This is a genomic window from Mycobacterium sp. (assembly GCF_032159565.1).
Taxonomy (GTDB): Bacteria; Actinomycetota; Actinomycetes; order Mycobacteriales; family Mycobacteriaceae; genus Mycobacterium.
This window is the reverse complement of sequence record NZ_JAVHWR010000009.1, coordinates 1-55,665: the sequence shown is the minus strand read 5'-3', so window position 1 is coordinate 55,665 and position 55,665 is coordinate 1. Positions and strand designations below refer to the sequence as shown.

The following is a 55,665-nucleotide window of genomic DNA, read 5'->3' as shown; positions in this document are numbered from 1 at the left end:
GAACCTGATCCCGGTCACGTTGGAGCTCGGAGGTAAGAGCCCGAACATCTTCTTCTCCGATGTGATGGCCGCCGGTGACGACTTCCAGGACAAAGCGCTGGAGGGATTCACGATGTTCGCCCTCAACCAGGGCGAGGTGTGCACCTGCCCGTCGCGCAGCCTGATCCAGTCCGACATCTATGACGAGTTCCTCGAACTCGCGGCGATCCGCACCAAGGCCGTCCGCCAGGGCGACCCGCTGGACACCGAGACCATGATCGGCTCGCAGGCCTCCAACGACCAGCTGGAAAAGGTGTTGTCCTACATCGAGGTCGGCAAAGACGAGGGCGCGCGCGTCGTCACGGGAGGCGAGCGCGCGCAGCTCGGCGGCGACCTCAACGGCGGCTACTACGTTCAGCCCACCATCTTCGAGGGCAACAACAAGATGCGGATCTTCCAGGAGGAGATCTTCGGCCCGGTGGTGGCGGTGACGTCGTTCTCCGACTACGACGACGCCATCTCCCTCGCCAACGACACCCTCTACGGCCTGGGCGCGGGCGTGTGGAGCCGCGACGGCAACGTCGCCTACCGCGCGGGCCGCGATATCAAGGCGGGCCGGGTGTGGACGAACTGCTATCACGCCTACCCGGCGCATGCCGCGTTCGGCGGTTACAAGCAGTCCGGCATCGGCCGTGAGAACCACAAGATGATGCTCGACCACTACCAGCAGACGAAGAACCTGTTGGTCTCCTACAGCAATAAGGCCCAGGGATTTTTCTGATGAGCGCTAGCGCGAGGAGGCGACGGTACTGATGCCAGACGCGCCGTCTCGGGCACTGGTCACCCGCGCGGCCGCCGACCTGTTGGAGAAGCTTCAGGGCAAGTACGGAGCGCTGATGTTCCACCAGTCCGGCGGCTGCTGCGACGGGTCGTCGCCGATGTGCTATCCCGACGGGGACTTCATCGTCGGCGACCGCGACATCCTGCTGTCAGTCCTCGACGTCGGGGAGGCAGGCGTGCCGGTGTGGATCTCGGGCCCGCAGTTCGAGACGTGGAAACACACCCAGCTGGTCATCGACGTGGTGCCGGGCCGCGGCGGCGGGTTCAGCCTGGAGGCCCCGGAGGGCTTGCGCTTCCTGTCGCGAGGCCGGGCCTTCACCGACCACGAGAACCGGTCGCTGGCCGACAGCGCTCCGGTGACGGGTGCCGACTACGAGCGTGGCGTGCGGCCCGCCGCAGGCGGCACACACGTGGTCGCGGCGGCAATTGATGCGTGTCCGATACCTGGCACGCCGCGCCGTTGAGCCGTTTCGACTGCGGGCGGCGTTATCGTCGAAAACATGATCCCCGTACCGCGGGCATGGTTGTTGGCCAGCGCGATGCTGGTCGGGACGGCGGTCGGGCTGATCGGCGGAATCGCCGCGATGAAGTTGGTGAGCGCCTCAGTCCGGCCCGATGCCGTGATCGCACTCGTCGTCGGCGTGCCGAGCGCGTTCGGACTGGTGATGATCCTGGTGTCGCATCGATGGTGGATGACGGCGCTCGGCGCGTTCATCCTCGCCATCGCGCCGGGCTGGTTCGGCGCGCTGGCCGCAATCCAGGTGGTGCACGGTGCCTGAGCAGACATACCGGGGCACCCACCGCCACCGTGCACCGCTGGGGTGGCATCCCCCTCGTGTGCACCCCGAGACGAACGGTGACTCCGGTCCGCCGGCCGGCGAGCCGACGGCGCCCTTCACGCCGACGTTCACCGGCGAACACCCCGCCGTCGCTGACGAGGCGCCGTTCGAGCCCCTTCCGGCGCCGGCGGAGCAGCCCGCCACACCGGACGCGGACAGCCACCTCAAGCGCTGGACGTTCGTGCTCGTGGTGGCCGCCGTGTGGATCGTGGCAGCGGCCGTCGGACTCGGCCTGTTCTACTGGTGGTTCCACTCGATCAACAAGACGCCCTCCGTCTTCATTGTGCTGGTCTACCTGGTGATGTGCACCGTCGCGGCGCTGATCGCGGCGACGGCCGGTGGCAAGCCGTGGATATCCGGATTGGCGATCGCGCTGATGTCGGCCCCGTTCGCGTCGACGGCCGCGGCGGCCGTGCTGTACGGGGTCTACTTCTGCGAACACGCAAGCCGATGTCTGGTGGGCGTCATCCCCTACTAATGTTGGCGGGGTGAGCCACTATGACGTCGTTGTTCTCGGAGCAGGCCCCGGCGGGTACGTCGCAGCGATCCGCGCCGCCCAGTTGGGATTGACGACCGCAGTCGTCGAACCCAAGTACTGGGGTGGGGTGTGCCTCAACGTCGGCTGCATTCCGTCGAAGGCGTTGCTGCGCAACGCCGAACTCGCCCACATCTTCACCAAGGAAGCCAAACAGTTCGGCATCAGCGGGGAGGCGACGTTCGACTACGGCGTCGCCTTCGACCGCAGTCGCAAGGTCGCCGAGGGTCGCGTCGCCGGTGTGCATTTCCTGATGAAGAAGAACAAGATCACCGAGATCAACGGCTACGGCAAGTTCAAAGACGACCACACCCTTGAAGTCGACCTCAACGAGGGCGACACCGAGACCGTGACGTTCGACAACATCATCATCGCCACGGGAAGCAGCACCAAGCTGGTGCCCGGCACCTCGCTGTCGGACAACGTCGTCACCTACGAGAAGCTGATCATGACGCGCGAGCTGCCGTCCTCGATCGTCATCGCAGGCGCGGGCGCGATCGGCATGGAGTTCGGGTACGTGATGAAGAACTACGGCGTCGACGTCACCATCGTCGAGTTCCTGCCCCGGGCGCTGCCCAACGAGGACGCCGAGGTGTCCAAAGAGATCGAGAAGCAGTTCAAGAAGCTGGGCGTCAAGATGCTCACCGGCACCAAGGTCGAGTCGATCAAAGATGACGGCGGCCAGGTCACAGTCACCGTGAGCAAGGAGGGCAAGTCCGAGGAGGTCAAGACCGAGAAGGTGCTGCAGGCGATCGGGTTCGCGCCCAACCTCGAAGGCTACGGGCTGGACAAGGCCGGCGTGGCGATCACCGAACGCAAGGCCATCGGCATCGACGACTACATGCGCACCAACGTGCCGCACATCTATGCGATCGGCGACGTCACCGGGCTGCTGCAGCTAGCGCACGTCGCCGAGGCCCAAGGGGTGGTCGCGGCCGAAACCATCGGCGGCGCAGACACATTGCCGCTCGGCGACTACCGGATGCTGCCGCGCGCGACGTTCTGCCAGCCGCAGGTGGCCAGCTTCGGGCTCACCGAGGAGCAGGCCCGCGACGAGGGCTACGACGTCAAGGTCGCCAAGTTCCCGTTCACCGCGAACGCCAAGGCGCACGGCGTCGGTGACCCGAGCGGGTTCGTCAAGCTGATCGCCGACGCCAAGTACGGAGAGCTGATCGGCGGACATCTGATCGGCCACGACGTGTCGGAGCTGCTACCGGAGCTGACGCTGGCGCAGAAGTGGGACCTGACCTCCACCGAGCTGGCCCGCAATGTCCACACCCACCCGACGATGTCCGAAGCGCTGCAGGAGTGCTTCCACGGGCTCGTCGGCCACATGATCAACTTTTGAGAGCGATCTGGGTCGCCGGTATCGGCGGATTGATTGTCGGTCACATGCTGTGGCTGGCCGGTATCTCCGCGGCCATCGCGACCCGCACGGTCAGCAGCTGGGTGCTGGTCGTCGCGGCGGCGTCGTTCGTCGTGGGCGTCGTCGCCGGGCTGCTGGCCTGGCGGGCCTACCAGCAGAAGAAGGAAGTGCGGGCGGCGTTTTTGGCCGCGCTGCCGATTTCTCCCGTGCTGCTTTCGCTGGTCGTCCTCGGAGTCACGTACCTGTAGCGAACGCGCAGGGAATGTCGCAGAAATTGCACTGAGGGCTGTGAATACGGTCGCGGCACGACCGTGAGTGCAAAATCGAGGTCAGCGACCTGGCAGGCGCGGGGAAGCCGGCATCCCCTCGCGGGTTCAGTCGGGATAGTCCAGCGGAATCTGCAGCGTGGCTATCGTGGCGGCCGTTGCGTCGTATTGTCCGGCCAACGTGCAGAATTCGATGAGCTGCGCCCTGTTGAGGTGAGTCGACAACATCGCCCAGGTCTCCGGCGATACGCCACGAGTCACGATGAACTCGTCGGTGGCGGTGATCAGTGCGCGCTGCCGGTCGGTCAGACCTTCGGCGTCTGGCCCCTCGAAGATCCTGGCCTGCAATTGCGGCCCGACACCGCGGCTGCGCGCCAATCGGCGATGCTGCTGCAGCTCGTATTCGGAGTTGCGCAGGTGTCCGACACGCAAGATGACCAGTTCGGCGTCGTCGCGCGGCAGCTTCCCGAGGAACAGCAGATATCCGCCCAACAGCAGCCACGGCCACAGCAGCAGCCTGTGCCGTCCCATGATCGTGAACAGATGCATTTCAGCAATGTGCTGTCGTCGCGCGGCCAGCTTGCAGTACACCCAGCCGATCGGGCCGAGTTCGCGAAAGCCGCCCGGCTCGATGCGCGCAGGCGCGCTCACGATTGCTTCACCAGGTAGGGCGACACCGTGCTGCGGTGCTCGTCGATGTCGAGTGCGCGACCCAGTGCGGGGAAAGCCCGTTGCGGGCAGTTGTCCCGCTCGCACACCCGGCAGCCCGCCCCGATCGGGGTGGCGATGTCGCCCGCCAAGTCCAGTCCCTCCGAGTAGACGAGCCGGTGTGCGTGCCGAAGTTCGCAGCCGAGCCCGATCGCAAACGTCTTGCCCGGCTGACCATATCGCGACGCGCGGCGCTCGACCGTGCGCGCCACCCACATATAGCTGCGGCCGTCTGGCATCTGCGCAATCTGCACCAGGATCTTCCCCGGGTTGGCGAACGTCTCGTAGACGTTCCATAGAGGGCACGTGCCGCCGCTGGACGAGAAGTGAAATCCGGTGGCGGACTGCCTCTTTGACATGTTGCCTGCCTTGTCGACGCGGACGAACGAGAACGGCACGCCACGCATCGACGGCCGCTGCAGCGTCGACAACCGGTGCGCGATCGTCTCGTAGCTGGCCGAGTAGAACGCCGAGAGCCGCTCGACGTCGTAGCGGAACCTCTCCGCGACCTCGTGGAACTGGCCGTACGGCAGGACCGTCGCCGCGGCGAAGTAGTTGGCGAGACCGAGCCGGGCCAGTGTGGTCGACTCCTCGCTGGTGAACTTGCCCTCGTCGACGAGCTTGTCGATCAGGGCGCCGAATTCCAGGTAGGCCAGTTCGGCCGCCATTTTGAACACCTGCTGGCCCGACGACAGGTGGTTGCCGATCTCGAGCCTGCGCGTCGCGGGGTCGTAGCGGTGCAGCACGGTGTCGCCGAGGTCGGTGCGCCGCACGATGTGCACTCCGTGCACCGCCTTGAGCCGGTCGGAGAGATCGCGGGCCAGGTCACCGCGGTGCATCCGCAGGTCGATGGTTAGATCCTCGGCGGCGGTGTCGAGCTCGTGCAGATAGTTCTGCCGCTGGTAGAAGTAGTCGCGCACTTCCTCGTGCGGCATCGTGATGGACCCGCTGCCGCTGCCGTCGGAGAAGCGGTCCTCGGTGGCCGCGGCAAGCTGTGTGGTGGTGAGCTGGTAGCGCCGATGGAGGTTGACGATCGCGCGGGCCAGCGTGGGATGGGCGTTGACGATGTCGGCGATCTCCGCCGGGTCGACGTCGATGTCGAGGTCGTGGTCCATCGTGACCTCGCGAAGCTCGGCGACCAGCCGGGTGTCGTCCTGGGAGGCGAAGAACGTCGCGTCGACGCCGAACACCTCGGTGATCCGCAGCAGCACCGCGACCGTGAGTGGCCGGACGTCGTGTTCGATCTGGTTGAGGTAGCTCGGCGAGATCTCCAGCATCTGCGCCAGTGCCGCCTGGCTGAAACCACGCTCACTGCGGAGTTGCCGCACCCGTGAGCCGACGAACGTTTTCGCCACGTCAGTAAGCATAGCGGCATGTGAAGGCGGCCTTCGCAATATTGGCACGGCCGCTGCTGTGGCAGTATCTCAGGAGCTATTTGAAGTAGCAGGGGAGAACCGATCATGGCGGGAATTGCAGGTAGCACCGGCTTGGCGAAGGTGATGATGCCTGTGCCAGATCCGCATCCGGACGTCTTCGACATCGAATGGCCGTTACGCGTCGCCGACGTCGACCGCACGGGCAGGCTGAAGTTCGACGCCGCCACCCGCCACATCCAGGACATCGGCTCGGATCAACTCCGGGAAATGGGTTTCGAGGAGACGCACCCGCTGTGGATCGTGCGCCGCACGATGGTCGACATGATCGAGCCCATCGAGTTCAAGGACATGTTGCGGCTGCGGCGCTGGTGTTCGGGGACCTCCAACCGATGGTGTGAGATGAGGGTTCGCGTCGACGGACGCAGAGGTGGGCTCATCGAGTCCGAGGCGTTCTGGATCAACATCAACCGCGAGACGCAGGGGCCCGCGCGCATCGCCGACGACTTCCTCGAGGGCCTGCGGCGCACCACCGATGTCGACCGATTGAGATGGAAGGCGTATCTGAAGGGCGGCGGTCGTGAGGACGCGTCGGAGATCCGCGAGTATCCGGTCCGCGTCAGCGATATCGACATCTTCGATCACATGAACAACTCGGTGTACTGGAGTGTGGTCGAGGACTATCTGGCCAGCACTCCGGAGATGCTGAAGGCGCCGCTGAGGGTAACGATCGAGCATGACGCTCCGATCGCACTCGGCGACAAGCTGGAGATCATCAGGCATACGCACCCGGCGGGTTCAACCGAGCAGTTCGGCGCCGAACTGACGGACCGCACTGTTACAACGCTCACATACGCGGTCGGCGACGAGACGAAAGCCGTCGCATCCGTCTTCTCGCTCTGATCCCGATCGTTTAACAGTACGGGCGTACTGACCTGCAGAAATTGGCTACTGGTCGGTAACTACTGAACCGGTCAAGCTGACACGGTCCTTCGCAAACTTTGCAAGCTTGCGGTGCTGTTAGCGAAAATTGGCAACCGGTATGGCTGGACCTGCGCGTATGCCTCGGTGCATTATCGAATTAGCGCAACAGCCAAGTTGTTTGGGCGTTAACAAACAGGGAAGCCTGCCGACGCCGCAGCTATCAGAGGAACACAGAAGGAGTAGCCGGATGTCTACCGTTGGCACGCCGAAATCACCCGAACAGATCCAGCACGACTGGGACACCAACCCTCGGTGGAAGGGCATCGAGCGCAGCTACACCCCGCAGGACGTGGTGGCGCTGCAGGGCTCGGTCGTCGAGGAGTCCACGCTGGCCCGCCGCGGCGCCGAGGTGCTGTGGGAGCAGCTGCACGACCTGGAGTTCGTCAACGCGCTCGGCGCGCTGACCGGCAACATGGCCGTCCAGCAGGTGCGCGCGGGCCTGAAGGCCATCTACCTGTCCGGCTGGCAGGTCGCCGGTGACGCGAACCTCTCCGGACACACCTACCCCGACCAGAGCCTCTACCCGGCCAACTCGGTGCCGCAGGTCGTTCGCCGCATCAACAACGCGCTGCTGCGCGCCGACGAGATCGCCAAGGTCGAGGGCGACACGTCCGTCGAGAACTGGCTGGCTCCCATCGTCGCCGACGGCGAGGCCGGCTTCGGCGGCGCGCTCAACGTCTACGAGCTGCAGAAGGCGATGATCGCCGCAGGCGTCGCGGGCTCGCACTGGGAGGACCAGCTGGCGTCGGAGAAGAAGTGCGGTCACCTCGGTGGCAAGGTCCTCATCCCGACCCAGCAGCACATCCGGACGCTGACCTCGGCTCGCCTGGCCGCCGACGTCGCCGACGTGCCGACGGTCGTGATCGCCCGGACCGACGCCGAGGCGGCCACGCTGATCACCTCCGACGTCGACGAGCGCGATCAGCCATTCATCACCGGTGAGCGCACCAAGGAAGGCTTCTACCGGGTCAAAAACGGCCTCGAGCCGTGCATCGCACGCGCCAAGGCGTACGCGCCGTACTCGGACCTGATCTGGATGGAGACCGGCACGCCCGACCTCGAGCTGGCAGCGAAGTTCGCCGAGGGCGTCAAGTCGGAGTTCCCCGACCAGATGCTGGCCTACAACTGCTCGCCGTCGTTCAACTGGCGCAAGCACCTCGACGACGCGACGATCGCGAAGTTCCAGAAGGAGCTGGCGTCGATGGGCTTCAAGTTCCAGTTCATCACGCTGGCCGGCTTCCACGCCCTGAACTACTCGATGTTCGATCTGGCCTACGGCTACGCCCGCAACCAGATGAGCGCCTACGTCGAGCTGCAGGAGCGCGAGTTCGCCGCCGAGGAGCGCGGATACACCGCCACGAAGCACCAGCGCGAGGTCGGCGCGGGCTACTTCGACCGGATCGCCACCACGGTGGACCCGACTTCGTCGACGACGGCGCTGACGGGCTCGACCGAAGAGGGCCAGTTCCACTAACCCGTCACCGCGAGCTGGGGGCACCTCCCGCCCCGCGAGCGTGCGTGTCTGTACAGCAACACGCGAGAAAATGCGTACAAGCATGCACGCTCGCGCGGGCTTGACTCGCACGGAGTTGACAGCGCAGACCCCGCTCGGGTTTCTTGAGCGGGGTCTGCGGCTGTTAGGAGATCAAGTGAGCATTGACCGGGTAGGCGTCGTCGGCGCGGGACAGATGGGTTCGGGCATTGCCGAGGTGTCGGCGAAGGCCGGTGCGAACGTGATGGTGTTCGAGCCGACCGAGGAGCTGGTATCCGCGGGCCGCGACCGCATCACCGCCTCGCTCGAACGTGCGGCGAGCAAGGGCAAGCTCAGCGAGGGCGATCGCGATGCCGCGTTGGCGAGGCTGACGTTCACCACCAGCCTCGCCGATCTCTCCGACCGCCAGCTCGTCATCGAGGCGGTCGTCGAGGACGAGGCCGTCAAGGGCAAGATCTTCGCCCAGCTCGACGAGCTCATCACCGACCCCAATGCGGTGCTCGCGTCGAACACCTCCAGCATTCCCATCATGAAAATCGCTGCGGCGACGAAGAATCCGGGCCGCGTGCTCGGTCTGCACTTCTTCAATCCGGTGCCGGTGCTGCCGCTGGTCGAGCTGATCAGCACGCTGGTCACCTCCGACGGGGCCTTGGCGCGCACCGAGGAGTTCGCGAGTGGTGTGCTTGGCAAGAAGGTGGTGCGGTGCGGCGATCGGTCGGGCTTCATCGTCAACGCGCTGCTGGTGCCGTATCTGTTGTCGGCGATCCGGATGGCCGAGGCCGGCGTCGCCACCGTCGAAGACATCGACACGGCGGTGGTGGCCGGACTGTCGCACCCGATGGGCCCGCTGCGGCTCTCCGATCTCATCGGCCTCGACACCATGAAGCTCATCGCGGACTCGATGTATGAGGAGTTTAAAGACCCGAACTTCGCTCCGCCGCCGCTACTTCTGAGGATGGTGGAGGCCGGCCAACTCGGCAAGAAGTCCGGCAAAGGCTTCTACGCGTACTGAGCTGCGGACTTGGGGTTGCGCCTGTCGTTGTATAGATTTACTTCGTAATTATGACGTGACGGTTCAGCCCGGAGCCGCCTGCGTGCATGTGCCGTGAAGCACCTGCCCGTAACCTCGTTCCGGCGTGCCGGTCGGAACAGGGACGGGGTAGTCGATGTCTGATGCCGTAGTTGATCTGGACCCCTACTATGAGGAATCCCAGTCCATCTACGACGTCTCAGACGAGTTCTTCCAAACTTTCCTCGACCCGACGATGGCATACACGTGCGCTTACTTCGAGCGCGACGACGTGACGCTCGAGGACGCGCAGCTCGCCAAGTTCGACCTCGCGTTGGGCAAGCTGGATCTGAAGCCCGGCATGACGCTGCTCGACGTTGGGTGTGGCTGGGGCGGGGCGCTGCGCCGCGCGGTCGATGTTTACAACGTCAACGTCATCGGAATCACATTGAGCCGCAACCAGTATGAATACAGCAAGAGGCTGATGGCGACTCTGCCCCCTAGCCGCAACGCCGAGGTGAGGCTGCAGGGCTGGGAGGAGTTCGACGAGCCCGTCGACAGGATCGTGACCATCGGCGCGTTCGAGGCGTTCAAGGCCGAGCGCTATCCGCTGTTCTTCAAGCGGGCCTTCGACATCCTGCCCGCCGACGGCAAAATGCTTCTGCACACGATCCTCGCTCATCCGCAGACGTACTTCCGCGACAACGGGATCAAGCTGACGATCAACGATCTGAAGTTCATGCGCTTCATCGGAAACGAGATCTTCCCCGGCGGACAGCTGCCGGCGGTCGAGGACATCGAGGAGCTCGCGGCGAACTCGGGTTTCACGCTGGAGCGCGCCCATCTGCTCCGACCCCACTATGCGCGCACGCTCGACATGTGGGCAGAGAGCCTGGAAGCCAACCGGCCGCAGGCAATTGAGATCACGTCCGACGAGGTGTACGACCGCTATATGCGATACCTGACCGGGTGTGCGGACTTTTTCCGGCGCGGCATCACCAATGTCGGGCAATTCACCCTCGTCAAGTGACGAGGCGGTCGCTCAGGCGTCGGCGAGCCGCTTCTTCTCGGCCTCGACGTCGAAATCCGGTGGCGGCCAGGATAACCCGAGCCCTTCGAGCGCCTCTATCAACAGCTCGAGGATCGCCAGCCTGCCGTACCACTTGCGGTCACACGGCACGACGTGCCACGGCGCGTAGTCTGTCGACGTCTTCTCCAGCATGGCCTGGTAGGCCTCCACGTACTGCGGCCAGAGCATCCGTTCATCGACGTCTTTCGGGTTGTACTTCCAATACTTGTCGGGCCGATCGAGTCGCTTGCACAGCCGCTTCTTCTGCTCCTCCAGCGAGATGAACATCGCGACCTTGATCAGGGTCGTGCCTTCGTCGACGAGATTCTGTTCGAACCGGTTGATCTCCTCGTAGCGCTTCCCCCACACCTCGGGCGGCACCAGGTTGTGGACCCGCACCACCAGCACGTCCTCGTAGTGCGAGCGGTCGAAAACGCCGATGTGGCCGGCCGGTGGCAGTGCACGCCTGATCCGCCACAGGTAGTCGTGCCGGCGTTCCTCCTCCGTCGGCACCCCAAACGCGTGGTATCGCACGCCCTGCGGATTAGCCGCTCCGACAACGTGTTTGACGATACCGCCCTTGCCCGCAGTGTCCATGCCCTGCATCACCAGCAGCAGCGACTTGTTGTCGCCGGCACCCTTGCTGTTGGCGTAAAGCATTTCCTGCAGTTCGGCGAATCGCTCGTTGCGCTTGGGCTGCACCTTGGCGGCGTCGGACTTCTTACCCTTGAAACCCGGCGTCGCGCTGGTGTCGATGTCGGCGACCTTGTCGCCCTCGTGGAACACCAGGTGGTCGTGCGGTTCGCGTGTCCACGGCTCGGGTAGATCGTCTGATCTGCTCATCCTTTGAGCAATTGTGGCGGCAGGATCGGCGACGGGTGTGCCATTTCCCTGAACTTCTCCAGGGAGCCGCCCACCTCGACGATGCCGCAGAGCGCATTCCAGGACAGCATCGTCAGGTAATCGATCAGCTCGTTAGAACTCATCCGCGGATGCGACATCCACGAGTGCGTGGCCAGCTGCACGCCGCCGACGGTGTGATACGCCCATGGCTCGACGCCGCCCGTATTCATGCCGACGTCATTCATCTGCCTGCGCAGCATGACCGCGAGCATGCGGGCGATGATCTCCTCGCTGTTGGCGATCACCTTGTTCTTGCTCGCCGAGTTGTTCGCCATCACGAACCGGTACGGCTCCGGTTCGGCGGCCACGGTCTCGACGTAGACCTTGATGACCTCTCGGGTCAGGTCGTAGCCCTGAAGATTCGACGAAAGTGCCGCGGCCATGTTCGGAATCAGGGTGGTCTGCGCGAACCGCATCATCACCGCGGTGGTCAGGTCGTTCTTGTCGACGAAGTAGCGGTAGAGAACGGTCTTCGACACACCGATTTCTGCGGCGATCTCGTCCATACTGACGTTGCTGCCGCGTCGCCGAATAGCGACCAGAGTGCCGTCTACCAGCTCATTGCGACGCTCCACCTTGTGCTGGTGCCAGCGCCGCTTGCGTCCATCGGTCTTCACCGCCCCCGGCGGAGTCTGCTGTGTCACTATCGCGCTAGTCCGTTCCGTTGATCCACCTGATAATACGGCGGCTGGTCACACCTGGGCTGTCGGCACGGCTGACACTGGCCGATGTAGCGGATGATGTAGGTGTGGCACACAGACCAGACGCAGGGGCCCGCGCGTCGCAGGCGCTTCCTGCGCCGCCTGCGGAGCGGGCCAGCTTCGCTGAGACGTTGGCAGGCGCCGACACCATCGCCGACGCCGAACGTCGTCGTGGCCTGCGGCGGATGAAGCTCGTCGCGCTGAGTTTCCTCGTCGGGGCGTCCGTTCTGTTTCTCTTCTGCCAATGGGCCGAGGCCAACGGCGCAGGCGCCTGGGCCGGTTACGTTGCCGCTGCTTCGGAAGCCGGCATGGTGGGTGCACTCGCCGACTGGTTCGCGGTGACCGCGCTGTTCAAGCATCCGTTGGGGATTCCGATCCCGCACACCGCGATCATCAAGCGCAAGAAAGACCAGCTGGGTGAGGGGCTCGGCGCCTTCGTGCGGGAGAATTTCATGTCGGCCGAAGTCGTCGAGACAAAGCTGCGCGACGCCGAGGTTGCCGGCCGGCTGGGCAAGTGGCTCTCGGAGCCGGCGCATGCAGAGCGGGTGGCCGCCGAGGCGTCGACGGTATTGCGGGTCGGCGTCGAGATGTTGCGCGACGAGGACGTTCAGCAGGTGCTGGACCGGATGATCGTCAGGCGGCTCGCCGAACCGCAGTGGGGCCCGCCGGTGGGCCGGGTGCTGGGCACGCTGCTGGCCGAGAACCGCCAGGAAGCTCTCATCCAACTGCTCGCCGACCGCGCCTTCCAGTGGTCGCTGAACGCGGGCGAGGTCATCGAGCGGGTCATCGAGCGCGACTCCCCGACCTGGTCTCCGCGCTGGGTGGACCATCTCGTCGGCGACCGCATCCACCGCGAGCTGATGGATTTCACCGACAAGGTGCGCCGCAATCCCGACCATGAGCTGCGTCGGTCGGCAACCCGCTTCCTGTTCGAGTTCGCCGACGACCTGCAGCACGACGAGGCGACGATCGCGCGGGCCGAGAAGGTCAAGGAGCAGTTGATGGCGCGCGACGAGGTCACCCGCGCGGCGGAGACGGCCTGGAACACCCTCAAGCGCCTGATCCTCGAGTCGGTCGACGACCCGTCATCGGCCCTGCGCACCCGCATCGCGGACTCCGTCGTACACATCGGCGAATCTTTGCGGGACGACGGCGAGCTGCGCGACAAGGTGGACAACTGGATCATCCGGGCGGCTCAGCACCTGGTCTCCCAATATGGGGCGGAGATCACAACGATCATCACCGACACCATCGAGCGGTGGGACGCCGACGAGGCCAGCAGGCGCATCGAACTCCATGTCGGGCGTGACCTGCAATTCATCAGAATCAACGGCACCGTGGTGGGCGCGCTCGCCGGCCTGATCATCTATTCGATAGCCCAGCTACTCTTCTGACCTGCGCTAGCTAGTGCTTGCAAAAGTTAGCACCCCGTCGTACGGTGGGTTCGTCGCGCCCGCATCCACGGCACCGAAGGGGGTAACCGCCATGTCGCAGGACGAGAAGCTCGTCGAGGTGGTCTCCAACGCTGCGCAGGACATCGGGAGCTTCATCCGGTCGCAGCGCGAGGCGGCTCAGGTGTCGGTGCGGCAGCTGGCCGAGAAGGCCGGCGTCAGCAATCCCTATCTGAGCCAGATCGAGCGGGGATTGCGGAAACCCTCAGCCGATGTGCTGAGCCAGATCGCCAAGGCACTGCGAGTCTCCGCCGAGGTGCTCTACATCAGGGCCGGAATCCTGGAACCCAGCGAGACCAACGAGGTCCGCGACGCGATCATCACCGACGTCGCGATCACCGAGCGGCAGAAGCAGGTGCTCCTCGACATCTACACCTCGTTCTGTGAACAGAACGAAGCCCTTCTTGTCTCCGAAGACAGGCCGACCGATGAGGAGCCGGCTACTGACTGACCTGAGACGAACACTGTCTGACGATGACCGATTGACCGAGTGAAATCAGTGAAAGGAAATATCGACATGGCGAAGAAGACTGCCAACCCGACGAAAGCCCAGCCCACCGTTGACGACCTCAAGGCTCCGCTGCTCGCCGCGGTTGGCGCTGCCGACCTGGCTCTCGAGCGGGTCAACGAGATCGTCGCCACCCTGCGCGACCGTGCAGGCGAGGCCCGCAGCGACGCCGAGGCGCGCGTCGAGGACAGCCGTGCCCGGATCACCCGGCTGCAGGAGGATCTCCCCAGCCAGTTCGGTGACCTGCGTGACCGGCTGAGCTCCGACGAGCTGCGCAAGTTCGCCGAGAGCTACGCGGATGCGGCTCAGACCACCTACAACAAGCTGGTCGAGCGTGGCGAGATCGCCCTCGAGCGACTGCGCAATCAGCCTGCCCTCGAAGAGGCCGCGGGCCGCGTCGAAAGCTACACCGACCAGGCGGTCGAGCTGACCCAGGAGGCGCTGGGCAACGTTGCTTCGCAGACCCGCGCGGTCGGCGAGCGCGCAGCCAAGCTGGTTGGCGTCGAGCTGCCCAAGAAGGCGCAGAAGGGCGCGGCTCCTGTGAAGAGTGCCGCCAAGAAGGCGCCGGCCAAGAAGGTTCCGGCCAAGAAGGCCCCGGCCAAGAAGGTCACCCAGAAGTAAATTCGACGCCGACGGTGGCGCCCGCTTAGGCTGGTGAGGTGATCCTTGCCGACCTAGCGGGCGTCATTGTTTTGGCCCTCGTCGTTGTTGCATTCGCCGTGGCCGTCTACGCCTTCGTCCACGCAGCCATGCAACGCCCCGACGCGTACACCGCGGCAGGCAAGCTCACCAAGCCGGTTTGGCTTCTGATCATCGGCGGCAGCGTGCTTCTGCTGCTGGTGTTCCGGGATCCCTTCGGTGCGGCGATCGCCGCCGTGGCGTCAGGCATCTATCTGGTCGACGTGCGGCCCAAAATCCTCGATATACAGGGAAAGTCGCGGTAGCCGCGTGCGCCGTGTCCTCGCCGCCTGCGCGGCGGCCCTGACTGCTGCCCTCACGCTCACGGGCACCGCCACCGCCGATCCCGTTCCGGGTCCGCCGTACGTCGCCCACACCGAATGGGCCAAGTGGGGCGACCTGTCCAGCCTGCGTGTCTATCCGACCGACTCCGCCCGCATTGCGTCCACCGAGGGCGGCACCGCCGCTGCGGCCGACGAGGCGTGGACCGAAGTGCTGACGTCTTCCCCGGACGCCGATATCCCCGGCATGCGTGAACAATTCATCTGCCACTGGCAGTACGCGGAGCTCGCGTACCCGGGCAAGACCAGTTGGAATCTCGAGCCGTGGCGGCCGGAGGTGTCCAGCGACGAGATGCGCGCGGCGCACTGCAACCCCGGCGGCACAGAAGAACCGTTCTAGTGCCGCAGACGCGCAGCCCCGGCGAAGTCGCCGCGCTCGTCGACCACACACTGCTCAAGCCCGAAGCGACACAAGCGGATGTGACGGCGTTGGTGGCGCAGGCCGCCGATCTCGGGGTGTATGCGGTGTGCGTGTCGCCTTCGATGATCGCGACCGCGAAATCGACGGCACCCGCCGGTCTGCACATCGCTTCGGTGGTGGGATTCCCGTCGGGCAAACATCTTTCGGCGATCAAGGCCGCCGAGGCGGCGCAGGCCGTCAATGACGGCGCCGACGAGATCGACATGGTCGTCGACGTGGGCGCCGCCGCATCGGGTGAATTCGACAGCGTCCGAGCCGATGTCGCCGCGGTCCGTGCCGCTGTTCCCGACGCCGTGCTCAAGGTGATCGTGGAGTCGGCGGCGCTGCTGAGCCTGGCAGACGACGACACGCTGGCGTCGGTGTGTCGGGCCGCGGTCGAAGCGGGCGCCGATTTCGTGAAGACCTCCACCGGCTTTCATCCCAGTGGCGGGGCATCGGTGCACGCGGTCGAACTGATGGCCGGCACCGTCGGTCCCCGAATCGGGGTCAAGGCCAGCGGCGGTATCCGCACGGCCGACGACGCCGTCGCGATGCTGAATGCGGGCGCGACCCGGCTCGGGCTTTCCCGAACCCGCGCTGTGCTCGACGGGCTCGACGGGCTCGCCGCGAGATAGCCAGCCGCGAAATAGCCGAGATAGCCAGCCGAGATCGACGAAATGGCGGCGGTTACTCGTACTTTTCCGCCCAATCGTTGGTTTGGGCGATCAGAGACCGGCGAAGCAGGGGTCCGTGTTGCCCGCGGGGATCGACGCGTTCTTCGTCGAGAAGTGTGCTGTCACCCCGGTATCGGTGACCTGAACATCGTCGGCCTTGATACCGAGCGGGTAATTCTTGGTCAGCTGCGTGGAGAACGCGTCGAGCGCAGGCTGCACCGTCTCCCGTGGCAGTGTGAAGCCGAGCCCGCTGAGGTTGACCACCTGCAGCGCGAGCGCGCCGTCCTGCACCGCCGGCTTGGTGGTGATGCTGCCCAGTGTCGCCTCGAGTTCGATGGTGCCGTCGGACGGGTTGGTCTTGACGTCCGTGATGAAGCTTCCGACGACGGGAATGGAATTCTGCAGGGTCTGCTTGATGCCGTCGGCGGTCCAGGTGATCGTTGCGTCCAGCGCGCCGATGGTGCCCTTCGAATTCCCGTTGTCCTGCAACCGCACATCGTCGATGTTCACCTGCGCCTTCATGCCCTTGGCGTCGCGGATCTGATTGCCCGCTGTCTCGATGGAGATGTTGCCGTAGTGCCCGGTCATGTGCTGAATGAGGAACGGCGACGCCCCGAACGACACAGTGACGTCGTCCTGCACAACGCACTCGGTGGCGGCGGCGACCACGTCGTCGGCCCGGCTGCGCGCGTACAGCTCCGCGGCGAGCAGGCCTGCGGCGACCAGCGCCACCACGATGACGACCACCAGCACGATGGTCAGCGGGTCACGGAAGAGCCTCTTGATCCGCCCGCCCGGCGCGGAATCCGTCTGCCCGGGTCCGGTAGGCGGCGGGGGCGCAGGTTGCCCCGGCCCGCTCGGCGGGAACTGCGGCGGGGGAGTCCCCGACGGTTGGCCAGCCTGGGGCTGGTTGGCCGGGCGAGCCCAGGGATCAGTCACGCCCGCGATTCTGCCCTATGCGACTCGGCGAGGTCTGTGCGGTTACGCAGCACCGCGATCGTGTCCCGCACCGACTGCACGGCATTCGGGTCGATATCGCTGATGATCAGCGACGGGTCGGGTCCGGCCGCCCCGATGACCTCACCCAACGGGGATGCCACCACGCTGCCGCCCACTCCCGTCGGCCCCAGCTCGGCGATCTCGTCGCCCGGGTAGGCCTGGCCGACGGCTCCGACGAAACTGCCGGTGTCCAACGCCCTGGCCCGGGCCAGCAACGTCCACTGCTCGAGCTTGCCTGGCCCGGTGCCCCAGGATGCGTGCACGGTGATGAGTTGCGCGCCGCGCCGTGCCAACTCGACGTAGAGCTCGGGGAAGCGGATGTCGTAGCAGAGGGTCAGCCCGACGGCCACCCCGTCGACGGTGATCACCACGGGCTCGTGGCCTGGCGCGACGGTGCGCGACTCGGAGAATCCGAACGCGTCGTAGAGGTGGATCTTGTCGTAGTGCGCGTCGACGTCTGAGCCCGACGCGATCAAGGTGTTGGTGACGCGCGCCTGCCCGTCCTTGGAGTCGGCGGGCACGAACATGCCTGCGATGACCGTGATGCCCGCTGCCGCCGCGATGCGGCGCACCCCGTCGGCCCACGGCCCGTCCAGCGGTTCGGCGACCTCGGCCAGCGGCACCCCGAACCGGCACATCGTGGCCTCGGGGAACAGCACCAGGCCTGCGCCCGCATCGGCGGCGCGGCGCGTGTACTCCTCGACCAGTCTGAGGTTGGCCGCCGGTTCGGTGCCGCTCTGGATCTGCGCCAACGCGATTCGCATGCCTCAAAGACTAGTGAGTTACGGACCCCAGGCGTGCCGGCCTGCCGAAGCGGCCTTGTTGCCGAGTTTGCCGGACCGGATCTGGCTGGCCAGGCTGTCGAGGATGACCCGCGAGCTCAGCAGCGCGGTCTGCTCGGCCCAGTCGTAGGGCGGCGAGCACTCCACCACCTCGATGCCGGCCAGTCCCGGTTCGGACACCATGCGCACCAGGTTGAGCGCCTCGCGCGGCAGCAGACCGCCGGGCTCGGGCCACCCGGTGCCCGGCACGAACCCGGCGTCGATGACGTCGATGTCGAAGGACAGGTAGACGGCTTTGGCGTCCTTCCACGCGACCTCGAGCGCCATCTCGGCGATCTTCTCGACGCCGACGCGCTCGACGTCGCCGACGGTGATGACCGTCGAGTTGCGCTCGCGACCCACCTTCACGCCCGCCCGCGGCGCCTGCCAGCCGCCGATGCCGATCTGCACCAGGTTGGTCGCGGGCGCGTTCTTGATGTTGGTGGCGTGGAACCACGGCGTGGTGTGCATCCGCTCGTCGAGATCGGACTCCTGGGTGTCGACGTGGCGGTCGAAGTGAATGATCCCGATGTTGCCGTCCATGTAGGGCGCTAGACCGCGGATGGTGGGGAAGCCGATGGAGTGGTCCCCGCCGAGCACGACGGGCATCACGCCCTTGCTCGCGACGTGCGCCATCGCCTGACTGATCTGGTCGAACGACTTCTCAAGATTGCCGGGAATCGTGAACACGTCGCCGATGTCGACCATGTTGAGCTGTTCGCGCAGATCGACGCCCATCTCGTAGTTGTAGGTGCCGAACAGGTTGGTGGAGCGCCTGATTCCCTGCGGACCGAAACGGGTGCCGGGCCGGTAGGTGGCACCCGCGTCGAGCGGGACGCCGAAGAACGCCACCTCGGCGTCGTCGACCTGGTTGACGTCCTCGATGAACGGGCACTTCAGGAACGTTCCGCGTTCGCCGGCGAAATGCGGCAGTTCGCCGCGTACGAACGTGGAGATCCGGCGGTCTTTGATCGTCGGCGCCGCCTCGAGACCGAGCGTCAGGCAGCGCTCGATCTCCTCGCGCTCCCTGCGGTCGGAGAGCCGGGCCTCGGCCTGCTGGGCCCATGCGCCTTCGCGATTGAGAGGTTCAAACGGTTGATCGGACATGATGACTCCTCGAGCGCCGTCTTGTCGCAAGCCGGGTACGACGCACCTCGTCCGGGGAGCCGGTCGGCGACTCCTGGTTCCTTATTTTGGCAGCGATCCGTCGACGCGCCAGTCGAAACTGCAACGAGCCGTTAACACGGCTTGCCCACCGCCGTAACGAACCGCGGTTTGTCTGACCGACGACTCACGTTCACTCGTGAGGCGCGTCTAGGGTTCCGCCGCTTCGCGGGTCTGGTCCGAGAGACGCAGGTGGCTGACGACGAAGCCGGCCGCTCCACGGCGGGACAAAAGCCCGGGAGGCCCCTGAGCTCGCAAGGAGGCTCCCCATGATTCTTCTCGGTGTCGGGATCAGCATCGCGGTCGTCGTACTCGTCGGCTTCCTGGTCTCGAAACGAATAGCAGGTGACAGCGCAAACTTTCTGGTCGGCGGTCGCAGCCTGCCGCTGATGTTGGTCGGCGGCGCGCTGATGGGCTCGGCGGTCGATACCAACGCCACGCTCGGAAACACCGACCTGGCAGCCGAATTCGGTTTCTGGGCCGGCGCCTGCCTGCCGCTGGGGCTGGCGTTGTGCCTGTTCCTGACGGGTGTGTTCGTCGCCAAGCCGATGAACCGGATGGGGCTGACGTCGTTCCCGGATTACTACCGGCTGCGATTCGGGCGCCAGGTCGAGGCGGTGGCATCTCTGATGCTCATTGTCGGCTTCTGCCTTCTGGTGGCCGGCAACCTGGTCGCGGGCGGCTTCCTGTTCAACTACTTCCTCGGCACCCCGTATTGGCTGGGTGCGGTCATCATCGCCATCCTCGCCGTCGCCTACACCGGCACCGGGGGACTGATCGCCGACGCGTACACGGCGATCATCCAGATGTCGCTGGTTCTCATCGGTGCCGTCGGTCTGCTGATCTGGATGGCGGTCACGCACGGCATCGCGATCGCGCCGGGCACGGGCCCGCTGGACCTGGGTCAGATGACCGACTCGGCGCAGGGCGCCACCATCAACTGGGCGACGCTCATCGCCCTGGGTATCGGCGACATCGTCGCGATCGACTTCATGCAGCGGATCTTCGCGGCGAAATCTCCCGAGACCGCCCGCAGGGCCTGCTTCGGTGCCGCGACCGGTGTGGTGGCGATCTGCGTGCCGTTCGGCATCGTCGTGCTCTCGGCCAAGGCGTTCCTGCCCGAACAACTGGACGGCCCAATCCTTTTCGTGCTGCTCGACCGATACGCGCCGCTGGCGTTGACGATCATCGTGCTGTGCGGTCTGGTCGGTGCGTCGATGAGCACCGCCAACGGTGCCATCTTGGCCATCTCCAACGTGACCGTTCGCAACCTGGGCGGGGTCCGGCGCGTGCATGTGTCCGGACAACGCGATCCGCTGCTGTGGGCGACGCGCATCGCGATGGTTCCGGCGACGGTCGTGGCGATCGTGATCGCGATCTATGTGAAGCAGACGGGCATTCTGCTCACGCTGGCCTTCGACCTTCTGCTGGCCTGCCTCGTGGTGCCGTTCATGCTCGGGCTGGTGTGGCGCAAGGGCACCGCAGTCGCGGCGCTGGCGTCGATCGTCGTCGGCCTGTCCGTGCGGCTGGTGCTGTTCGCGATGACGCCGACGATGTACGGCCTCGACAACACGATCCTCTACATTCCCAACGGGGTGTTCGACGCGTCCTTCGACGGCTGGCCCACCTTCATCGCCTTCGCGGCGTCTCTGATCACCTATGTGGCAATCGCTTTGGTGACACCTGCCGGGCCGATCCGGGGGCTTGACATCGCGGTGGCGCAGGATGTCGACGACGCACTCGACGAGGTGGACGTGGTCGAACCGGAGCCGATGTTGGTCAAGGCCGAGGCGGGGCAACAGTAGCCCACGGAACCGTGATCACCCCGTCGCGCATCCGGCGGCGGGGCGGTTCGACCGGCCAGCCGTTGTCGCGCAACGTGTTCAGCATCGCGCGCCACCGCTCCCGCGGTCCGAACACCCCGTGGCCCGCGACGCTGGCCCACGCGTGATCGGCGGCGGCCAACAGCGCGTTGATCGGCTGACCCGAGACGTTCTGGTGGATAAGGACTTTCGGCAGGCGCTCGGCGAGGTCGGACGGGCGCTCGATGGCGAACGGATCGCAGGCCAGTGTCAGGCTGACCGGCCCGTCCCCGTCGATCAGCACCCAGCAGCACCGCCTGCCCAGCTCGTCGCAGGTGCCGTCGATGATCAGGCCGCCCGGCGCGAGCCGCGTCTTCATCAGTGACCAGGCCTCGTCGACGGCGTCCTCCGGGTACTGCCTCAGCACATTGAACGCGCGCACCAGCACCGGGCGGTGGCCGGCCAACTCGAAGCCGCCGAGACCGAATTCGACGCCTCCTTGCGGCGGAACAATCCGTGCAGGATCGATCTCCAGGCCGATCACCCGCACGTCGATGCGCACCGTCCGCAACCGGCTGGCCAATTCGAGGGTGGTCACCGGCAGTGCGCCGTAGCCGAGATCGACGACCACCGGGTCGGCGGCCGATTGCAGCGCGGTGCGGACCCGCGGCGAGTGCACCAGCCAGCGATCGCAGCGCCGCAGCCGGTTGTGACCGGTGGTGCCCCGCGTCAGCTGTCCGACGGGAGCGCCCATGACCCGATTTTAAGGCGTCCGACCGCAACCGCCCTGATCCACGCCGTACGCCTGAGGCGCTAGTGGTGTCTGGCGATCCAGTCGGCGGTGAACGCCTCTTCGGCATCGAATAGCTGCTTGATGTGGTGCAGGATCAGATTCTCGAGCGCTCCGCCGATGAGCGGGATGTAGACCTTGCAGACGCTGACGAGCCGAAGCTCGCTGCCGGTGTCGGTCTCGGTGAGAAAGTACTTGCCGCCGAAGTGGCCGGGCCCGTGCGGGATGCCGGCGCGGTAGGTGCCGTTGCCCCGCCTGTTGGCGTGGTCGTACGGGTCGAAATGCTGTTCGCGCGTGATGATCATGTCGGCGGGCATCACACTGCGTGCGACCGGCGGCAGGTACATGCGCGGCAGGTTCTGTTTGAAGACGATGTCGGTGCCCGACCCGTTGGTCGTGAACGTGGTGATCTCGGACTGCGGGGTGAGGAACCGGTAGGCGTCCATCAGGGTTTCCCAGTAGTCGCGGCTGGTGAAGTCTCCGAAGATCTTTTCCGCAGGCGCGTCGTAGCAGATCCTGTAGTCCATCCGGCGCGCCATAACACCAGGTTACCGGCCGGTTACGGGTTGTCTTTGATCCACGCCGTGGTGAACCGCTGCTCGGCGATGAGCAACTCGACGAGTTGGCTGCCGATGAAGTTTTCGACTTTGCCGCCGACGAGCGGGATCCGCACCTCGACGCTGGCGGTGAACTGCAGGCGCGAGCCGCCGCCGTCGGTGGGAGCGAGCACCGCGGTGCCGGTCAGCGATACAGGAGCGCCGGGAATGGCACCCGTCACGGTGGCCGTGGCGGTTCCGTCGCGCACCGGGCTCCAGGCCTCCTCGCGCACGATCGACAGATCGCCCCGGTGGAACTGCATCACCACGCCGGGCAGTCGGTCGCGACGCAGCACCTGCGTCGTCACCACGTCGATGCCGCCGTCATCGACGGTCATCGAATCCAGCGTCGCCTCGTCTGCGCCGGAATCGGCAAGGCGCTCGTTCCAGTAGTTCTGATCGCGCAATGCCCGGTAGACCTGTTCGACGCTGCCGTCGTACTCGGCGGCCATGTCGAATGAACGCGGCATAGCTGGCCAGGCTACCGTTACGGCCCGTGGTCAGTTCGCGCCTACGGGGTGTACCCGTCGTCGAGCAGGTGCCGCTCGCGCCGCTGACCACGTTGCGCGTCGGCCCGGTCGCGCGCCGCGTGATCACCTGCGACACCACCGACGCGATCATCTCCGTCGTCCGCGCCTTGAACGGCGAGAACACCTCCGGTGAACGGGTGCTGGTGTTGGCGGGCGGCTCCAACGTGGTGCTCGGCGACGAGGTGCCCGACCTGACGGTGGTCCGGCTGGCCAATGCGGGCATCAGCGTCGACGGCAACATCTTGCGCGCCGAGGCGGGTGCGGTGTGGGACGACGTCGTCGTCACCGCACTGGAGCACGGCCTCGGCGGTCTCGAGTGCCTCTCGGGTATCCCCGGTTCGGCGGGTGCGACGCCGGTGCAGAACGTCGGCGCCTACGGGGCGGAGGTCTCCGACACGATCCGACGCGTCCGGTTGCTGGACCGCGCCACCGGAGACGACCGCTGGGTTGACGGCGAAGAGCTCGGATTCGGTTACCGGACAAGCATTCTCAGACACTCCGAGGCCGCCATCGCGTTGGAGGTCGAGTTCGTGCTCGACGCCGGGGGCCGCAGCGCGCCGTTGCGGTACGGCGAGCTGACCGCTGCGCTCGGCGCCGAACCGGGTGAGCGCATCGATCCGGCCGCGGTGCGCGACGCCGTGCTGGCGTTGCGCAAACGCAAGGGCATGGTGCTCGACGAGGCCGACCATGACACCTGGAGCGTCGGGTCGTTCTTCACCAACCCGGTCGTCACAGCCGCGGACTTCGACCGGATCCAGGCGCGCTCGGATGTCCCGGTGCCGAACTATCCCGCGCCGAACGGCGTCAAGCTGGCCGCCGGCTGGCTGGTCGAACATGCCGGCTTCGGTAGGGGTTACCCCGGCGACGAGGCCCCGGCGCGACTGTCCACCAAGCACGCGCTGGCGCTGACCAACCGCGGCGGAGCCACCGCCGCGGACGTGATTGCCCTGGCCAGGCGGGTACGCGACGGCGTGAAGGCGACGTTCGCGATTGAACTCACACCCGAGCCGATTCTGGTTGGAGCCTCTTTCTAGGTATGTTTGGAACACGTGAGCCCAGCCAATCCGTTGCCGCCGATATCTCGGCGCCGGGCCCTGACCGCATTTGCGGTCGGGGCGGTTGCTCCGGGCGTCCTGGCCGCTTGCGCCGGTAAGTCCAAGGCGCCGTCCGAGGCCGCCGAGGCCCCGTCGGCGCCTTCGCTGACCTACAGCCCGGCGAACGCCGCTTCCGACGTGACTCCGACGATGCCGGTCCGCGTCGAGGTCCGTGACGGCTGGTTCCAGCGGGTCAGCCTGACCAACGCTGATGGCAAGGTCGTTGCCGGCGCGATCAACCGCGAGCGCACCGCCTTCAATGTCACCGAACCGCTCGGCTACGGCGTCGACTACAAGTGGTCGGGTGCGGTGGTCGGCCGTGACGGCAAGGCCGTCCCTGTGAAGGGGAGCTTCACCACGGTCAACCCGTCGACTCGGGTCAACGGGCAGTTCCAACTCGCCGACGGTCAGGTCGTCGGCGTCGCGGTCCCTGTCATCCTGCAGTTCGACTCGACGATCGCCGACGAGGACAGGGCCACCGTGGAGAAGGCGCTGAAGGTGACCGCGAATCCGCCGGTGGAGGGCAGTTGGGCGTGGCTGCCCGACGAGGTCGGCGGGTCGCGGGTGCACTACCGCACCAAGGACTACTACCCGGCGGGGGCGACGGTGAACGTCGACGCGAAGTTCTACGGCGTGAAGTTCGGCGACGACGCCTACGGCGCCCAGGACATCTCGCTGAACTTCGTCATCGGGCGCCGGCAGGTCGTGAAGGCCGAAGCCTCGTCGCATCGCATCCAGGTCATCACCGACGAGGGCGTCATCATGGACTTTCCCTGCAGCTACGGGGAGGCCGACCTGCCGCGCAACATCACCCGCAGCGGGGTGCACGTGGTGAGCGAGAAGCACGAAGACTTCTACATGAGCAACCCGGCCGCCGGCTACAGCAACGTGCACGAGCGCTTCGCCGTGCGCATCTCCAACAACGGCGAGTTCATCCACTGCAATCCCAACAGCATTGCCTCGCAGGGCAATACCAACGTGACCAACGGCTGCATCAACCTCAATCTGGAGAACGCCCAGCAGTACTTCGGCAGTGCGATCTACGGCGACCCGGTCGAGGTGACGGGAACCTCGATCGACCTGTCCTACGCCGACGGCGACATCTGGGACTGGGCGGTGCCGTGGGAGGAGTGGACCTCGATGTCGGCGCTGTCGTCGCAGGCACCGCCCACCAACATCCCCAGCACCGCGCCCGCCACCCCGACGGGCGCGCCACAACCGGTCAACGGGCGTCCTGGCGGTTAAGCGCTACTGCCGGTTGAAGCGCGATGCGCTGGCCTGGTCGCGCGGCCGGATCACGATGGTGTCCAGATTGACGTGCGACGGCCGCGACGCGACGAAGCCGATCACCTCGGCGACATCCTCGGCCACCAGCGGTGTCACGCCCTTGTAGACGGCGTCGGCGCGCTCCTCGTCGCCCTCGAACCGGCGCAGCGAGAAGTCGGTCTTGACCATCCCCGGCGCAATCTCGGTGAGCCGCACGGGCTTTCCCAATAGCTCACCGCGCAACGTGCGGTGCAGCGCACCCTGGGCATGCTTCGCCGACGTGTAGCCGGAACCGTTGTCGTAGGTCTCGATCGCGGCGATAGACGTCACCGTGACGATCAGGCCGTCGCCGGAGTCGATGAGCTTCGGAAGCAGCGCGCGGGTCATCCGCAGCGTGCCGAGCACGTTGGACTCCCACATCCAGCGCCAATTGTCGATGTCCGCCTCCAGCACGGGCTCAAGGCCGCGGGCGCCGCCGGCGTTGTTGACCAGCACGTCCACCCGGTTCAGGCTGTCGGTCAGCGCCGCAACGGCATCTTTCTCGGTCACGTCCGCAACGAACGCGGTGCCGCCGATCTCGTCGGCGAGCGCCGTGATTGGGCCCTCGCGGCGGGCCACGCAGACCACGTGAAAGCCCTGAGCGGCAAGGGTTCTCGCGGTCGCTTTACCTATACCTGCACTGGCGCCGGTGACCACCGCGACCCGGCGGTCGGCAACGGGTGTCGTCATGCGACCAACTGTAGTTGGCGCGAATCTCCTAGCCTGCTACGCGGGTCAACCCTCGAGTCGGCGTGCCGCTCCCCCCTACGGCGACCGACGTCACTGCGCAGAGAGCTAGTTGGCCGTGCTAAGTTCACGACGTGATCCGCAGTAGTCAGGCCATCGGCGCACGGCGCGCGTGTTGTTGTTGTCGCCGCGCATACCGCCGCGCCTGACCCGAGTCGGACATTCGCCAGTCCCGCTGAGTCGCCAGGTGTGGCACAGACCCACCAGCCGACTACTGACGAGGACATACCGTGCGCACCACCACTCTCCGCCCAGCCCCGACCCCCGCACACACCAAGCGCGCCCTGCTGTCGCGCCACCACATCGTCGCCCCGTCGCTGTGCGTCGCCGACGCCGCGGCGGCGTCGGTCTTCAACGCCGCCCGATCGCGAGGCCCGATCGCGCGTGACGTCATCGCCAAGGTCACCCAGCTGTCCATCGCGACGGTGAACCGCCAGGTGACCGCGCTTCTCGACGCTGGCGTGCTGCGGGAACGTGCCGACCTCGCGGTGTCCGGTGCCATCGGCAGGCCCCGGGTGCCGGTCGAGGTCAACCACGAACCGTTCCTCACCCTCGGCGTCCACATCGGCGCGCGTACCACCAGCATCGTGGCCACCGACCTGTTCGGCCGCACCCTCGATGTCGTCGAGACCCCGACGCCGCGCGGCGCCCAGGCGGCCGCCCTCGCGTCGCTGGCCGGCAGCGCGCGCCGCTACCTGAGCCGCTGGCACCGCCGCCGCCCGCTGTGGGCCGGCGTCACCTCGGGCGGCGTCGTCGACAGCGCGACCGGCTATCTCGACCACCCACGCCTTGGCTGGTCGGATGCTCCAGTGGGCCCCGTGATCGCCGAAACGCTCGGCTTGCCAGTGTCGGTGGCCTCGCACGTCGACGCCATGGCGGGCGCCGAGCTGCTGCTGGGTACCCGCCGTGCGTCGCATCAGGCGACGAGCCTCTACGTGTACGCCCGCGAGACCGTCGGTTACGCGCTGTCGATCGGTGGCAGGGTCCATTCGCCCGCCAGCGGTCCTGGCACCATCGCCGGCCTGCCCGCCCAGTCGGATCTGCTCGGCGGCACCGGCCAGCTGGAGTCCACGGTCAGCGACGAGGCGGTGCTCATCGCCGCCCGCAAGCAGCGGGTGATCCCCGTCGAGGGGCCCGGCTCCACCATGACCGCCGTGCTGCGCGCGGCCCGGCAGGGCAACGAACAGGCCCGCGCGCTGCTGGCCGAGCGGGCCCGGGTGCTCGGGGAGGCCGTCGCGCTGCTGCGCGACATGCTCAACCCCGACGATCTGGTGGTCGGCGGCCAGGCATTCACCGAGTACCCCGAGGCCATGGGCGTTGTCGAGTCCGCGTACGCGCAGCGGTCGGTGCTGCCGACGCGCGACATCCGGGTGACCTCGTTCGGCAACCGGGTCCAGGAGGCGGGTGCCGGTGTGGTGTCGCTCGGCGGTATCTACGCCGATCCGATCGGCGCAATGCGACGGGCGCTCGCGCGCAGGCCGGAAGCGACGGCTTGAGGCCACGCCGGCACACAGTGCCCGGACTCGAACTCGACGACGGCCGCCGCTGAACACGGTGTAGACATGTCTGTGTGCGCCTAGCGACGGATCTGTCGAATGCCGCCGCCGGCGAGGCTCCGCGGCGAGTCGCCGTGCTGTCGGTGCACACCTCCCCACTGGCGCAGCCCGGCACGGGCGATGCGGGCGGCATGAACGTCTACGTGCTGCAGACCGCGCTTGGGATGGCCCGTCGCGGCGTCGAGGTGGAGATCTTCACCAGGGCCACCTCGTCGGCCGATGAGCCGACGGTGCGGGTGGCGCCCGGCGTACTGGTCCGCAACGTCGTCGCGGGCCCGTTCGAGGGGCTGGACAAATACGACCTGCCCACGCAGCTGTGCGCGTTCACCGCGGGCGTGCTGCGGGCCGAAGCGACCCACGAGCCGGGCTACTACGACATCGTTCACTCGCACTACTGGCTGTCGGGTCAGGTGGGCTGGCTGGCGCGCGACCGGTGGGCGGTGCCGCTGGTGCACACCGCGCACACCCTCGCCGCGGTCAAGAACGCTGCGCTCGCCGACGGCGACGCACCCGAACCGCCGCTGCGCGCGGTCGGCGAACAGCAGGTGGTCGACGAGGCCGATCGGCTGATCGTCAACACCGAACACGAAGCGCAGCAATTGATTTCGCTTCACCACGCCGACCCGGCACGCATCGACGTTGTTCACCCCGGCGTCGATCTGCAAACCTTCACACCAGGCGATCAGCGAGCGGCGCGCGAGGCGCTCGGGCTGGCCCCCGACGAACTCATACTCGCCTTCGTCGGCCGCATCCAGCCGCTGAAGGCGCCCGACATATTGCTGCGCGCCGCCGCCCGGCTGACAGACACCATCACGAACCTGCGGGTGCTGATCGCGGGCGGGCCGTCGGGAACGGGCCTCGCGGAGCCCGACACACTCGTTCGGCTGGCCGAGGAACTGGGTATCTCCGATCGGGTGACGTTCCTGCCGCCGCAGTCTCGCGAGCAACTCGTCAACGTGTATCGCGCCGCCGACCTGGTCGCGGTGCCGAGCTACTCCGAATCGTTCGGCCTCGTCGCCGTCGAGGCGCAGGCCTGCGGCACCCCGGTGGTCGCCGCCGCCGTCGGCGGCCTGCCCGTCGCGGTGCGCGACGGCGTGACCGGCACGCTGGTCGCAAGCCACGACGTCGACGACTGGACGCGGGCGATCGCCGAGCTGACGCAGCGTGGGCCCGCCACGATGCGCCGCGCCGCCGTCGAGCACGCCGCCACGTTCTCCTGGGCGCACACCGTCGACGGGCTGCTGGCCGGCTACAGCGGGGCGATCGGCGACTACGGGTCGCGCCACCAGCGCCATGACGGCGCCGCGCGCCGCACGGGGCGCCGGTTCTCGATGCGTAGGGGCGTCCGGGCGTGACACCCGAAGACGCGCAGCAGGTCATCGAGGACGCCTGCAAGGAGAGCGACCTGGTCTGCACCCGCCATGAAGGCGCGCAGGGCGGCCTGCCCGGCATCATCGTCGAGCTGCCGGGCGAGCGACGGCTGAAGACCAACACCATCCTGTCCATCGGCGAGCATTCGGTGCGCGTTGAGGCGTTCGTCTGCCGCAAGCCCGACGAGAACCACGAGGGCGTGTACCGGTTCCTGCTCAAACGCAACCGCCGGTTGTACGGGGTGGCCTACACGCTCGACAACGTCGGCGACATCTACCTGATCGGCCGGATGGCGCTGCACTCCGTCACCCCCGACGAGGTCGACCGCGTGCTGGGTCAGGTGCTCGAGGCCGTCGACAACGACTTCAACACGTTGCTGGAGTTGGGTTTTCGCACCTCCATCCAAAAAGAATGGGAGTGGCGGGTGTCTCGCGGCGAGTCGCTGAAGAACCTGGAGGCGTTCGAGCACCTGATCGACGACGACGCCGACTGACTCCACCCGACGCCCAAACCAACGTTTGGGCGGATTTGTACGAGTAGGTTGCGCCATTTCGTCGATCTCGGAGCGAAACGCGTGAGGTGCGCGACACGTGAGAAGATCGTCGCCATGGGAGATTCCACGCTGATCCTGCTGCGCCACGGCGAAAGCGAATGGAACGCGCGCAACCTGTTCACCGGGTGGGTCGACGTCGACCTCACCGAGAAGGGCAGGGCTGAGGCCGTCCGCGCCGGCGAGCTGATCAAGGAACTGGAGCGCCAGCCCGACGTGCTGTACACGTCGCTGCTTCGGCGGGCGATCACCACCGCGAACCTGGCGCTGGACAAGGCCGACCGGCACTGGATACCCGTGCACCGCAGCTGGCGGCTCAACGAACGCCACTACGGGGCGCTGCAGGGCCTGAACAAGGCCGAAACCAAGGAACGCTACGGCGAAGAGCAGTTCATGGCGTGGCGGCGCAGTTACGACACGCCGCCGCCGCCGATCGAGCCGGGCAGCGAATACAGCCAGGACGGCGATCCGCGCTACGCCGATATCCCGGGCGGACCGCCGAGGACCGAATGCCTCAAGGACGTGGTCGAACGATTCTTGCCGTACTTCATCGAGGTGATCGTGCCCGACCTGAACGCGGGTAAGACCGTGCTGATCGCCGCGCACGGAAACTCGCTGCGGGCGCTGGTCAAGTACCTCGACAAGATGTCCGACGACGACGTGGTCGGGCTGAACATCCCCACCGGCATCCCGCTGCGCTACGACCTCGACGTCGAACTGCGGCCGAAGGTCGCCGGCGGCACCTACCTGGACCCCGAGGCCGCCGCCGCGGGCGCCGCCGCCGTCGCGAGCCAGGGCGCGAAGTAGTCCGCAGGGAAGCGGCCCTGGGCAAACTCTGGATGAACGAGAACCGAACACATGCGCTTCACCGTGTGACTTGTCCCGTTTTGGCCGCACGCTGCTGGGATGACGTTCACCAGTTTCGTACCATTTGCTCGTGAGTGTGGTATCCGCGCTGCTGCTGACGGCAGGCGTGGCACTGCTCGCGCTGGTGATCGGCGTGGGGGTCGGCGTAGGTCTGATGCCCAGATTCGTCGAGCGCAGGCAGCGACGGACGGTCGAGCAGTCCGGCATCACCGTCTCGGAGATGCTGGCCCACATCGTGTCGCTGTCGCCGGTGGGCATCGTCGTGGTCGACACCTACCGTGATGTCGTCTACACCAACCACCGAGCCCGAGAACTGGGCTTGGTGCGGGACCGCCTGCTCGACGACCGTGCCTGGCTGGCGGCGCAGCGCACCCTGAGTACCGGTGAAGACGTCGAAGTCGATCTCTCCCCGCGCAGGCGCGCGCTGCCCGGCCGGTCCGGCCTGTCGGTGCGCGGCCACGTCCGGTTGTTGACCGAGGAGGACCGCCGGTTCGCCGTCGTCTATGTCGACGACCAGTCGGAGCACGCACGGATGGAAGCCACCCGCCGCGACTTCGTCGCCAACGTCAGCCATGAGCTCAAGACACCTGTCGGGGCGATGGGTGTGCTCGCCGAGGCGCTGCTGGCCTCCGCCGACGACCCGGACAACGTGCGCAGGTTCTCGGACAAGATGGTCGTCGAATCCAAGCGGCTGGCCGACATGGTCGGCGAGCTCATCGAGCTGTCCCGGCTGCAGGGCGCCGAACCGCTGCCCGACCTCGAGGCCGTCGACGTCGACACCGTTGTCGCAGAGGCGCTGTCGCGATACAAGGTGGCAGCGGACAAAGCCGACATCGCAATCACCTCCGACGCGCCGACCGGTTACAAAGTGCTCGGCGACCAACCCCTTCTGGTAACTGCGCTGGCCAACCTGGTGTCCAACGCAATCGCATATTCACCCAACGGGTCTGGAGTGTCCATCAGTCGCAGGCGCCGGGGCGACAACATCGAGATCGGCGTCACCGATCGGGGAATCGGCATCGCCGCCGCCGATCAGGAACGGGTGTTCGAGCGGTTCTTCCGCGTGGACAAGGCCAGATCGCGAGCAACCGGAGGTACCGGTCTCGGGCTTGCGATCGTCAAACATGTTGCGGCAAATCACAACGGATCCATCCGGCTGTGGAGTCAGCCGGGCACGGGATCGACGTTCACCCTGTCGATTCCGGCCTATCCGGACCGCGCGAGCGAGTCGGACGAACGAGAGGATTAAGAACGTCGATGACTACCGTGTTGATCGTCGAGGACGAGGAGTCCCTGGCCGATCCCCTGGCCTTCCTTTTGCGCAAGGAGGGTTTCGAGGCCACCGTCGTTTCCGACGGGCCTTCGGCCCTGGCCGAATTCGAGCGGGCCGGCGCGGACATCGTGCTGCTCGACCTGATGCTGCCCGGTATGAGCGGCACCGACGTGTGCAAGCAGTTGCGGTCACGTTCCAGCGTGCCGGTCATCATGGTGACCGCACGCGACAGCGAGATCGACAAGGTGGTCGGGCTGGAACTCGGCGCCGATGACTATGTCACCAAGCCGTACTCGGCGCGCGAGTTGATCGCGCGGATCAGGGCGGTGCTGCGTCGTGGCACGGATTCCGAAGACCCCGGCATCGCCGACGGCGTGCTGGAGGCGGGCCCGGTGCGGATGGACGTCGAACGCCATGTCGTCTCGGTCAACGGTGAGTCGATCACGTTGCCGCTCAAAGAATTCGATCTGCTGGAGTATCTGATGCGCAACAGCGGACGGGTGCTCACCCGAGGACAGCTCATCGACCGGGTGTGGGGCGCAGACTACGTCGGTGACACCAAGACCCTCGACGTCCACGTCAAGCGGTTGCGCTCGAAAATCGAGTCCGACCCTGCCAATCCGGTGCACCTGGTGACGGTGCGCGGTCTGGGCTACAAGCTGGAGGGCTGAGGACGACGATCAAGCGGTGAGGAACGAGCCGCGTTGAGAAGTCCGATCAGATAGGCTGACGCCGCTACTCGGCGGCGCGGGTGGCCGGGTGTACGGCGATCAGCCCTAAACCATTGCGCCGCTTACACATTGCCGCCAGCTCGGCGTAGGCCTTCTCACCGAGCAGTTCGGTCAGCTCGGGTGCGTAGGACTGGTAGACCTGTTTGGATCCGACATGCGCGTTCGGGTCGCCGGTGCAGTACCAGTGCAGATCGGCTCCGCCCTCGCCCCAGCCGCGGCGGTCGTACTCGGTGATCCACGTTTTGAGGATCTCGGTGCCGTCGGCCAGCGTCACCCACTCCTGGGTACGTCGGATCGGCAGCTGCCAACACACGTCCGGCTTCATCGTCAGCGGTTCGACACCCAGTTGGATGGCCTTGGTGTGCAGCGCGCAGCCGATACCTGCCTTGAAGCCGGGGCGGTTGAGGAAGATGCAGGCGCCCTTGTACTTTCGGGTTCGCCAGTTCGGCTTGTCCTCGTATTCGTCCATCTCGAGATAGCCCTTGCGGCCCAATCCCTTTTCCCGGAACTCCCAGTCGTCGTCGGTCAGCATCTTCACCGCCGCGTCGAGGCGCTTGCGGTCGTCCTTGTCGGACAGGAACGCACCGTGGGAGCAGCAGCCGTCGTCGGGGCGTCCCTTGACGGTGCCGTGACACGCGGGTGTGCCGAACACACACGTCCACCGGGACAGCAGCCACGTCATATCGGCGGCGATCAGGTGCTCGGGATTATCGGGGTCGTAGAACTCCACCCATTCACGGGCGAAATCCAGTTCGACCTCACCGGGATGCTCTGCGGTCACAGTTTCAACGCTAGCGCCGAATTCCCCCGAACGCTAAGTTGCCACGGCCGCGAACACCAACATATGTCGGTGATCATGAACCGCCCGGCGACCTGTGGGATCTTCTATCGGCCCGCCACACCGCGGTCTGCGCACGAAGTTCACTCCCAGACCCGTTAGGTTGAACGTGTGCGACTGGGTGTGCTCGACGTGGGCAGCAACACCGTCCATCTCTTGGTGGTGGACGCTCGCCGTGGCGGCCATCCGACACCGATGAGTTCCACCAAGGCGTCGCTGCGGCTGGCCGAGGCCATCGATTCCTCGGGCAAGTTGACCCGCAAGGGCGCCGACAAGCTCATCGACACCATCGACGAGTTCTCCAAGATCGCCGCGAGTTCGGGCTGCGTGGAGTTGATGGCGTTCGCCACCTCCGCGGTGCGTGATGCCCGCAACTCCGAGGACGTGCTGGCCCGCGTGCTGGCCGAGACCGGCGTGGCCCTTCAGGTGCTCAGCGGGGTCGACGAATCCCGGCTCACCTTCCTGGCGGTGCGCCGGTGGTACGGCTGGAGCGCGGGCCGCATCATCAACATCGACATCGGCGGCGGATCGCTGGAACTGTCCAACGGCGTCGATGAGGAGCCGGAGGTGGCGCTGTCGCTGCCTCTGGGCGCTGGCAGGCTGACCAGGGAATGGCTGCCCGACGATCCGCCGGGACGCAGGCGGGTGGGGATGCTGCGGGACTGGCTGGCCACCGAGCTCGCCGACGCGGGGGCCGAAATGCTCAAGGCGGGCACGCCCGACCTCGCGGTCGCCACTTCCAAGACCTTCCGTTCGCTGGCGCGGCTGACCGGAGCCGCGCCGTCGGGCGAGGGGCCGTGGGTGAAGAGGACGCTGACAGCTACCGGCCTTAGGCAGCTCATAGCTTTCATCTCTAGGATGACCGCGGCTGACCGAGCAGAGTTGGAAGGGGTGAGTGCCGAACGGGCGCCACAGATGGTGGCCGGTGCATTGGTGGCGGAGGCAAGCATGCGAGCGTTGGCAATCGATACCGTGGACATCTGCCCATGGGCGTTGCGAGAAGGCGTGATTCTGCGCAAACTCGACAGCGAAGCCGACGGAACCGCACTGGTGGAGATGTCCGTACGCGACGGGGACAGAAAAGCCGCTAAGCCCAGAGGCAACACACGATGACAGGACCAGAAGAGAGCTTCAGCAACACAAGGCCGATATCGGTCGCGGAGTTGCTGGCAAAGAACGGCACAATCGGTGCACCGCCGGTGGGCGGGCGCCGCCGGCGCCGTCGCGGCAACAACGATTCCGTCTCGGTCGCCGAGCTGACCGGTGAGATTCCGATCGTGACCGGTGACACGCACAGAGGTGCGCCCGATCCGGCCACCGACGAGTTCGAAGAAGTCGGCGACGACTACACCGGTCCGCTGCCTGCCAACGGCGCCGAGCACGTCGACCAGGCCGAGGACGTCCGCGACATCCCGGACGAGATCGCGCTCACCGAAGAGGAAGCCGACTACGCCGCGCACCTCGAGCAGCGCGACGCCGAGCCGCTGTTCTTCGAGCCGCCACCGCGCCGGCCCTCCTACACCGGCCTCGGGCCGCGGCGCTATCCCGGCGTCGGCGCCGAGGAGATGAGCCCCGATCCGCTCGACATCGACGACGACGACGCGGTCGAGGCCGTCGGGTCCGATCTCGGTCTGACGCGGCCCGCGATGGCAGCGGCGACCGCCCCGGACACCGAGGATGACGCCGACGAGCTGCCGTCGTACCTGCGCTCGTCGGGTCAGACACTGTTCGGCGGCGATTCGGTCGCCGACGACCTGGCCCGCCGGGGCGCCGGCCGCCTCGACGACCTCGAGTTCGGCGACGATCTCGAGCACGACGACGAGGACGAGGACGATCTCGAGGTCGACGACGAGTCGACGATGTCGTCGATCGCGCGCGGTGCCCTTGTCGTCGGCCAGTGCGTCCTCGCGGTCCTCTTCGGTGCGGGCCTGTTCATCGCGTTCGACCAGCTGTGGAAGTGGAACAACATCGTCGCGCTGGTGTTGTCCGTGCTGGTCATCCTCGGGCTGGTGGTCGGCGTTCGCGTGGTGCGCAAGACCGAGGACATCGGCAGCACACTGATTGCGGTCGCGGTCGGCGCTCTAGTCACGCTCGGGCCGCTGGCGTTGTTGCAATCGGGATAGCCGCCCCAAGCCAGCACCGTGCGCCCCGCAATCAAGGTCGGTCTGTCGACGGCCTCGGTCTATCCGTTGAGGACCGAGGCCGCCTTCGAATACGCGGCGAACCTCGGCTACGACGGTGTGGAACTCATGGTGTGGGCCGAAACGGTCAGCCAAGACATTGATGCTGTCGAGCAACTGTCGAGGCGTTATTCGATGCCGGTGCTGTCGGTGCATGCCCCGTGCCTGCTGATCTCACAGCGGGTGTGGGGCGCCAACCCGATCACGAAGCTGGAGCGCAGCGTGCGTGCCGCCGAACAGCTCGGCGCGCAGACGGTGGTGGTGCATCCGCCGTTTCGTTGGCAGCGCCGCTACGCCGAGGGATTCTCCGATCAGGTCGCCGAGCTCGAGTCGGGCAGCGACGTGATGGTGGCGGTGGAGAACATGTTCCCGTTCCGCGCCGACCGGTTCTTCGGCGCGGGCCAGACGTCGATCGAGCGGATGCGAAAGCGCGGAGGCAGGCCGGGACCAGGCATCTCGGCGTTCGCCCCGTCCTACGACCCGCTGGACGGCAACCACGCCCACTACACGCTCGACCTGTCGCACACCGCGACAGCGGGCACCGATGCGGTCGACATGGCGCGCCGCATGGGCGAGGGGCTCGTGCACCTGCATCTCTGCGACGGCAGCGGAGCCTCTACCGACGAGCACCTGGTGCCCGGCCGCGGCACCCAGCCGACGGTGGAGGTCTGCGAAATGCTCGCGGGCGACGAGTTCTCGGGCCACGTGATCCTCGAGGTCACCACCTCGGGTGCGCGGACGGCGGCCGAACGCGAGGCACTGCTCAACGAATCGCTGCAGTTCGCCCGCGAACATCTGCTGCGCTGACTCGCGGCGGACGAGAGGAGCACCTGAATCTGTGAGGAGACGGCATTGTCTGGATCCACGTTGTTCACCGACGCGATGGCGCTCACGCCCGCAGGCGACGGCCGTTACGACGGTGAGCTGAACGAGCACTGGACGATCGGACCCAGGGGATCGGGGCCGAAGGTGCACGGCGGCGCGATGCTGGCGCTGTGTGCGAATGCGGCCCGTCTGGAGCATTCCGTGGACAGCGCCTGGCCGATCGCGATCTCGGGGAACTACCTGTGGGCACCCGACCCCGGCCCCATGCGCGTCACGACGACTGTCCGCAAGCGCGGCCGCCGCGTCAGCCTGATCGACGTCGAGCTGAGCCAGGGCGAGCGCACTGCGGTGCGCGCCGCCGTCACGATGGGCGAGCCGGAACATCACGTTCCGCCGCTGCTTTCGGTCAACCCCGTGGTGCCGTTGATGACGCCGGAGCCGCCGCCGGGGCTGGAACCGATCGGCCCCGGCCACCCGATGGCCGCCGTCGTCAACCTCGCCCATGGCTGCGACATTCGGCCGTCGCTGACCACGATGGAGCCGCGCGCCGACGGCGGCCCGCCCGTGATCGAGTACTGGGTCCGCCCCAAGGGCGTGGCGCCTGACCCGCTGTTCGCGCTGCTGTGCGGCGATGTGTCGGCTCCGGTGACCTTCGGCGTCAACCGATTCGGCTGGGCGCCCACCGTCCAGCTCACGGCGTTTCTGCGCACCCTGCCTGCCGACGGCTGGCTGCGCATCATCTGCACGACGGTGCAGATCGGTCAGGACTGGTTCGACGAGGACCACATCGTCGTCGACTGCGAGGGCCACATCGTCGTCCAGAGCCGCCAGCTCGCAATGGTGCCGCCCGCGCAGTAACCGTCGCGGCCGTCTGCAATGCTTTGACCGTGGCAAGGATCGCGATCATCGGCGGTGGCAGTATCGGCGAAGCGTTGCTGGCTGGGCTGCTGCGCGCCGGCAGGCAGGCCAAGGACCTGGTGGTGGCCGAGAAGTCAGCGGACCGCGCAAAGTACCTGTCGGACAGGTATTCGGTGCTGGTCACCTCGGTGGCCGATGCCGCGGAGAACGCCTCGTTCGTCGTCGTCGCAGTCAAGCCCGCCGATGTGTCGACGATCGTGGAAGAAATCGCCGACGCGGCCGCCCACGCCGAGACCGAGAGCGTGGAGCAGGTCTTCGTGACGGTGGCCGCGGGCGTGACCACCGAGTACTACGAGTCGAAGCTGCCCGCCGGTGCACCCGTGATCCGGGTGATGCCCAATGCGCCGGTGGTGGTCGGTGGCGGCGTGAGTGCGCTGGCGCCCGGCCGGTTCGCGACTGCCGAACAACTCAAAGAGGTCTCGGCGATCTTCGACGCCGTCGGCGGTGTGCTGACCGTCGCGGAAGCTCAGATGGACGCCGTCACGGCGCTGTCGGGATCGGGCCCGGCGTACTTCTTCTACGTCGTCGAGGCCCTGGTGGACGCCGGCGTCGCGGCGGGCCTCACCCGGCCCGTGGCCACCGATCTGGTTGCCCAGACCATGGCCGGATCGGCCGCAATGCTGCTCGAGCGGCTCGATGTCGCCCAACCGGCCGGGGACGGCGCTCTGGGCACCGGGATGGACACCACAGCGGCCCAACTACGCGCCACGGTCACCTCGCCGGGCGGCACAACCGCCGCTGGTCTGCGGGAACTCGAGAAGGGCGGTGTCCGGGCCGCCCTTGCGGAGGCCGTCGAGGCCGCAAAACTACGATCTTCGCAGCTCGGAATCACATCCGGGTAATTCAACGAATTTCAATCGATTACCCCACACCCGTCGCAATAACCCCAATAACCCCGCTATTCTCCTCGTGTAAGCGCGGGGTCGTACCCAGCGGTGGGGAAGCCGCTGGAACAGCCCGTGCCTGAAGGATTGGGTTGCGATGACGTCTATGAACGGGCCATCGGGGCGGGATTCGGCGAACGGGAAGCATGCGCGTAACGATGCGGTTCCCGACCAGCCCCCGCGGGCTCAATTTCTCACCGTCGCCGAAGTGGCCAGCCTCATGCGGGTCAGCAAGATGACGGTCTACCGCCTGGTGCACAACGGCGAGCTACCCGCGGTGCGGGTCGGCAGGTCGTTCCGCGTGCACGCCAAGGCGGTCCACGACTTGCTGGAGACGTCGTATTTCGACGCCGGGTGACGATCAAGACGCCGGGTGACGATCAAGCGGCGTGAGCCGCGTTGAGGAGCCGGTGCGACAGGGCAGCCGGGTGACGATCAAGCGGCCGAGTCGCGCCTCGCGCGAGCGCTCGTCAGTCGTCGGTTTTTTCTCCGCACCGGTGGCCCGGTAAAGTATGCGGGTCGAGCCAAATGGCGTGAGAAGACGTCTTGAAACAATCTAGGTAGCGGAGTTCATGGGTTCAGTCATCAAGAAGCGGCGTAAGCGCATGTCCAAGAAGAAGCACCGCAAGCTGCTTCGTCGCACCCGGGTGCAGCGCAGAAAACTCGGCAAGTAGTACTACTGCTCCGTCGATAGGCTGGGCGGATGGATTCCCAAGATCGCTCCGGGCGCCGCAGCCAGGGGCGCGACGATGACACCCTGCACCACCCCAAAGTGGTGCTGGTCACCGGCGCCTGTCGGTTCCTCGGCGGCTATCTGATCGCCCGGCTCGCGCAGAATCCGTCGATCAACCACGTCATCGCCGTCGACGCGGTCGCGCCGAGCAAGGACCTGCTGCGGCGCATGGGCCGGGCGGAGTTCGTCCGGGCCGACATCCGCAACCCGTTCATCGCCAAGGTCATCCGAAACGGTGACGTCGACACCGTCGTGCACGCCGCGGCGGCGTCCTACGCGCCACGCTCCGGCGGCAAGGCGGCGCTGAAGGAACTCAACGTGATGGGCGCGATCCAGCTGTTCGCGGCGTGCCAGAAGGCGCCGTCGGTGCGCCGCGTCGTCGTCAAGTCGACGTCCGAGGTGTACGGCTCGAGCGCATTCGACCCGGTGTTGTTCACCGAGGACTCCAGCAGCAGGCGGCCACCTGGCGACGGCTTCGCCCGCGACAGCATCGACATCGAGGGCTATGCGCGCGGGCTCGCGCGGCGCAGGCCCGACATCTCGCTGACGATCCTGCGGTTGGCCAACATGATCGGCCCGGCGATGGACACCGCGCTGTCGCGCTATCTGGCGGGTCCTGTGGTGCCGACCGTCGTCGGGCACGACGCGCGGCTGCAGCTGCTGCATGAGCAGGACGCGTTGGGCGTCCTCGAGCGTGCGACCGTGTCGGGCAGATCGGGCACCTTCAACGTGGGCGCCTCCGGAATCATCATGATGTCTCAGGCCATCCGGCGCGCGGGCCGTGTGGCCCTGCCGGTGCCGAGATTCGGGCTCTGGGCTGTGGATTCGCTGAGGCGCGCAACTCGCTACACTGAGCTGGATCGCGAGCAGTTGGACTATCTGAGCTACGGCCGAGTGATGGACACCGCGCGCATGCGCAATGAATTAGGCTATAACCCGAAGTGGACCACGACGGAAGCTTTTGACGATTACGTACGTGGTCGTGGATTGACTCCGATCGTTGACCCACGATGGGTACGCTCAATGGAGAGTCGCGCCGTATCGGCGGCGCAGCGTTGGGGACGTTGAACGAAGGCTCGAAATCGGGTGGGGAGAAGGTATCGACGTGGCGGGCGAGTCTAAAGCGAAAGTCATTCCGCTGCACTCGAATACGGGGCGGCAGGCGGCGCAGCGGCGGGCAGCGGCCCGTGGCGAAGGCGCGCGCCGGCATCCCTCTCTGCTGAGTGATCCCAACAGCCGTGCGTCGGCCGAGCAGATCGCCGCGGTCGTGCGCGAGATCGACGAACGTCGCTCTGCTGCGGCGGGCACGCCACCCGCCGACGAGCCACCGAACGAACTCGCTCAGCGAATCGCCTCGGTTGCTGAATTCATTCGTAAGCGGATGACGGGCGATTACACCGTCGACGAATTCGGCTTCGATCGGCACCTCAACGATTCGGTCTTCTTGCCTTTGCTGCGTGTGCTCTTCAACTCGTGGTTCCGGGTTGAGGTCAGCGGCATCGAGAACCTGCCGGAAACGGGCGCCGCACTGGTGGTGGCCAACCACGCCGGCGTGCTGCCGATGGACGGGCTGATGGTGTCGGTGGCCGTGCACGACAAGCACCCCGCACACCGGGATCTGCGGCTGCTGGCCGCCGACATGGTGTTCACCATGCCGGTCATGGGTCAGGCGGCACGTAAGGCGGGCCACACCATGGCATGCACCTCCGACGCGCACCGGCTGCTCGCTGCAGGCGAGCTGACCGCCGTGTTCCCCGAGGGATACAAGGGTCTGGGCAAGCACTTCAACGACCGCTACAAGCTGCAGCGATTCGGTCGCGGCGGGTTCGTCTCGGCGGCGCTGCGCGCCAAGGCGCCGATCGTGCCGTGCTCGATCGTCGGGTCCGAGGAGATCTACCCGATGATCGCCGACGTGAAGCTGCTGGCCCGGCTGTTCGGGCTGCCCTACTTCCCGATCACCCCGCTGTTCCCGTTGGCGGGCCCCGCGGGCCTGTTGCCGCTGCCGTCGAAGTGGCACATCCAGTTCGGCGAGGCGATCGAGACCGCCGATTACGACGACGCCGCGGCCGACGACCCGATGATCACATTCGAGTTGACCGACCAGGTCCGCGAAACCGTCCAGCAGACTCTTTATCAGTTGCTGGCCAACCGCAGGAATATGTTCTTCGGCTGATATCGGGCCAACCGCTTCAAGCTTTAGCCGACTAGCCTTAAGAGCTTTGCCCGGCAATCATTTTCGCTATTGCGGCGTCGCGGCGTTCTTTGATCGCCGCGCTCACTTCCTCGGCCTCGTCGTCATGGGCGGCTTCACCGATGACGGTGACGACGCTGGTGATCACCGGCTTGCCGTCGGCGTCGCTCGCCTCACCGCGGATCTCGGTGACGACGGTGCCGTGCGCCTCGATCACCGAGTCGAGGTAGGAGTCGAAGAACAGCTTGTCGCCGGCGAGGATCGGCCGGTGAAAGGTGATCTTCTGGTCGCGGTGCAGGACCCGCTCCATGTTGATCGGGATCGCGAACTTTTCGAAGATCTCCATCTGCACCTTGCGGCCTGCCACGGCGAGGAACGTCAGCGACGCCACCAGCGAGTCGCATCCGACCTCTTTCGCGGCGGCCTCGCTGTAGTGCGCCGGATGGTCGTCCTTGACCGCGCGCGCGAACGCGCGGATCTGCTCGCGGCCGACCTCGAAATAGTCGGGATACCGGTAGTGGGTTCCGATGATGTCTTCAGCAATGGCCATGGTCGGCGAGAGCCTATCAGCGCGCTTTTCAGGCGATTCATCTGTCGTGGCGTCGCGACGCGATGGCCGCCAGTGCGCCACCTGCCGCGCCGAGCGCCAGCGCCGACGGCACCCCGATCCGGGCGGCCTTGCGTGCGGTCCGGAAGTCGCGGATCTCCCACCCGCGTTCGCGGGCCAGGTCACGCAGGTCGGCGTCGGGGTTGATGGCCACGGCCGTGCCGACCAGCGACAGCATCGGCACGTCGTTGAAGCTGTCCGAGTACGCGGTGCAGCGGCGCAGGTTCAGGCCCTCGCGGATGGCCAGCGACCGCACGGCGTGGGCCTTGCCGGATCCGTGCAGGATGTCGCCGACCAGGCGGCCGGTGAACACCCCGTCCACCGATTCGGCGACGGTGCCAAGCGCGCCGGTCAGCCCCAGCCGGCTGGCGATCGTCGCGGCCAACTCGTACGGCGTCGCAGTGACCAGCCACACCTGCTGACCCGCGTCCAGATGCATCTGCGCCAGCGCGCGGGTGCCCGGCCAGATCTTGTCAGCGATGATCTCGTCGAAGATCTCTTCGCCGACCGCGACGAGTTCTGCTGTGGACCGGCCCTCGATGAACGCCAGCGCCTTGCGCCGACCCGCCGCCACGTCATCGCTGTTCTCCCGGCCGGTGAGCTGAAACTTGGCCTGCGCGTAGCCGAAGCGCGCGAGGTCGCCGTAGGTGAAGAACTTGCGGGCCGCCAGGCCGCGGGCGAAATGCACCAGCGACGAGCCCTGCACCAGCGTGTTGTCGACGTCGAAGAAGGCGGCCGCGGTCAGATCCGGCGGCGGCGCCGCCGGGGCGGCGTCCTCGTCTTCGGCGAGATGCGCGACGGCCGTCTCGGCGCTGGCGTCGCCCGCCAACGCCTGCACGGCGGCTTCGTCACCATCTCTAATGGGCACCTGTCAACACTAAGACACCGGATTGGAGCCGATACTGGTTGCATGAACCGGGCGCAGGTGGTGTTGCTGACCAGAGCGGGCTGTTCGCTGTGCGAGAAGACCGCCGCACGGCTGGCCGAGCTGGCGGGCGAACTGGACTTCGACGTGGCGATCACCGACGTCGACGCCGCGGCCGCGGGGGGTGATTCCGCGCTGCGCTCCGAGTACGGCGACCGGCTGCCGGTGGTGCTGCTCGACGGCAGGGAGCACAGCTACTGGGAGCTCGACGAGCCCAGGTTGAGGGCCGATCTCGCGAAGTGACCGCCGTTGGCCGCAATTTGGTAGCCCAGCTGGTGAACGACTACCGTGGATGACGTGGTGACGAGGCCATGAGCGTGCTGCTTTTCGGGGTTTCGCACCGCAGCGCGCCGGTGTCCGTCCTCGAGCAGTTGAGCACCGACGAATCCGATCAAGCCAAGATCGTCGAGCAGGCGCTGCGGTCCTCACTTGTGACCGAGGCGATGGTGCTGTCCACCTGCAACCGCGTGGAGGTCTACGCCGTCGTCGACGCCTTCCACGGCGGCCTCTCGGTGATCGGGCAGGTGCTCGCCGAACATTCCGGCATGGGCCTTGGCGACCTCACCAAATACGCGTATGTCCGCTATGCCGAGGCGGCCGTCGAGCACCTGTTCGCGGTTGCCAGCGGCCTGGATTCGGCGGTGATCGGTGAACAGCAGGTGCTCGGGCAGGTGCGCCGCGCCTACGCCGCGGCCGAGACCAATCACACTGTCGGGCGCACCCTGCACGAGCTGGCTCAGCGCGCGCTGTCGGTCGGCAAGCGAGTGCACACCGAGACCGCTATCGACGCGGCGGGCGCGTCGGTGGTGTCCGTCGCGCTGGACATGGCCGACGGCAAGCTGAGCGGGCTGGCCGGGCGCCGTGCGGTGATCATCGGGGCCGGCGCGATGGGTGCCCTGTCCGCGAAGCACCTGGTGCGCGCGGGCGTCGAGCGGGTGCACATCGTGAACAGGACGCTGCCACGGGCCAAGCGGCTCGCCGAGAAGATTCGCGAGATGGGCGTCACCGCCGACGCGTTCCCGTTCGACCACCTGACGCCGGTGCTTACCGATGCCGACGTCGTCGTCAGCTGCACCGGCGCCGTGCGTCCCGTGGTCTCGCTGGCCGACGTGCACCGCGGCCTGGCCCACGGTCAAGAGCCCAAGCAGATGGTGATCTGCGACCTCGGCATGCCGCGCAACGTCGATCCCGCGGTCGCAGGCCTGCCCGGCGTGTTCGTCGTCGACATGGACCGGCTCCAGCGCGATCCGGCCGCCCGCGCGGCCTCATCGGACACCGAGGCGGCGCGCGCGATCGTCGCCGCCGAAGTGGCGAACTACCTGGCCGGCCAGCGGATGGCCGAGGTGACCCCGACCGTGACCGCGCTGCGCCAGCGGGCCGCCGACGTGGTGGAGGCTGAGCTGCTGCGGCTGCACAACCGGCTGCCCGACCTGGAGGCGGTGCAGCGCGACGAGGTCGCAAGGACGGTGCGCCGCGTCGTTGACAAGCTTCTGCACGCGCCCACCGTGCGGGTCAAGCAGTTGGCCGGCTCACCCGGCGGTGACAGCTATGCCGAGGCGCTTCGCGAACTGTTCGAGTTGGACCCGCAGGCCGTCGAAGCGGTGGCGGGTCCCGAAATGCCCTTCGTAACAACCGATTTCGAAAAACCTGAGTAGCACTTGGCAGATTTCATCCGGATAGGCACCCGGGGCAGCCTGTTGGCGACGACCCAGGCGGGTGCCGTCAAAGACGCCCTGGTGGCCATGGGGCATCCCGCCGACTTGGTCATCATCACCACCGAAGGCGACCGATCCAGCGATCCGATCGCGTCGATCGGCGTCGGTGTGTTCACCGCCGCGCTGCGGGAGGCCATCCATGACGGCGAGGTCGATATGGCCGTGCACTCGTACAAGGATTTGCCGACCGCCGAGGACCCGCGGTTCACGATCGCCGCGATCCCCCCGCGCGCGGACGCTCGCGACGCGTTGGTGGCTCGCGACGGCATGGTGCTTGGCGAACTGCCGGTGGGCTCGGTGATCGGCACCTCCAGCCCGCGACGGGCGGCGCAGCTTAGAGCATTGGGTCTCGGTTTGGAAATCCGCCCCCTAAGAGGCAACCTTGACACCAGGTTGAACAGGGTAAGCAACGGTGATCTCGACGGCGTCGTCGTCGCCCGGGCGGGACTGGCTCGCATCGGGCGATTAGCGGATGTCACAGAGACTCTCGAGCCGGTGCAGATGTTGCCGGCACCGGCTCAAGGTGCGCTTGCGGTCGAGTGCCGCCGCGGCGACACCGAGCTCGTCGCGCTGCTGGCGGAGTTGGATGACGCCGACACGCGCGCCGCAGTCACCGCTGAACGCGTCCTGCTCGCCGAACTGGAGGCGGGTTGTTCCGCACCGGTGGGCGCGATCGCTGAGGTGGTCGAGTCCATCGATGAGGACGGCCGAGTCTTCGAAGAGCTGTCGCTGCGCGGCTGCGTGGCGACGCTGGACGGATCCGACGTGATCCGTGCGTCCGGGATTGGAACTCCCGAGCGGCCCCGAGAGCTTGGCCTCTCGGTCGCCGCGGAGTTGTTCGAACTGGGGGCACGCGATCTGTTGGTCGAAGCTGGGAGAGACAGATGACGACCCGAGGGCGTAAGCAGAGGCCCGGCCGCATCACGTTCGTCGGCTCCGGGCCCGGCGACCCGGGCCTGCTGACGACGCGTGCGCGAACCGTGCTCGCCAATGCCGCACTGATTTTCACCGACCCCGATGTGCCCGACGCGGTGCTGGCCCTGTGTGGGTCCGAACTACCGCCGCCGTCGGGCCCGAAGCAGGCCGAGCCCGCGACGGACGCCGACGGTGATGGCGAGACCGTGACCGCGATTCCTGCGGGTCCGGATATCCGGCCCGCACTGGGTGATCCGGCCGAGGTGGCCAAGACGCTGGCGACCGAGTCCAGGACCGGAGTGGACGTGGTTCGGCTGGTCGCGGGAGATCCGCTGTCGGTGGACTCGGTGATCACCGAAGTCAACGTGCTGTCGCGCTCGCACCTGACGTTCGAGATCGTGCCCGGCCTGCCCGCCACGACGGCCGTGCCGTCGTATGCGGGCCTTCCGCTGGGGTCGACGCACACTGAAGCCGACGTCCGCGGCGACGTGGACTGGGCTGCGCTGGCCGCCTCGCCGGGGCCGCTGATCCTCCAGGCCACCGCGTCACATCTGGCCGACGCGGCCGGCACGCTGATCGAGTACGGATTGGCCGACACCACGCCGTGTGTCGTCACTGCGCAGGGCACCACGTGCCAGCAGCGCTCGGTGGAGACCACGCTCGGCGGTCTCAACGACAGGGCGGCGATCGGTGCGAACGAGCCCGCGGGCCCGCTGACCGGGCCGCTGGTCGTGACGATCGGCAAGACGGTGGCCAACCGCGGAAAGCTCAACTGGTGGGAGAGCCGCGCGCTGTACGGCTGGACCGTGCTGGTGCCGCGCACCAAGGACCAGGCGGGCGAGATGAGCGAGAAGCTGGTCTCGCACGGCGCATTGCCGATCGAGGTGCCGACGATCGCGGTGGAGCCGCCGCGCAGCCCGGCGCAGATGGAACGCGCCGTCAAGGGTCTGGTCGACGGCCGCTACCAGTGGGTGGTGTTCACCTCGACCAACGCGGTGCGCGCGGTGTGGGAAAAGTTCAACGAGTTCGGCCTCGACGCTCGCGCGTTCTCCGGTGTGAAGATCGCGTGTGTGGGGCAGTCCACCGCCGAGCGGGTGCGCGCGTTCGGTATCGAGCCGGAACTGGTGCCGTCGGGTGAGCAGTCCTCGCTGGGGCTGCTCGACGAATTCCCGCCGTACGACGACATTTTCGACCCGGTGAACAGGGTGCTGCTGCCGCGGGCCGACATCGCCACCGAGACGCTGGCCGAAGGCTTGCGTGAGCGCGGCTGGGAGATCGAGGACGTCACCGCCTACCGCACGGTGCGTGCCGCACCGCCGCCTGCGGACACCCGCGAGATGATCAAGACGGGTGGCTTCGACGCGGTCTGCTTCACGTCGAGCTCGACGGTGCGCAACCTGGTCGGGATCGCGGGCAAGCCGCACGCCCGCACGATCGTCGCGTGCATCGGGCCCAAGACCGCGGAAACGGCAGCGGAATTCGGCCTGCGCGTCGATGTGCAGCCGGAGGTGGCCGCGGTGGGTCCGCTGGTCGAGGCGCTGGCCGAGCACGCCGCCCGGCTGCGGGCCGAGGGCGCACTGCCGCCGCCGCGCAAGAAGAGTCGCCGCCGCTAAGCCCGTCGGCGTAAAGAAGGCGGCCAGCATGCCCTATCCGAGTCACCGTCCGCGTCGACTCCGGTCGACACCGGCGCTTCGTCGACTGGTCGCGCAGACGTCTTTGGAGCCAAGGCATCTGGTGCTGCCGATGTTCGTCGCCGACGGCATCGACGAGCCGAAACCGATCGCGTCCATGCCGGGCGTGGTGCAGCACACCCGCGACTCGCTGCGCAAGGCGGCGGCCGACGCGGTGAACGCCGGCGTCGGCGGTCTGATGCTGTTCGGCGTCCCGCGGGAAGAGCACAAGGACGCCGTCGGCTCCGCCGGTGTCGCCGAGGACGGCATCCTCAACGTCGCGCTGCGCGACCTCGCCAAGGACCTCGGCGACGAGACCGTGCTGATGGCTGATACCTGCCTCGACGAGTTCACCGACCACGGCCACTGCGGGGTGCTCGACGGATCCGGTCGCGTCGACAACGACATGACGAACGCTCGCTACATCGAACTTGCTGTGGCACAGGCAGATTCAGGTGCTCACGTCGTCGCCCCCAGCGGGATGATGGACGGTCAGGTGGCCGCGATCCGGGCCGGCCTTGATACGGCCGGCCACACCGATGTGGTGATTCTGGCGTACGCCGCGAAGTTTGCGTCGGCGTTCTACGGTCCGTTCCGTGAGGCGGTGTCCTCCAGCTTGAGCGGGGATCGCCGTACCTACCAACAGGATCCGGGCAACGCTCGCGAGGCTCTGCACGAAATCGAACTGGACATCGCAGAAGGCGCCGACATCGTGATGGTCAAACCCGCGATGGGCTATCTCGACGTGGTGGCGGCGGCGGCCGACATCTCGCCGGTGCCGGTGGCCGCCTACCAGATCTCCGGCGAGTACTCGATGATCAGCGCCGCGGCCGCCAACGGCTGGATCGACGGCCGGGCCGCCGCACTGGAGTCGCTGACCTGCATCCGGCGCGCAGGCGCCGACATCGTGCTGACGTACTGGGCGGCCGACGTGGCCGACTGGCTGGCGTGAGCGAACCTTGCTTGCGAACCATCGGCACAGCGTGAGCGAGGCACGGCCCGCCGACGTCGACACCGGCTTCTGGCTGTGGCTGGTGGCGGTGCCGTTGATGGTGGCCGGCTACGTGGTGGACCTGGTGGACACCCACCGGCCGCACCCGCCCGCGGTCGTCTTCGTCTTCTCCGGGATGTTCGTGTTCGTGCTCGCAGCGGTCGTGGTCACGTTCCTGGTCCTGATGCGGCACGGCTATCGCTGGGCCCGCACGGTGCTGACCGGCGGCGGGGTCGCCTCGGTGGTGTACTCAGTTACGAGCCTGTTCTCCACCGACCGGCCGACCACGTCCGCGGTGCTCTACGCGGTCAGCGCCATCGTCGGCTCGGTGCTGATCCTCGGCGGAGTGTTCCTGCTGCACCGCAAAGACGCCCATGCCTTCTTCGTTCGTTAGGCTTGCCGACCATGTCAGCCCCCGTGCCCGCGCCGTCACGTCGGCCACGCATCGTCGAAGCGGTGTTCTGGCTCTGGCTGTTGGCGGCGATAGCGCTGGTACTTCTCGGCCTGCTGATGGCGCTGACGCGTGGCAACCTGCCGACCGTCTACCGAGGCGCCGGGATCCTGTTCGCGGTGGCGGGATTGGCCCTGGGCTATCTGGCCGGCCGCACCAGGGCGGGCCGGCTTCGGCCGCGGCGGGCGGCCGTCGGGCTCTCGCTCGCACTCGTCGTCTTGCTCGCGCTGTTCACACTCCTGACGGGCGGAATCCTGTGGCTGATACCGATGATCCTGACGATGGTGGGGGCCGTGCTGATCATGCGGCCATCCGCACAGGATTGGTTCCACACCGAGGAGACGCCTTGACGCAGACCAGCGAGCCTACCGACGTGCTGTTCTACGAACAGGGCGCCAGCTGGCTGTGGGTGCTGGCCGGGCCCGCGGCGGGCATCGCGATGCTGCTGATCCAAATGTCCGCGGGCCTGGGCTTTCAATGGCTGGTGCCGACTGTGTTCTTCGTGCTGGTGTCGGGTTTCACCGCCGTTCAGGTGAAGGCAGCGCGCATCCACACGTCGGTGGAGCTGACACCTACCACGCTGCGTGAGGGCGCCGAGCGCATCCACATCGACGACATCGTGCGGATCTATCCGGCGCCGGAGGGCAACGAGGAACTCGCGTGGATGTCCGCACGGGCGCTCGGTGAGCTCACCGGCGTGCCGAAGGGCCGCACCGGGATCGGCATCAAGTTGACGAACAATCGCAATGCGCAGGCCTGGGCGCGCAAGCACCAGCAGCTGCGGGCGCAGCTGATCCACCTGACCGAGGAACGCATCCCGCCGGAGCGCAAGTCATGAGCCGGCACCGCCGCGCGGTCGTCGAGGTGACGGTGGCCGTGCTCGCGGCGGTCGGCGCGGTGTTGAGCTGGTTCGGCGCGCAGACCACCGTCACGGTCGCCCCGATCCTGCCCGGTGAGCCGCAGACGACGTCGGTGGCCTACAGCCCCCCGATGCTGGTGCTGATGCTGCTGCTGGCGACCGTCGCGGGCGTGATGGCGGTGGTCGGCATCGCCCGCCTCCGCCGACGCGAGCCCGCGCAATAGCATTCCCGTTTGGAACAAAGGTCAGAATTTGTAACACTGTTGCACATGACGGAGTTGGCGGAGACCCCGAAGCATCGCGACGCCCTGCCGCTGGGCCCGCAGTCGCTGGTATGGCGCTATTTCGGCGACAACCGGATGTATCTCATCGGCCCACGGCCCGCGGTGCTGCAGAACATGCTCGCCGAACTCGGGCAGGGCGTGCTGGACCACTCGGTGTTCTTCTCCGACACCTCGGCCCGGGTCAAGCGGTCCCTGCCGCCGATCTTCATGACGGTGTACGGCAGCGACCAGGACAACCCCGGTCAGCGGGTCCGTGACTTCCATCACGAGATCAAGGGCACGATGCCCGGCGGGGAGCGCTACCACGCGCTGGATCCGGAGACATACTTCTGGGCGCACGCCACGTTCGTCGAGCAGGTGCTCTATTTCGCGGACACCTTCGTCAAACGGCTCAGCCGCGAGGAGAAGGAGCAGATCTACCTCGAATCCAAGACCTGGTACCGCCGCTACGGCGTCAGCGAGCGGGCAATGCCTGCCGACTACGCCGAGTTCGAGCGGTACTGGAACCGGATGATCGATGAAATCGTCGTCGCCCACCCGACCGCCAAGTACGGCGTCGGCTATGTCAGCAAGGGCTATCCCTGTCCCAAGGGCGTTTCGCCGGTGCTGTGGCGATTCGTCTCGGCGGTGGTCAACCCGCCGGCGGCGTTCCTGACCACAGGTGGCATGCCGCCCCGCACCCGTGAGCTGCTCGGCCTGCCGTGGAGCGGGCGTCAGGAGCGGCGCTACCAACGCTTCGCGGCGCTGTGGCGGTCGCGTCCGGTCAACTGGGTGTGGGACCATCTGCCGATGCGGCTGCGCTACAACAAATTCGCTCAAGCCGGTTATGCGCGCGGCTGACCCGAGCGCCGAAGCCATCCTCGACGCCGCCGTCGTCGAGTTCGAGCGGCACGGCCTGCGTCGGGTCGCACTCGAAGACGTCGCCCGCCGCGCAGGAGTCAGCCGCACGACCATCTACCGGCGGTTCTCCAACAAGGACGAGCTGGTCGCCGCCGTCATCGAACGTGAGAATGTCGCACTGTTCGCCGACATCGCCGCAGAGCTGAAACAGGCAGGCCCGCAGTCGAATTACTACGTCGAAGCATTCACGCTGTCGATACTGCGGTTCCGCAGGCACCGGGTGTTGAACCGGATGATGAGCGACGAGCCCGCCTTGGTGCTCGAGATGGCCCGCACGCACTATGGCGCCGCGATCGAGCGGATGGCCGATGCGCTGCGTGAGATCTTTCCCGAGGGGTTCGCAGACCGCATCGGCGAACCGGCGGTCAACGACCTGGCCGACACGATTCTGCGGTATGCGGCGATGGCGCTGCTGCTGCCCGGCGCGCCACCGCTTGACTCCGTGGACGACATCCGCGCCTTCGCGACCCGGCACTTCCTGCCCAGCCTGCCGACGGCATTGCGGGCGGTTCCCGCGTGACGGACGTCGGCGCGCTGCCGTTGGCCCCGAAGAATCCTTTGCCTCTGAAGGATCTGGTGATGCTGCTACGGCGGCTCGACACAGGCCAGGAGACGATCCGCGACGCGGGCGGACCCATCACCCGCATCCAGTTCGGGCCGAAGAAGTTGTTCCCGCCGATCGTGGCGGTGTTCTCGCCGAACGCGATGCGCGACGTGTTAGGACGCACCGACGCCTTCTCTGAGCGGTGCATCATCCACAACGAGGTGCGCAACATCGCGGGCGACAGCCTTTTCGTGTTGCCCAACGAGCAATGGCGGCCCCGCAGGCGAGCGCTTCAGCCGGTCTTCACCAAGCACAATGTGCGCACTTTTGGCGGCCACATGTCCGGTGCCGCACGGAAATTCGTCGATCGCTGGCTGGATGGCGCAGAAATCGACCTGGATGTGGAGTGTCGCAAGGTCGCCATGGCTTCGCTGGGCCGCTCGATCCTCGGCGTCGATCTCAACGAACGGGCAGACACGATCGCCCGGTGCATGCACGTCGCATCGTCCTATTCCGCCGACCGCTCATTGCGCCCGGTGCGGGCGCCGAGATGGCTCCCGACCCCTGCCCGGCGCCGGGCCCGCGCGGCGGTCGCAGCGATGCATGCGATTACCGACCAGATGATCGCCGCCTGCCGCGCGGAGCCGAATCGCGAGGCGCCGTTGGTACAGGCGTTGATCGCCGCCACCGATCCTCAAACCGGGCAGCCGCTTTCCGACGCCGACATCTCCAACGACCTGCTGTTGTTCATGCTCGCCGGGCACGACACCACGGCGACAGCGCTGACGTACTCCCTGTGGATCCTCGGCCACCACCCCGACGTCCAAGAGCGAGTCGCCGCCGAGGCCGCTGCCATCGGCGACCGTGAGCTGACCCCCGAAGATGTGCCGCACCTCGGTTACACCACGCAGGTGCTGCACGAGGCGTTGCGGCTGTGTCCACCCGCGGCGGGTGTGGCGCGCCTGGCCACTCGCGATATCGCCGTCGACGGCTACCGCGTGGAAGCGGGCACCCTGATTGCCGTGGGACTCTATGGGCTGCACAATGATCCGGCGCTGTGGGACCGGCCGTCGGACTTCGATCCGGACCGGTTCAGCCCTGAGAACAACAAAGCCAGGGACCGATGGCAGTTCCTGCCGTTTCTAGGCGGCGGCCGCCCGTGCATCGGCGAACACTTCGCCCGGCTGGAGACCACCCTGGCGCTGGCCACCATCGTGCGGGCGATGGAGATCAGATCGGTCGACGACGACTTTCCCGTCGACGTGCCGTTCACCACGGTCGCCAAGGGCCCGATCCGCGCACATGTCACCGCGCGGACGTGACGTGTTGAATTGCGCCACCCATTGCGGTACTTGCACACCACCGCCAAACTCGGGGCTATGGCCTACCTCAAGCCTCCGTGGTTCGTCCGCAAGATCTTCAACAAGGTCGCGATGGCGACGGGTGTCGGCAACAGCCAGACACTCACAGTGACCAAACGCGTCAGCAAGCAGCCGCAGCAGATCCCGGTCGTCGTTCCCGAGGTCGGCGGGGTCAAGTATCTGGTGTCCACCCGCGGCGAGGCCGAATGGGTGAAGAACGTCCGCGCCGACCCCAACGTGAAGCTCGGCGACACCAGGTACGTGGCGACGGAGGTGCCCGTCGACGAGCGTGCGCCGGTCATCGCCGCTTACCGGCCGCTGGCGGGCAAGGTGGTCGAGGGCTATTGGAAAGAGCTGCCCGCCGACGCCGACCACCCCACCTTCGCGCTCACGCCCGGCTGAGCCGCGCCGATTTCTGCGTGGTGGTCGCTATCCGACAGCGATCACGGACCGTCATGCAGATCTCGATAACATCGCGCGAGGCAATGCCACCGCTTAGCATCGTCGGATGGCTCAGCCGGTGGTAGTGGATCAACCGCAGGAACTGCCCGTCGGGGCGGAGGCCGCCTTCCGCGGCACCTTGTTGATGGACGTTCCGGCGGTGTTTCGCCGTTGGTACGGGCCGTTCCCGCCGATTCGCCAGGTGGTCGACGGCGGTTCGTGGGGCACGCCGGGCAACACCCGGACGCTGAAGATGGCCGGCGGCGGCAGCGCTGTCGAGGAGCTGGTCAAGGTTGATGCGCCGCGAGGCTTCGGCTACGAGCTGACGAGCATTCGGGGACCGTTGTCCTGGATTGCGAGCAGCGTCGACGGAGAATTCAGCTTCGCGGCCTCGGGCGCTGTCACGAAGGTGACGTGGCGCTGGACGATCCATCCGCGATCGGCGCTCACCAGGCCCGCTCTCCTGGCGCTCGGGGCGCTATGGCACGGCTGGGCTCGCCTCGCGCTGGCTGAACTGGCGAACCAACTCAGGCAATCGGACCGCACCGGGTAACACTCACGCACTCCTACACCCTGTAGTTGACGCGCTAGGGCCAGCTGGGACACTGGTGGCCATGTCCGGCACCGACGTCTCCGCGAAGCTCTTCGCCGACGCGTGCGCCCTCATCCCCGGCGGCGTCAACTCGCCGGTGCGGGCCTTCACGGCGGTGGGCGGCACCCCGCGCTTCATCACCTCGGCCGAGGGCTACTGGCTGACAGACGCCGACGGCAACAAATATGTCGACCTGGTCTGCTCATGGGGCCCGATGATCCTCGGCCACGCCCACCCCGCCGTCGTCGACGCCGTGCAGCGTGCCGCGGCAGGCGGCCTCTCCTTCGGCGCACCCACGCCCGCCGAGAGCGAGCTCGCCGCCGAGATCATCGGGAGGGTCGCACCGGTCGAGCGCCTGCGGCTGGTCAACTCCGGCACCGAATCCACGATGAGCGCCATCCGGCTTGCCCGTGGCTTCACCGGGCGCGCCAAGATCGTCAAGTTCTCCGGGTGCTACCACGGCCACAGCGACGCTCTTCTGGCCGACGCCGGTTCCGGCGTCGCGACGCTTGGCCTGCCGGCATCTCCGGGCGTCACCGGTGCCGCGACCGCCGACACGATCGTTCTGCCCTACAACAACATCCCGGCCGTCGAGGACGTCTTCGGCCGATTCGGCGACGAGATCGCCGCCGTCATCACCGAGGCCAGCGCAGGCAACATGGGCACCGTCCCGCCGCTGCCGGGCTTCAACGCCGAGTTGCGCCGGATCACCGCCGGGCACGGCGCGCTGCTGATTGTCGACGAGGTGATGACCGGGTTCCGGGTCAGCCGATCAGGTTGGTACGGCATCGATCCCGTCGACGCAGACCTGTTCACCTTCGGCAAAGTGATGAGCGGCGGGCTACCCGCGGCGGCGTTCGGCGGCCGGACCGAGGTGATGGAGCGGCTGGCCCCGCTCGGGCCGGTGTATCAGGCGGGCACGCTGTCGGGTAACCCTGTCGCGATGGCTGCGGGGCTCGCCACACTGCGCGCCGCCGACGACGACGTGTACGCGAAGTTGGATGCCAACGCCGACCGGCTGGCCGACATGCTGTCGCGCGCACTCGCCGACGCCGGTGTGGCGCACGGGATTTCGCGAGCAGGAAATATGTTAAGCGTCTTCTTCACCGACGCACCGGTTACCGACTTCGCCTCGGCGAAGGCCACCGAGACATGGCGCTACCCGGCATTCTTCCATGCACTGCTCGACGCGGGAATCTACCCGCCGTGCAGCGCATTCGAGACGTGGTTCGTCTCGGCCGCACTCGACGACGCGGCGTTCGACCGCATCGCGGCCGCCCTACCGGCTGCCGCGCGGGCCGCAGCGGAGGCCCGGCCGACATGACGGAGAAGACGATCGTGCATGTCATGCGGCACGGCGAGGTGTACAACCCGGACAAGATCCTCTATGGCCGCCTGCCCGATTACCACCTGTCGGAACGCGGCCGGGCCCAGGCGCAACGGGTCGCTGACTGGTTGGCGGACCGCGACATCGTCTACGTCGTCGCCTCGCCGCTGGAGCGTGCGCAGGAGACGGCGACCCCGATCGCCGAGCGGCACGGGTTGCCTATCGACACCGACGATGATCTGATCGAATCGGCCAATATCTTTCAGGGTCAGAGGGTTTCTCCAGGCGACGGCGCCCTGCGGGATCCCCGCAACTGGTGGCACCTGCGCAATCCGCGTACGCCGTCGTGGGGCGAACCCTACGAGCAGATCGCCGAGCGGATGACGGCTGCGCTGGACCGCGCCAGGGTCAAGGCCGCGGGCCACGAAGCGGTGTGCGTCAGCCACCAGCTTCCGGTGGAGACGCTGCGGCGGGCGGTGACCGGAAAGTCTTTGCATCACTTCCCGACTCGTCGGCTGTGCAACCTCGCCTCGCTGACCTCCTTTTACTTCCACGGGGACAGCTACGTCGGCTGGGGCTATTCGGAGCTGGCCGGGCAGTGAGGTGGTGGGTCGTCATTGCGAGTGCGGCGCTGATCGCGCTCGCCGCATGCTCCACCGGTGACGACGCCGTCGCGCAGGGCGGCACCTTCGAGTTCGTGGCCCCCGGCGGAAAGACCGACATCTTCTACGACCCGCCCGAAAGCCGCGGCCGCCCAGGCAGATTGGCCGGACCCAGTTTGATGGACCCCGCCAAGACGCTCTCGCTCGACGACTTCACCGGCAAGGTCGTGGTCATCAACGTGTGGGGTCAGTGGTGTGGGCCGTGCCGCACGGAGATCGGCGAACTGCAGAAGGTGTACGACGCCACCAAGGCCGACGGCGTCGCGTTTCTCGGCATCGACGTGCGCGACAACAACCGTGATGCGGCCCGCGACTTCGTGACCGACCGCAAGGTCGCGTTCCCGTCCATCTACGACCCGTCGATGCGCACGATGATCGCCTTCGGTGGCAAATACCCCACCACCGTCATCCCCTCCACCGTCGTGCTGGACCGAGAGCACAGGGTCGCGGCGGTGTTCCTGCGGGAGTTGCTCGCCGGTGATCTGCAACCCGTCGTGCAGCGGGTGGCCGCCGAGCCGGCTCCGCGGACATGACCGGCTT

Annotated in this window: 65 protein-coding genes and 2 riboswitches (1 of these 67 only partly in view); of the genes, 51 read left to right on the top strand and 14 right to left on the bottom strand. The window is 66.9% G+C overall.

All coding sequences use genetic code 11. From position 1 onward, the window contains the following. The 6 genes in view from adh to QOC76_RS01530 are tightly spaced (at most 36 nt apart) and all read left to right on the top strand, a layout consistent with a single transcriptional unit that may run on beyond the window. On the top strand, positions 1-760 hold the final stretch of the coding sequence (gene adh / locus QOC76_RS01555; protein WP_526353449.1) for an aldehyde dehydrogenase. 764 nt of this gene lie to the left of the window's left edge; the window shows 760 of its 1,524 coding nt (coding positions 765-1,524); its start codon lies beyond the left edge, outside the window; it ends in the stop codon at positions 758-760. Positions 761-791: 31 nt separating this feature from the next. Then, positions 792-1,283, top strand: a complete 492-nt coding sequence (locus tag QOC76_RS01550; RefSeq protein WP_526353447.1) for a DUF779 domain-containing protein — start codon at positions 792-794, stop codon at positions 1,281-1,283. A 36-nt stretch (positions 1,284-1,319) separates the two neighbouring features. Continuing rightward, complete coding sequence (locus QOC76_RS01545; protein WP_526353445.1) at positions 1,320-1,598, top strand: putative holin; 279 nt, start codon at positions 1,320-1,322, stop codon at positions 1,596-1,598. Continuing rightward, the gene (locus QOC76_RS01540) at positions 1,591-2,136 is read left to right on the top strand and encodes a hypothetical protein (protein ID WP_526353443.1); all 546 of its coding nucleotides are present in this window, start codon (positions 1,591-1,593) and stop codon (positions 2,134-2,136) included. The genes QOC76_RS01545 and QOC76_RS01540 overlap by 8 nt, the downstream gene beginning before the upstream one ends. A gap of 10 nt (positions 2,137-2,146) precedes the next feature. Beyond that, positions 2,147-3,541 (top strand): dihydrolipoyl dehydrogenase, encoded by a 1,395-nt coding sequence (lpdA, locus tag QOC76_RS01535; protein WP_526353441.1) that lies wholly within the window; start codon positions 2,147-2,149, stop codon positions 3,539-3,541. After that, positions 3,538-3,807: a hypothetical protein gene (locus QOC76_RS01530; RefSeq protein ID WP_526353439.1), complete on the top strand. Its 270-nt coding sequence runs from the start codon at positions 3,538-3,540 to the stop codon at positions 3,805-3,807. The genes lpdA and QOC76_RS01530 overlap by 4 nt, the downstream gene beginning before the upstream one ends. Before the next feature lie 126 nt (positions 3,808-3,933). Here the strand turns inward: QOC76_RS01530 and QOC76_RS01525 are convergent, their stop codons facing one another. Together QOC76_RS01525 and ramB are read right to left on the bottom strand one after the other, a co-directional pair. Then, positions 3,934-4,476 (bottom strand): carboxymuconolactone decarboxylase family protein, encoded by a 543-nt coding sequence (locus tag QOC76_RS01525; protein ID WP_526353437.1) that lies wholly within the window; start codon positions 4,474-4,476, stop codon positions 3,934-3,936. Then, positions 4,473-5,888 (bottom strand): acetate metabolism transcriptional regulator RamB, encoded by a 1,416-nt coding sequence (gene ramB, locus QOC76_RS01520; protein WP_526353435.1) that lies wholly within the window; start codon positions 5,886-5,888, stop codon positions 4,473-4,475. The genes QOC76_RS01525 and ramB overlap by 4 nt, the downstream gene beginning before the upstream one ends. Positions 5,889-5,993: 105 nt before the next feature. Between ramB and QOC76_RS01515 the strand changes: the two genes are divergently transcribed. From QOC76_RS01515 to QOC76_RS01500, 4 genes are all read left to right on the top strand, one after another. Then, the gene (locus QOC76_RS01515; protein ID WP_526353433.1) at positions 5,994-6,809 is read left to right on the top strand and encodes an acyl-[acyl-carrier-protein] thioesterase; all 816 of its coding nucleotides are present in this window, start codon (positions 5,994-5,996) and stop codon (positions 6,807-6,809) included. A gap of 268 nt (positions 6,810-7,077) precedes the next feature. Further along, on the top strand, positions 7,078-8,364 hold the full coding sequence (aceA, locus tag QOC76_RS01510) for an isocitrate lyase (protein ID WP_526353431.1): 1,287 nt from the start codon (positions 7,078-7,080) through the stop codon (positions 8,362-8,364). 175 nt (positions 8,365-8,539) lie between these two features. Next, complete coding sequence (locus QOC76_RS01505; RefSeq protein WP_526353429.1) at positions 8,540-9,394, top strand: 3-hydroxyacyl-CoA dehydrogenase family protein; 855 nt, start codon at positions 8,540-8,542, stop codon at positions 9,392-9,394. A 154-nt stretch (positions 9,395-9,548) separates the two neighbouring features. After that, entirely contained in the window at positions 9,549-10,421 is an 873-nt protein-coding gene (locus QOC76_RS01500; protein ID WP_526353427.1) for a cyclopropane mycolic acid synthase family methyltransferase, read from the top strand. Positions 10,422-10,433: 12 nt separating this feature from the next. Here QOC76_RS01500 and QOC76_RS01495 read toward each other — a convergent pair whose 3' ends face one another. Continuing rightward, on the bottom strand, positions 10,434-11,303 hold the full coding sequence (locus QOC76_RS01495) for a polyphosphate kinase 2 family protein (RefSeq protein ID WP_526353425.1): 870 nt from the start codon (positions 11,301-11,303) through the stop codon (positions 10,434-10,436). Beyond that, positions 11,300-12,007: a TetR/AcrR family transcriptional regulator gene (locus tag QOC76_RS01490; RefSeq protein ID WP_526353423.1), complete on the bottom strand. Its 708-nt coding sequence runs from the start codon at positions 12,005-12,007 to the stop codon at positions 11,300-11,302. Before QOC76_RS01490 ends, QOC76_RS01495 begins: the two co-directional genes overlap by 4 nt. Before the next feature lie 188 nt (positions 12,008-12,195). On the opposite strand from QOC76_RS01490, the gene QOC76_RS01485 reads away from it, so the two are divergent. The 6 genes from QOC76_RS01485 to deoC all read left to right on the top strand — a co-directional run bounded on the left by QOC76_RS01485 (position 12,196) and on the right by deoC (position 16,077). Beyond that, positions 12,196-13,458: a DUF445 domain-containing protein gene (locus tag QOC76_RS01485; protein ID WP_526353472.1), complete on the top strand. Its 1,263-nt coding sequence runs from the start codon at positions 12,196-12,198 to the stop codon at positions 13,456-13,458. 91 nt (positions 13,459-13,549) lie between these two features. Then, positions 13,550-13,966 (top strand): helix-turn-helix domain-containing protein, encoded by a 417-nt coding sequence (locus tag QOC76_RS01480; RefSeq protein WP_526353421.1) that lies wholly within the window; start codon positions 13,550-13,552, stop codon positions 13,964-13,966. 66 nt (positions 13,967-14,032) lie between these two features. Beyond that, positions 14,033-14,644 (top strand): heparin-binding hemagglutinin, encoded by a 612-nt coding sequence (locus QOC76_RS01475; RefSeq protein ID WP_526353419.1) that lies wholly within the window; start codon positions 14,033-14,035, stop codon positions 14,642-14,644. Between the two features lie 38 nt (positions 14,645-14,682). Next, positions 14,683-14,967, top strand: coding sequence for a DUF2516 family protein (locus QOC76_RS01470; protein WP_526353417.1), 285 nt, complete (start codon positions 14,683-14,685; stop codon positions 14,965-14,967). 4 nt (positions 14,968-14,971) lie between these two features. Next, the gene (locus tag QOC76_RS01465) at positions 14,972-15,382 is read left to right on the top strand and encodes a DUF2599 domain-containing protein (RefSeq protein ID WP_526353415.1); all 411 of its coding nucleotides are present in this window, start codon (positions 14,972-14,974) and stop codon (positions 15,380-15,382) included. Continuing rightward, complete coding sequence (deoC, locus tag QOC76_RS01460; RefSeq protein ID WP_526353413.1) at positions 15,382-16,077, top strand: deoxyribose-phosphate aldolase; 696 nt, start codon at positions 15,382-15,384, stop codon at positions 16,075-16,077. Before QOC76_RS01465 ends, deoC begins: the two co-directional genes overlap by 1 nt. 90 nt (positions 16,078-16,167) lie before the next feature. Here deoC and QOC76_RS01455 read toward each other — a convergent pair whose 3' ends face one another. The 3 genes from QOC76_RS01455 to QOC76_RS01445 are packed head-to-tail and all read right to left on the bottom strand — an operon-like array spanning position 16,168 to position 19,043. Continuing rightward, entirely contained in the window at positions 16,168-17,055 is an 888-nt protein-coding gene (locus tag QOC76_RS01455) for an LmeA family phospholipid-binding protein (protein WP_526353411.1), read from the bottom strand. Next, positions 17,052-17,879, bottom strand: a complete 828-nt coding sequence (locus QOC76_RS01450; RefSeq protein WP_526353409.1) for a carbon-nitrogen hydrolase family protein — start codon at positions 17,877-17,879, stop codon at positions 17,052-17,054. Before QOC76_RS01450 ends, QOC76_RS01455 begins: the two co-directional genes overlap by 4 nt. Before the next feature lie 18 nt (positions 17,880-17,897). Then, positions 17,898-19,043 (bottom strand): agmatinase family protein, encoded by a 1,146-nt coding sequence (locus QOC76_RS01445; protein WP_526353407.1) that lies wholly within the window; start codon positions 19,041-19,043, stop codon positions 17,898-17,900. A 10-nt stretch (positions 19,044-19,053) separates the two neighbouring features. Then, a riboswitch (guanidine-III (ykkC-III) riboswitch) is annotated at positions 19,054-19,120 on the bottom strand. A 119-nt stretch (positions 19,121-19,239) separates the two neighbouring features. Beyond that, positions 19,240-19,344, top strand: a riboswitch (guanidine-I (ykkC/yxkD leader). A gap of 25 nt (positions 19,345-19,369) precedes the next feature. On the opposite strand from QOC76_RS01445, the gene QOC76_RS01440 reads away from it, so the two are divergent. Further along, a complete protein-coding gene (locus tag QOC76_RS01440; protein WP_526353405.1) occupies positions 19,370-20,905 on the top strand; it encodes a high affinity choline transporter 1 in 1,536 nt (511 codons plus the stop codon). Here QOC76_RS01440 and QOC76_RS01435 read toward each other — a convergent pair. Genes QOC76_RS01435 through QOC76_RS01425 form a run of 3 tightly spaced genes read right to left on the bottom strand, consistent with a single transcriptional unit; the run spans position 20,880 to position 22,758 of the window. Then, entirely contained in the window at positions 20,880-21,656 is a 777-nt protein-coding gene (locus tag QOC76_RS01435) for a class I SAM-dependent methyltransferase (RefSeq protein ID WP_526353403.1), read from the bottom strand. The genes QOC76_RS01440 and QOC76_RS01435 overlap by 26 nt on opposite strands. A gap of 59 nt (positions 21,657-21,715) precedes the next feature. Then, a complete protein-coding gene (locus QOC76_RS01430; RefSeq protein WP_526353401.1) occupies positions 21,716-22,231 on the bottom strand; it encodes a DUF2505 family protein in 516 nt (171 codons plus the stop codon). A gap of 20 nt (positions 22,232-22,251) precedes the next feature. Further along, positions 22,252-22,758 (bottom strand): DUF2505 family protein, encoded by a 507-nt coding sequence (locus QOC76_RS01425; RefSeq protein ID WP_526353399.1) that lies wholly within the window; start codon positions 22,756-22,758, stop codon positions 22,252-22,254. Between the two features lie 26 nt (positions 22,759-22,784). Between QOC76_RS01425 and QOC76_RS01420 the strand changes: the two genes are divergently transcribed. Both QOC76_RS01420 and QOC76_RS01415 read left to right on the top strand, forming a co-directional pair. Further along, complete coding sequence (locus QOC76_RS01420; protein WP_526353397.1) at positions 22,785-23,852, top strand: UDP-N-acetylmuramate dehydrogenase; 1,068 nt, start codon at positions 22,785-22,787, stop codon at positions 23,850-23,852. Between the two features lie 15 nt (positions 23,853-23,867). Then, a complete protein-coding gene (locus QOC76_RS01415) occupies positions 23,868-25,157 on the top strand; it encodes an Ig-like domain-containing protein (protein ID WP_526353395.1) in 1,290 nt (429 codons plus the stop codon). Positions 25,158-25,160: 3 nt separating this feature from the next. Here QOC76_RS01415 and QOC76_RS01410 read toward each other — a convergent pair whose 3' ends face one another. Next, positions 25,161-25,907, bottom strand: coding sequence for an SDR family oxidoreductase (locus tag QOC76_RS01410; RefSeq protein WP_526353393.1), 747 nt, complete (start codon positions 25,905-25,907; stop codon positions 25,161-25,163). A 287-nt stretch (positions 25,908-26,194) separates the two neighbouring features. On the opposite strand from QOC76_RS01410, the gene QOC76_RS01405 reads away from it, so the two are divergent. The 6 genes from QOC76_RS01405 to regX all read left to right on the top strand — a co-directional run bounded on the left by QOC76_RS01405 (position 26,195) and on the right by regX (position 32,252). Continuing rightward, on the top strand, positions 26,195-27,460 hold the full coding sequence (locus QOC76_RS01405) for an ROK family protein (RefSeq protein ID WP_526353391.1): 1,266 nt from the start codon (positions 26,195-26,197) through the stop codon (positions 27,458-27,460). A 74-nt stretch (positions 27,461-27,534) separates the two neighbouring features. Next, positions 27,535-28,875 (top strand): D-inositol-3-phosphate glycosyltransferase, encoded by a 1,341-nt coding sequence (gene mshA / locus QOC76_RS01400; RefSeq protein ID WP_526353389.1) that lies wholly within the window; start codon positions 27,535-27,537, stop codon positions 28,873-28,875. Then, entirely contained in the window at positions 28,872-29,384 is a 513-nt protein-coding gene (locus QOC76_RS01395; RefSeq protein ID WP_526353387.1) for a YbjN domain-containing protein, read from the top strand. The genes mshA and QOC76_RS01395 overlap by 4 nt, the downstream gene beginning before the upstream one ends. 114 nt (positions 29,385-29,498) lie before the next feature. Beyond that, positions 29,499-30,248, top strand: a complete 750-nt coding sequence (locus tag QOC76_RS01390) for a phosphoglyceromutase (RefSeq protein WP_526353385.1) — start codon at positions 29,499-29,501, stop codon at positions 30,246-30,248. Between the two features lie 130 nt (positions 30,249-30,378). Beyond that, positions 30,379-31,557, top strand: a complete 1,179-nt coding sequence (locus tag QOC76_RS01385) for a sensor histidine kinase (RefSeq protein WP_526353383.1) — start codon at positions 30,379-30,381, stop codon at positions 31,555-31,557. An 8-nt stretch (positions 31,558-31,565) separates the two neighbouring features. Then, on the top strand, positions 31,566-32,252 hold the full coding sequence (gene regX, locus QOC76_RS01380) for a two-component sensory transduction protein RegX (protein ID WP_526353381.1): 687 nt from the start codon (positions 31,566-31,568) through the stop codon (positions 32,250-32,252). Positions 32,253-32,316: 64 nt separating this feature from the next. Here regX and QOC76_RS01375 read toward each other — a convergent pair whose 3' ends face one another. Further along, the gene (locus QOC76_RS01375) at positions 32,317-33,093 is read right to left on the bottom strand and encodes a DUF3109 family protein (RefSeq protein ID WP_526353379.1); all 777 of its coding nucleotides are present in this window, start codon (positions 33,091-33,093) and stop codon (positions 32,317-32,319) included. Positions 33,094-33,261: 168 nt separating this feature from the next. On the opposite strand from QOC76_RS01375, the gene QOC76_RS01370 reads away from it, so the two are divergent. From QOC76_RS01370 to QOC76_RS01330, 9 genes are all read left to right on the top strand, one after another. Continuing rightward, a complete protein-coding gene (locus QOC76_RS01370; RefSeq protein ID WP_526353377.1) occupies positions 33,262-34,263 on the top strand; it encodes a Ppx/GppA family phosphatase in 1,002 nt (333 codons plus the stop codon). Further along, positions 34,260-35,273, top strand: a complete 1,014-nt coding sequence (locus QOC76_RS01365; RefSeq protein WP_526353375.1) for an Rv0497 family membrane protein — start codon at positions 34,260-34,262, stop codon at positions 35,271-35,273. The genes QOC76_RS01370 and QOC76_RS01365 overlap by 4 nt, the downstream gene beginning before the upstream one ends. A gap of 18 nt (positions 35,274-35,291) precedes the next feature. Then, complete coding sequence (locus QOC76_RS01360; RefSeq protein ID WP_526353373.1) at positions 35,292-36,137, top strand: sugar phosphate isomerase/epimerase family protein; 846 nt, start codon at positions 35,292-35,294, stop codon at positions 36,135-36,137. A gap of 45 nt (positions 36,138-36,182) precedes the next feature. Beyond that, entirely contained in the window at positions 36,183-37,013 is an 831-nt protein-coding gene (locus QOC76_RS01355; protein ID WP_526353371.1) for an acyl-CoA thioesterase, read from the top strand. Between the two features lie 29 nt (positions 37,014-37,042). After that, positions 37,043-37,915: a pyrroline-5-carboxylate reductase gene (proC, locus tag QOC76_RS01350; protein ID WP_526353369.1), complete on the top strand. Its 873-nt coding sequence runs from the start codon at positions 37,043-37,045 to the stop codon at positions 37,913-37,915. 139 nt (positions 37,916-38,054) lie between these two features. Continuing rightward, positions 38,055-38,315, top strand: a complete 261-nt coding sequence (locus tag QOC76_RS01345) for a helix-turn-helix domain-containing protein (RefSeq protein WP_526353367.1) — start codon at positions 38,055-38,057, stop codon at positions 38,313-38,315. 214 nt (positions 38,316-38,529) lie between these two features. Beyond that, positions 38,530-38,631, top strand: coding sequence for a 30S ribosomal protein bS22 (locus QOC76_RS01340; protein ID WP_003402602.1), 102 nt, complete (start codon positions 38,530-38,532; stop codon positions 38,629-38,631). A gap of 29 nt (positions 38,632-38,660) precedes the next feature. Then, entirely contained in the window at positions 38,661-39,758 is a 1,098-nt protein-coding gene (locus QOC76_RS01335; protein ID WP_526353365.1) for an SDR family oxidoreductase, read from the top strand. 31 nt (positions 39,759-39,789) lie between these two features. Next, positions 39,790-40,863, top strand: coding sequence for a lysophospholipid acyltransferase family protein (locus QOC76_RS01330; RefSeq protein ID WP_526353470.1), 1,074 nt, complete (start codon positions 39,790-39,792; stop codon positions 40,861-40,863). Between the two features lie 37 nt (positions 40,864-40,900). Here QOC76_RS01330 and QOC76_RS01325 read toward each other — a convergent pair whose 3' ends face one another. Together QOC76_RS01325 and QOC76_RS01320 are read right to left on the bottom strand one after the other, a co-directional pair. Next, positions 40,901-41,431, bottom strand: a complete 531-nt coding sequence (locus tag QOC76_RS01325; protein WP_526353363.1) for an FAS1-like dehydratase domain-containing protein — start codon at positions 41,429-41,431, stop codon at positions 40,901-40,903. A gap of 37 nt (positions 41,432-41,468) precedes the next feature. After that, positions 41,469-42,356, bottom strand: a complete 888-nt coding sequence (locus QOC76_RS01320) for an HAD family hydrolase (protein WP_526353361.1) — start codon at positions 42,354-42,356, stop codon at positions 41,469-41,471. Positions 42,357-42,398: 42 nt separating this feature from the next. Between QOC76_RS01320 and QOC76_RS01315 the strand changes: the two genes are divergently transcribed. The 17 genes from QOC76_RS01315 (at position 42,399) to QOC76_RS01235 (ending at position 55,658) form a co-directional block, all read left to right on the top strand. Continuing rightward, the gene (locus tag QOC76_RS01315; RefSeq protein ID WP_526353359.1) at positions 42,399-42,656 is read left to right on the top strand and encodes a glutaredoxin family protein; all 258 of its coding nucleotides are present in this window, start codon (positions 42,399-42,401) and stop codon (positions 42,654-42,656) included. 68 nt (positions 42,657-42,724) lie between these two features. Then, on the top strand, positions 42,725-44,068 hold the full coding sequence (locus tag QOC76_RS01310) for a glutamyl-tRNA reductase (RefSeq protein WP_526353357.1): 1,344 nt from the start codon (positions 42,725-42,727) through the stop codon (positions 44,066-44,068). Positions 44,069-44,083: 15 nt separating this feature from the next. Further along, positions 44,084-45,016 (top strand): hydroxymethylbilane synthase, encoded by a 933-nt coding sequence (gene hemC, locus QOC76_RS01305; protein WP_526353468.1) that lies wholly within the window; start codon positions 44,084-44,086, stop codon positions 45,014-45,016. Further along, positions 45,013-46,656, top strand: a complete 1,644-nt coding sequence (locus tag QOC76_RS01300) for a bifunctional uroporphyrinogen-III C-methyltransferase/uroporphyrinogen-III synthase (protein ID WP_526353355.1) — start codon at positions 45,013-45,015, stop codon at positions 46,654-46,656. Before hemC ends, QOC76_RS01300 begins: the two co-directional genes overlap by 4 nt. Positions 46,657-46,684: 28 nt before the next feature. Then, the gene (hemB, locus tag QOC76_RS01295; RefSeq protein WP_526353353.1) at positions 46,685-47,665 is read left to right on the top strand and encodes a porphobilinogen synthase; all 981 of its coding nucleotides are present in this window, start codon (positions 46,685-46,687) and stop codon (positions 47,663-47,665) included. Positions 47,666-47,696: 31 nt separating this feature from the next. After that, on the top strand, positions 47,697-48,098 hold the full coding sequence (locus QOC76_RS01290; protein WP_526353351.1) for a hypothetical protein: 402 nt from the start codon (positions 47,697-47,699) through the stop codon (positions 48,096-48,098). An 11-nt stretch (positions 48,099-48,109) separates the two neighbouring features. Further along, positions 48,110-48,505 (top strand): hypothetical protein, encoded by a 396-nt coding sequence (locus tag QOC76_RS01285; RefSeq protein WP_526353349.1) that lies wholly within the window; start codon positions 48,110-48,112, stop codon positions 48,503-48,505. Next, entirely contained in the window at positions 48,502-48,993 is a 492-nt protein-coding gene (mce1N, locus tag QOC76_RS01280) for a transport-regulating membrane protein Mce1N (RefSeq protein ID WP_526353347.1), read from the top strand. The genes QOC76_RS01285 and mce1N overlap by 4 nt, the downstream gene beginning before the upstream one ends. Continuing rightward, positions 48,990-49,238, top strand: a complete 249-nt coding sequence (locus QOC76_RS01275; protein ID WP_526353345.1) for a hypothetical protein — start codon at positions 48,990-48,992, stop codon at positions 49,236-49,238. The genes mce1N and QOC76_RS01275 overlap by 4 nt, the downstream gene beginning before the upstream one ends. Before the next feature lie 45 nt (positions 49,239-49,283). Next, entirely contained in the window at positions 49,284-50,138 is an 855-nt protein-coding gene (locus tag QOC76_RS01270; RefSeq protein ID WP_526353343.1) for an oxygenase MpaB family protein, read from the top strand. Beyond that, entirely contained in the window at positions 50,125-50,718 is a 594-nt protein-coding gene (locus QOC76_RS01265; protein WP_526353341.1) for a TetR/AcrR family transcriptional regulator, read from the top strand. The genes QOC76_RS01270 and QOC76_RS01265 overlap by 14 nt, the downstream gene beginning before the upstream one ends. Next, complete coding sequence (locus tag QOC76_RS01260; protein ID WP_526353339.1) at positions 50,715-52,064, top strand: cytochrome P450; 1,350 nt, start codon at positions 50,715-50,717, stop codon at positions 52,062-52,064. Before QOC76_RS01265 ends, QOC76_RS01260 begins: the two co-directional genes overlap by 4 nt. Positions 52,065-52,121: 57 nt before the next feature. Then, positions 52,122-52,505, top strand: a complete 384-nt coding sequence (locus QOC76_RS01255) for a nitroreductase/quinone reductase family protein (RefSeq protein ID WP_526353337.1) — start codon at positions 52,122-52,124, stop codon at positions 52,503-52,505. Between the two features lie 106 nt (positions 52,506-52,611). Continuing rightward, positions 52,612-53,097: an SRPBCC family protein gene (locus tag QOC76_RS01250; RefSeq protein WP_526353335.1), complete on the top strand. Its 486-nt coding sequence runs from the start codon at positions 52,612-52,614 to the stop codon at positions 53,095-53,097. A 61-nt stretch (positions 53,098-53,158) separates the two neighbouring features. Then, positions 53,159-54,460 (top strand): glutamate-1-semialdehyde 2,1-aminomutase, encoded by a 1,302-nt coding sequence (gene hemL, locus QOC76_RS01245; protein ID WP_526353333.1) that lies wholly within the window; start codon positions 53,159-53,161, stop codon positions 54,458-54,460. After that, complete coding sequence (locus tag QOC76_RS01240) at positions 54,457-55,065, top strand: histidine phosphatase family protein (protein WP_526353331.1); 609 nt, start codon at positions 54,457-54,459, stop codon at positions 55,063-55,065. The genes hemL and QOC76_RS01240 overlap by 4 nt, the downstream gene beginning before the upstream one ends. Next, positions 55,062-55,658 (top strand): TlpA disulfide reductase family protein, encoded by a 597-nt coding sequence (locus QOC76_RS01235; RefSeq protein ID WP_526353328.1) that lies wholly within the window; start codon positions 55,062-55,064, stop codon positions 55,656-55,658. Before QOC76_RS01240 ends, QOC76_RS01235 begins: the two co-directional genes overlap by 4 nt. Positions 55,659-55,665 lie beyond the last annotated feature (7 nt).

What these genes read in the sequence shown, in the direction of transcription:
- QOC76_RS01550 (WP_526353447.1), top strand. Translation starts at nt 792, where the DNA reads ATGCCAGACGCGCCGTCTCGGGCACTGGTCACCCGCGCGGCCGCCGAC.
- QOC76_RS01545 (WP_526353445.1), top strand. Translation starts at nt 1,320, where the DNA reads ATGATCCCCGTACCGCGGGCATGGTTGTTGGCCAGCGCGATGCTGGTC.
- QOC76_RS01515 (WP_526353433.1), top strand. Translation starts at nt 5,994, where the DNA reads ATGGCGGGAATTGCAGGTAGCACCGGCTTGGCGAAGGTGATGATGCCT.
- aceA (WP_526353431.1), top strand. Translation starts at nt 7,078, where the DNA reads ATGTCTACCGTTGGCACGCCGAAATCACCCGAACAGATCCAGCACGAC.
- QOC76_RS01500 (WP_526353427.1), top strand. Translation starts at nt 9,549, where the DNA reads ATGTCTGATGCCGTAGTTGATCTGGACCCCTACTATGAGGAATCCCAG.
- QOC76_RS01495 (WP_526353425.1), bottom strand. Translation starts at nt 11,303, where the DNA reads ATGAGCAGATCAGACGATCTACCCGAGCCGTGGACACGCGAACCGCAC.
- QOC76_RS01480 (WP_526353421.1), top strand. Translation starts at nt 13,550, where the DNA reads ATGTCGCAGGACGAGAAGCTCGTCGAGGTGGTCTCCAACGCTGCGCAG.
- QOC76_RS01475 (WP_526353419.1), top strand. Translation starts at nt 14,033, where the DNA reads ATGGCGAAGAAGACTGCCAACCCGACGAAAGCCCAGCCCACCGTTGAC.
- QOC76_RS01450 (WP_526353409.1), bottom strand. Translation starts at nt 17,879, where the DNA reads ATGCGAATCGCGTTGGCGCAGATCCAGAGCGGCACCGAACCGGCGGCC.
- QOC76_RS01445 (WP_526353407.1), bottom strand. Translation starts at nt 19,043, where the DNA reads ATGTCCGATCAACCGTTTGAACCTCTCAATCGCGAAGGCGCATGGGCC.
- QOC76_RS01440 (WP_526353405.1), top strand. Translation starts at nt 19,370, where the DNA reads ATGATTCTTCTCGGTGTCGGGATCAGCATCGCGGTCGTCGTACTCGTC.
- QOC76_RS01435 (WP_526353403.1), bottom strand. Translation starts at nt 21,656, where the DNA reads ATGGGCGCTCCCGTCGGACAGCTGACGCGGGGCACCACCGGTCACAAC.
- QOC76_RS01430 (WP_526353401.1), bottom strand. Translation starts at nt 22,231, where the DNA reads ATGGCGCGCCGGATGGACTACAGGATCTGCTACGACGCGCCTGCGGAA.
- QOC76_RS01425 (WP_526353399.1), bottom strand. Translation starts at nt 22,758, where the DNA reads ATGCCGCGTTCATTCGACATGGCCGCCGAGTACGACGGCAGCGTCGAA.
- QOC76_RS01410 (WP_526353393.1), bottom strand. Translation starts at nt 25,907, where the DNA reads ATGACGACACCCGTTGCCGACCGCCGGGTCGCGGTGGTCACCGGCGCC.
- QOC76_RS01390 (WP_526353385.1), top strand. Translation starts at nt 29,499, where the DNA reads ATGGGAGATTCCACGCTGATCCTGCTGCGCCACGGCGAAAGCGAATGG.
- regX (WP_526353381.1), top strand. Translation starts at nt 31,566, where the DNA reads ATGACTACCGTGTTGATCGTCGAGGACGAGGAGTCCCTGGCCGATCCC.
- QOC76_RS01365 (WP_526353375.1), top strand. Translation starts at nt 34,260, where the DNA reads ATGACAGGACCAGAAGAGAGCTTCAGCAACACAAGGCCGATATCGGTC.
- QOC76_RS01345 (WP_526353367.1), top strand. Translation starts at nt 38,055, where the DNA reads ATGACGTCTATGAACGGGCCATCGGGGCGGGATTCGGCGAACGGGAAG.
- QOC76_RS01340 (WP_003402602.1), top strand. Translation starts at nt 38,530, where the DNA reads ATGGGTTCAGTCATCAAGAAGCGGCGTAAGCGCATGTCCAAGAAGAAG.
- QOC76_RS01335 (WP_526353365.1), top strand. Translation starts at nt 38,661, where the DNA reads ATGGATTCCCAAGATCGCTCCGGGCGCCGCAGCCAGGGGCGCGACGAT.
- QOC76_RS01325 (WP_526353363.1), bottom strand. Translation starts at nt 41,431, where the DNA reads ATGGCCATTGCTGAAGACATCATCGGAACCCACTACCGGTATCCCGAC.
- QOC76_RS01315 (WP_526353359.1), top strand. Translation starts at nt 42,399, where the DNA reads ATGAACCGGGCGCAGGTGGTGTTGCTGACCAGAGCGGGCTGTTCGCTG.
- QOC76_RS01310 (WP_526353357.1), top strand. Translation starts at nt 42,725, where the DNA reads ATGAGCGTGCTGCTTTTCGGGGTTTCGCACCGCAGCGCGCCGGTGTCC.
- QOC76_RS01300 (WP_526353355.1), top strand. Translation starts at nt 45,013, where the DNA reads ATGACGACCCGAGGGCGTAAGCAGAGGCCCGGCCGCATCACGTTCGTC.
- hemB (WP_526353353.1), top strand. Translation starts at nt 46,685, where the DNA reads ATGCCCTATCCGAGTCACCGTCCGCGTCGACTCCGGTCGACACCGGCG.
- QOC76_RS01285 (WP_526353349.1), top strand. Translation starts at nt 48,110, where the DNA reads ATGTCAGCCCCCGTGCCCGCGCCGTCACGTCGGCCACGCATCGTCGAA.
- QOC76_RS01275 (WP_526353345.1), top strand. Translation starts at nt 48,990, where the DNA reads ATGAGCCGGCACCGCCGCGCGGTCGTCGAGGTGACGGTGGCCGTGCTC.
- QOC76_RS01270 (WP_526353343.1), top strand. Translation starts at nt 49,284, where the DNA reads ATGACGGAGTTGGCGGAGACCCCGAAGCATCGCGACGCCCTGCCGCTG.
- QOC76_RS01265 (WP_526353341.1), top strand. Translation starts at nt 50,125, where the DNA reads ATGCGCGCGGCTGACCCGAGCGCCGAAGCCATCCTCGACGCCGCCGTC.
- QOC76_RS01255 (WP_526353337.1), top strand. Translation starts at nt 52,122, where the DNA reads ATGGCCTACCTCAAGCCTCCGTGGTTCGTCCGCAAGATCTTCAACAAG.
- QOC76_RS01250 (WP_526353335.1), top strand. Translation starts at nt 52,612, where the DNA reads ATGGCTCAGCCGGTGGTAGTGGATCAACCGCAGGAACTGCCCGTCGGG.
- hemL (WP_526353333.1), top strand. Translation starts at nt 53,159, where the DNA reads ATGTCCGGCACCGACGTCTCCGCGAAGCTCTTCGCCGACGCGTGCGCC.
- QOC76_RS01240 (WP_526353331.1), top strand. Translation starts at nt 54,457, where the DNA reads ATGACGGAGAAGACGATCGTGCATGTCATGCGGCACGGCGAGGTGTAC.